The 57,518-nt window shown below is 50.4% G+C and carries 56 protein-coding genes, 1 pseudogene and 1 riboswitch (1 of these 58 running past the window's edge); of the genes and pseudogenes, 33 read left to right on the top strand and 24 right to left on the bottom strand.

What is annotated here, in order from left to right; translation table 11 throughout:
• Nucleotides 1-824: the 3' portion of a helix-turn-helix transcriptional regulator gene (locus tag T260_RS130230; RefSeq protein WP_021322527.1), read on the top strand. The gene continues 37 nt to the left of window position 1, outside the view; 824 of the gene's 861 nt are visible here — the last part of the coding sequence; its start codon lies off the left edge, out of view; its stop codon occupies nt 822-824.
• Between the two features lie 119 nt (nt 825-943).
• On the opposite strand, the gene T260_RS130235 is transcribed toward T260_RS130230, so the two are convergent.
• Nucleotides 944-2,710, bottom strand: coding sequence for a cyclomaltodextrinase (locus T260_RS130235; RefSeq protein WP_023633943.1), 1,767 nt, complete (start codon nt 2,708-2,710; stop codon nt 944-946).
• A 245-nt stretch (nt 2,711-2,955) separates the two neighbouring features.
• Between T260_RS130235 and T260_RS130240 the strand changes: the two genes are divergently transcribed.
• The 9 genes from T260_RS130240 to T260_RS130280 all read left to right on the top strand — a co-directional run bounded on the left by T260_RS130240 (nt 2,956) and on the right by T260_RS130280 (nt 14,698).
• Complete coding sequence (locus T260_RS130240) at nt 2,956-4,230, top strand: sugar ABC transporter substrate-binding protein (RefSeq protein ID WP_023633942.1); 1,275 nt, start codon at nt 2,956-2,958, stop codon at nt 4,228-4,230.
• 70 nt (nt 4,231-4,300) lie between these two features.
• A complete protein-coding gene (locus tag T260_RS130245; protein ID WP_014195042.1) occupies nt 4,301-5,581 on the top strand; it encodes a sugar ABC transporter permease in 1,281 nt (426 codons plus the stop codon).
• Nucleotides 5,581-6,423, top strand: a complete 843-nt coding sequence (locus T260_RS130250; protein WP_014195043.1) for a sugar ABC transporter permease — start codon at nt 5,581-5,583, stop codon at nt 6,421-6,423. Before T260_RS130245 ends, T260_RS130250 begins: the two co-directional genes overlap by 1 nt.
• Before the next feature lie 72 nt (nt 6,424-6,495).
• The gene (locus T260_RS130255) at nt 6,496-8,031 is read left to right on the top strand and encodes an alpha-amylase family glycosyl hydrolase (protein ID WP_014195044.1); all 1,536 of its coding nucleotides are present in this window, start codon (nt 6,496-6,498) and stop codon (nt 8,029-8,031) included.
• An 18-nt stretch (nt 8,032-8,049) separates the two neighbouring features.
• Nucleotides 8,050-9,069 (top strand): LacI family DNA-binding transcriptional regulator, encoded by a 1,020-nt coding sequence (locus T260_RS130260; protein ID WP_023633940.1) that lies wholly within the window; start codon nt 8,050-8,052, stop codon nt 9,067-9,069.
• 123 nt (nt 9,070-9,192) lie between these two features.
• Nucleotides 9,193-11,124, top strand: a complete 1,932-nt coding sequence (locus tag T260_RS130265; RefSeq protein WP_021322533.1) for a sigma-54-dependent Fis family transcriptional regulator — start codon at nt 9,193-9,195, stop codon at nt 11,122-11,124.
• A gap of 200 nt (nt 11,125-11,324) precedes the next feature.
• The gene (locus T260_RS130270; RefSeq protein ID WP_011230213.1) at nt 11,325-12,311 is read left to right on the top strand and encodes a thiamine pyrophosphate-dependent dehydrogenase E1 component subunit alpha; all 987 of its coding nucleotides are present in this window, start codon (nt 11,325-11,327) and stop codon (nt 12,309-12,311) included.
• Between the two features lie 27 nt (nt 12,312-12,338).
• Complete coding sequence (locus T260_RS130275) at nt 12,339-13,358, top strand: alpha-ketoacid dehydrogenase subunit beta (RefSeq protein ID WP_021322535.1); 1,020 nt, start codon at nt 12,339-12,341, stop codon at nt 13,356-13,358.
• Between the two features lie 29 nt (nt 13,359-13,387).
• Nucleotides 13,388-14,698 carry a dihydrolipoamide acetyltransferase family protein gene (locus T260_RS130280; protein ID WP_014195050.1) on the top strand — a complete coding sequence of 437 codons (1,311 nt, stop codon included), beginning with the start codon at nt 13,388-13,390 and terminating at the stop codon, nt 14,696-14,698.
• Between the two features lie 172 nt (nt 14,699-14,870).
• Here the strand turns inward: T260_RS130280 and T260_RS130285 are convergent, their stop codons facing one another.
• Nucleotides 14,871-15,734 carry an SDR family oxidoreductase gene (locus T260_RS130285; protein WP_023633939.1) on the bottom strand — a complete coding sequence of 288 codons (864 nt, stop codon included), beginning with the start codon at nt 15,732-15,734 and terminating at the stop codon, nt 14,871-14,873.
• Nucleotides 15,735-15,792: 58 nt separating this feature from the next.
• Here T260_RS130285 and T260_RS1000000139950 point away from each other — a divergent pair, with 58 nt between their 5' ends.
• Together T260_RS1000000139950 and T260_RS1000000139945 are read left to right on the top strand one after the other, a co-directional pair.
• The gene (locus T260_RS1000000139950) at nt 15,793-15,969 is read left to right on the top strand and encodes a hypothetical protein (protein ID WP_014195051.1); all 177 of its coding nucleotides are present in this window, start codon (nt 15,793-15,795) and stop codon (nt 15,967-15,969) included.
• Nucleotides 15,966-16,121 carry a hypothetical protein gene (locus T260_RS1000000139945; protein ID WP_011230218.1) on the top strand — a complete coding sequence of 52 codons (156 nt, stop codon included), beginning with the start codon at nt 15,966-15,968 and terminating at the stop codon, nt 16,119-16,121. The genes T260_RS1000000139950 and T260_RS1000000139945 overlap by 4 nt, the downstream gene beginning before the upstream one ends.
• 75 nt (nt 16,122-16,196) lie before the next feature.
• On the opposite strand, the gene metH is transcribed toward T260_RS1000000139945, so the two are convergent.
• The 3 genes from metH to T260_RS130300 all read right to left on the bottom strand — a co-directional run bounded on the left by metH (nt 16,197) and on the right by T260_RS130300 (nt 22,118).
• The gene (gene metH / locus T260_RS130290) at nt 16,197-19,607 is read right to left on the bottom strand and encodes a methionine synthase (RefSeq protein ID WP_023633938.1); all 3,411 of its coding nucleotides are present in this window, start codon (nt 19,605-19,607) and stop codon (nt 16,197-16,199) included.
• Nucleotides 19,600-21,447: a bifunctional homocysteine S-methyltransferase/methylenetetrahydrofolate reductase gene (locus tag T260_RS130295; RefSeq protein WP_014195053.1), complete on the bottom strand. Its 1,848-nt coding sequence runs from the start codon at nt 21,445-21,447 to the stop codon at nt 19,600-19,602. Before T260_RS130295 ends, metH begins: the two co-directional genes overlap by 8 nt.
• 71 nt (nt 21,448-21,518) lie before the next feature.
• Nucleotides 21,519-21,621: riboswitch (SAM riboswitch) on the bottom strand.
• A gap of 113 nt (nt 21,622-21,734) precedes the next feature.
• Nucleotides 21,735-22,118, bottom strand: a complete 384-nt coding sequence (locus T260_RS130300; protein ID WP_011230221.1) for a DUF7577 domain-containing protein — start codon at nt 22,116-22,118, stop codon at nt 21,735-21,737.
• 323 nt (nt 22,119-22,441) lie between these two features.
• Here T260_RS130300 and T260_RS130305 point away from each other — a divergent pair, with 323 nt between their 5' ends.
• The 5 genes from T260_RS130305 (at nt 22,442) to T260_RS0120170 (ending at nt 26,932) form a co-directional block, all read left to right on the top strand.
• Nucleotides 22,442-23,500: an ABC transporter ATP-binding protein gene (locus T260_RS130305; protein ID WP_023633937.1), complete on the top strand. Its 1,059-nt coding sequence runs from the start codon at nt 22,442-22,444 to the stop codon at nt 23,498-23,500.
• Nucleotides 23,497-24,306 carry an ABC transporter permease gene (locus T260_RS130310; protein ID WP_023633936.1) on the top strand — a complete coding sequence of 270 codons (810 nt, stop codon included), beginning with the start codon at nt 23,497-23,499 and terminating at the stop codon, nt 24,304-24,306. The genes T260_RS130305 and T260_RS130310 overlap by 4 nt, the downstream gene beginning before the upstream one ends.
• Nucleotides 24,303-25,106, top strand: a complete 804-nt coding sequence (locus T260_RS130315) for an ABC transporter permease (RefSeq protein ID WP_011230228.1) — start codon at nt 24,303-24,305, stop codon at nt 25,104-25,106. Before T260_RS130310 ends, T260_RS130315 begins: the two co-directional genes overlap by 4 nt.
• Nucleotides 25,107-26,180, top strand: a complete 1,074-nt coding sequence (locus T260_RS130320) for an ABC transporter substrate-binding protein (RefSeq protein ID WP_023633935.1) — start codon at nt 25,107-25,109, stop codon at nt 26,178-26,180.
• 434 nt (nt 26,181-26,614) lie between these two features.
• Nucleotides 26,615-26,932, top strand: coding sequence for a hypothetical protein (locus T260_RS0120170; protein ID WP_089135005.1), 318 nt, complete (start codon nt 26,615-26,617; stop codon nt 26,930-26,932).
• 124 nt (nt 26,933-27,056) lie between these two features.
• Here T260_RS0120170 and T260_RS130325 read toward each other — a convergent pair whose 3' ends face one another.
• The 4 genes from T260_RS130325 to pdxR form a co-directional block, all read right to left on the bottom strand.
• On the bottom strand, nt 27,057-27,560 hold the full coding sequence (locus T260_RS130325; protein ID WP_023633933.1) for a DUF1572 domain-containing protein: 504 nt from the start codon (nt 27,558-27,560) through the stop codon (nt 27,057-27,059).
• A 360-nt stretch (nt 27,561-27,920) separates the two neighbouring features.
• Complete coding sequence (locus tag T260_RS130330) at nt 27,921-28,700, bottom strand: ABC transporter permease (RefSeq protein WP_236620430.1); 780 nt, start codon at nt 28,698-28,700, stop codon at nt 27,921-27,923.
• Nucleotides 28,701-28,704: 4 nt separating this feature from the next.
• A complete protein-coding gene (locus tag T260_RS130335) occupies nt 28,705-29,430 on the bottom strand; it encodes an ABC transporter ATP-binding protein (protein ID WP_011230240.1) in 726 nt (241 codons plus the stop codon).
• 415 nt (nt 29,431-29,845) lie between these two features.
• Entirely contained in the window at nt 29,846-31,225 is a 1,380-nt protein-coding gene (gene pdxR / locus T260_RS130340; RefSeq protein ID WP_023633931.1) for a MocR-like pyridoxine biosynthesis transcription factor PdxR, read from the bottom strand.
• A 120-nt stretch (nt 31,226-31,345) separates the two neighbouring features.
• On the opposite strand from pdxR, the gene T260_RS130345 reads away from it, so the two are divergent.
• Genes T260_RS130345 through T260_RS1000000140495 form a run of 4 tightly spaced genes read left to right on the top strand, consistent with a single transcriptional unit; the run spans nt 31,346 to nt 33,506 of the window.
• Nucleotides 31,346-31,954 carry an FMN-binding negative transcriptional regulator gene (locus T260_RS130345; protein ID WP_023633930.1) on the top strand — a complete coding sequence of 203 codons (609 nt, stop codon included), beginning with the start codon at nt 31,346-31,348 and terminating at the stop codon, nt 31,952-31,954.
• Between the two features lie 29 nt (nt 31,955-31,983).
• A complete protein-coding gene (locus T260_RS130350) occupies nt 31,984-32,625 on the top strand; it encodes a LysE family translocator (protein WP_014195068.1) in 642 nt (213 codons plus the stop codon).
• Nucleotides 32,626-32,644: 19 nt separating this feature from the next.
• The gene (locus tag T260_RS130355) at nt 32,645-33,355 is read left to right on the top strand and encodes a B3/B4 domain-containing protein (protein WP_014195069.1); all 711 of its coding nucleotides are present in this window, start codon (nt 32,645-32,647) and stop codon (nt 33,353-33,355) included.
• A gap of 22 nt (nt 33,356-33,377) precedes the next feature.
• Nucleotides 33,378-33,506 (top strand): hypothetical protein, encoded by a 129-nt coding sequence (locus tag T260_RS1000000140495; protein WP_014195070.1) that lies wholly within the window; start codon nt 33,378-33,380, stop codon nt 33,504-33,506.
• A 318-nt stretch (nt 33,507-33,824) separates the two neighbouring features.
• Here the strand turns inward: T260_RS1000000140495 and T260_RS1000000140260 are convergent, their stop codons facing one another.
• Nucleotides 33,825-35,576 carry a M56 family metallopeptidase gene (locus T260_RS1000000140260; RefSeq protein ID WP_014195071.1) on the bottom strand — a complete coding sequence of 584 codons (1,752 nt, stop codon included), beginning with the start codon at nt 35,574-35,576 and terminating at the stop codon, nt 33,825-33,827.
• 69 nt (nt 35,577-35,645) lie between these two features.
• Nucleotides 35,646-36,137: a YajQ family cyclic di-GMP-binding protein gene (locus T260_RS130360; protein ID WP_014195072.1), complete on the bottom strand. Its 492-nt coding sequence runs from the start codon at nt 36,135-36,137 to the stop codon at nt 35,646-35,648.
• Nucleotides 36,138-36,429: 292 nt separating this feature from the next.
• On the opposite strand from T260_RS130360, the gene T260_RS130365 reads away from it, so the two are divergent.
• Genes T260_RS130365 through T260_RS130390 form a run of 6 tightly spaced genes read left to right on the top strand, consistent with a single transcriptional unit; the run spans nt 36,430 to nt 42,066 of the window.
• A complete protein-coding gene (locus T260_RS130365; protein ID WP_014195073.1) occupies nt 36,430-37,089 on the top strand; it encodes a GntR family transcriptional regulator in 660 nt (219 codons plus the stop codon).
• 7 nt (nt 37,090-37,096) lie between these two features.
• On the top strand, nt 37,097-38,299 hold the full coding sequence (locus T260_RS130370; protein WP_020279199.1) for a CaiB/BaiF CoA transferase family protein: 1,203 nt from the start codon (nt 37,097-37,099) through the stop codon (nt 38,297-38,299).
• Nucleotides 38,300-38,301: 2 nt separating this feature from the next.
• Entirely contained in the window at nt 38,302-39,201 is a 900-nt protein-coding gene (locus T260_RS130375) for a hydroxymethylglutaryl-CoA lyase (protein WP_014195075.1), read from the top strand.
• Nucleotides 39,198-40,238, top strand: a complete 1,041-nt coding sequence (locus T260_RS130380; protein WP_014195076.1) for a TRAP transporter substrate-binding protein — start codon at nt 39,198-39,200, stop codon at nt 40,236-40,238. The genes T260_RS130375 and T260_RS130380 overlap by 4 nt, the downstream gene beginning before the upstream one ends.
• A gap of 56 nt (nt 40,239-40,294) precedes the next feature.
• On the top strand, nt 40,295-40,792 hold the full coding sequence (locus T260_RS130385) for a TRAP transporter small permease (RefSeq protein ID WP_023633928.1): 498 nt from the start codon (nt 40,295-40,297) through the stop codon (nt 40,790-40,792).
• Complete coding sequence (locus tag T260_RS130390; RefSeq protein WP_023633927.1) at nt 40,789-42,066, top strand: TRAP transporter large permease; 1,278 nt, start codon at nt 40,789-40,791, stop codon at nt 42,064-42,066. Before T260_RS130385 ends, T260_RS130390 begins: the two co-directional genes overlap by 4 nt.
• Nucleotides 42,067-42,118: 52 nt before the next feature.
• Here the strand turns inward: T260_RS130390 and T260_RS1000000138755 are convergent, their stop codons facing one another.
• Nucleotides 42,119-42,250, bottom strand: a complete 132-nt coding sequence (locus T260_RS1000000138755; RefSeq protein WP_008879040.1) for a DUF3941 domain-containing protein — start codon at nt 42,248-42,250, stop codon at nt 42,119-42,121.
• A gap of 234 nt (nt 42,251-42,484) precedes the next feature.
• Here T260_RS1000000138755 and T260_RS130395 point away from each other — a divergent pair, with 234 nt between their 5' ends.
• Nucleotides 42,485-43,579, top strand: a complete 1,095-nt coding sequence (locus T260_RS130395; protein ID WP_023633926.1) for a Fic family protein — start codon at nt 42,485-42,487, stop codon at nt 43,577-43,579.
• A gap of 56 nt (nt 43,580-43,635) precedes the next feature.
• On the opposite strand, the gene T260_RS130400 is transcribed toward T260_RS130395, so the two are convergent.
• From T260_RS130400 to T260_RS130410, 5 genes are all read right to left on the bottom strand, one after another.
• Nucleotides 43,636-44,499: a DegV family protein gene (locus tag T260_RS130400; RefSeq protein ID WP_023633925.1), complete on the bottom strand. Its 864-nt coding sequence runs from the start codon at nt 44,497-44,499 to the stop codon at nt 43,636-43,638.
• Between the two features lie 178 nt (nt 44,500-44,677).
• Complete coding sequence (locus tag T260_RS130405) at nt 44,678-44,878, bottom strand: DUF3813 domain-containing protein (RefSeq protein WP_014195081.1); 201 nt, start codon at nt 44,876-44,878, stop codon at nt 44,678-44,680.
• 2 nt (nt 44,879-44,880) lie between these two features.
• A complete protein-coding gene (locus T260_RS1000000139940; RefSeq protein ID WP_011230248.1) occupies nt 44,881-45,033 on the bottom strand; it encodes a hypothetical protein in 153 nt (50 codons plus the stop codon).
• Between the two features lie 103 nt (nt 45,034-45,136).
• Nucleotides 45,137-45,328: a hypothetical protein gene (locus T260_RS1000000140255; RefSeq protein ID WP_128082656.1), complete on the bottom strand. Its 192-nt coding sequence runs from the start codon at nt 45,326-45,328 to the stop codon at nt 45,137-45,139.
• 50 nt (nt 45,329-45,378) lie between these two features.
• Nucleotides 45,379-46,185, bottom strand: a complete 807-nt coding sequence (locus T260_RS130410; protein ID WP_023633924.1) for a Cof-type HAD-IIB family hydrolase — start codon at nt 46,183-46,185, stop codon at nt 45,379-45,381.
• Between the two features lie 116 nt (nt 46,186-46,301).
• Between T260_RS130410 and T260_RS130415 the strand changes: the two genes are divergently transcribed.
• The 4 genes from T260_RS130415 to T260_RS130430 all read left to right on the top strand — a co-directional run bounded on the left by T260_RS130415 (nt 46,302) and on the right by T260_RS130430 (nt 50,227).
• Nucleotides 46,302-47,069: an alpha/beta fold hydrolase gene (locus T260_RS130415; protein WP_023633923.1), complete on the top strand. Its 768-nt coding sequence runs from the start codon at nt 46,302-46,304 to the stop codon at nt 47,067-47,069.
• 202 nt (nt 47,070-47,271) lie between these two features.
• The gene (locus T260_RS130420) at nt 47,272-47,643 is read left to right on the top strand and encodes an ArsR/SmtB family transcription factor (RefSeq protein ID WP_011230251.1); all 372 of its coding nucleotides are present in this window, start codon (nt 47,272-47,274) and stop codon (nt 47,641-47,643) included.
• Entirely contained in the window at nt 47,633-49,759 is a 2,127-nt protein-coding gene (locus T260_RS130425; RefSeq protein WP_011230252.1) for a heavy metal translocating P-type ATPase, read from the top strand. The genes T260_RS130420 and T260_RS130425 overlap by 11 nt, the downstream gene beginning before the upstream one ends.
• A gap of 222 nt (nt 49,760-49,981) precedes the next feature.
• A complete protein-coding gene (locus T260_RS130430; RefSeq protein ID WP_011230253.1) occupies nt 49,982-50,227 on the top strand; it encodes a hypothetical protein in 246 nt (81 codons plus the stop codon).
• A gap of 97 nt (nt 50,228-50,324) precedes the next feature.
• On the opposite strand, the gene T260_RS130435 is transcribed toward T260_RS130430, so the two are convergent.
• The 6 genes from T260_RS130435 to T260_RS130460 form a co-directional block, all read right to left on the bottom strand.
• The gene (locus T260_RS130435; protein WP_011230254.1) at nt 50,325-51,071 is read right to left on the bottom strand and encodes a Fic family protein; all 747 of its coding nucleotides are present in this window, start codon (nt 51,069-51,071) and stop codon (nt 50,325-50,327) included.
• A 193-nt stretch (nt 51,072-51,264) separates the two neighbouring features.
• A complete protein-coding gene (locus tag T260_RS130440; RefSeq protein WP_011230255.1) occupies nt 51,265-51,567 on the bottom strand; it encodes a metal-sulfur cluster assembly factor in 303 nt (100 codons plus the stop codon).
• Between the two features lie 22 nt (nt 51,568-51,589).
• A complete protein-coding gene (locus tag T260_RS130445; RefSeq protein WP_020279206.1) occupies nt 51,590-52,840 on the bottom strand; it encodes a membrane protein in 1,251 nt (416 codons plus the stop codon).
• Nucleotides 52,837-53,046, bottom strand: coding sequence for a DUF2249 domain-containing protein (locus T260_RS130450; protein ID WP_013146125.1), 210 nt, complete (start codon nt 53,044-53,046; stop codon nt 52,837-52,839). Before T260_RS130450 ends, T260_RS130445 begins: the two co-directional genes overlap by 4 nt.
• 3 nt (nt 53,047-53,049) lie before the next feature.
• Nucleotides 53,050-53,283, bottom strand: a complete 234-nt coding sequence (locus tag T260_RS130455; protein WP_014195085.1) for a DUF2249 domain-containing protein — start codon at nt 53,281-53,283, stop codon at nt 53,050-53,052.
• 237 nt (nt 53,284-53,520) lie between these two features.
• Nucleotides 53,521-54,213: a Crp/Fnr family transcriptional regulator gene (locus tag T260_RS130460; protein WP_023633922.1), complete on the bottom strand. Its 693-nt coding sequence runs from the start codon at nt 54,211-54,213 to the stop codon at nt 53,521-53,523.
• 232 nt (nt 54,214-54,445) lie between these two features.
• Here T260_RS130460 and T260_RS130465 point away from each other — a divergent pair, with 232 nt between their 5' ends.
• Entirely contained in the window at nt 54,446-56,809 is a 2,364-nt protein-coding gene (locus T260_RS130465) for a nitric-oxide reductase large subunit (RefSeq protein WP_031212676.1), read from the top strand.
• A gap of 328 nt (nt 56,810-57,137) precedes the next feature.
• Here T260_RS130465 and T260_RS130475 read toward each other — a convergent pair.
• A pseudogene (locus T260_RS130475) lies at nt 57,138-57,518 on the bottom strand (hypothetical protein); the annotation flags it as partial.

Raw genomic sequence — 57,518 nt, 5'->3', positions numbered from 1 at the left:
TGTTCATCAAAGGGGCGGAAAGTGTGTTTTCAGCCGGAAAGCGACATGTTCGTCGAACGTTTTCGGTCTTCGATTTGCTTTATGTGAAACAAGGATGCTTATATATAACAGAAAACGGGCGCGAGTTTGCGGTTGGCAGTGGCCACTATTTGTTGTTGATCCCGGGGAGGGAGCATTACGGACACCGCCCATGCGAAGAACGGACGGAGCTGGTTTGGCTTCATTTTTTGCTGCCAGACTTTGCGGTCGTTTCCGATTGCGGTGTCAGCCGGCAGATAGTGATCGAAAAGGAGGCGACATACACCGAGCCGATCCAATACCGACTCTCCATCCGTCAATATGGCGAAGTAAAGCAGCGCGAGCGGGTGGAACAGCTGCTAAGTCAAATCGTGGAACAAAACATTCGGCGGGATATCGATCAGCCGCTCCGGCAGCTGCTGCTGTTCATCGAATTCCTTTGGCATTTGCAAAAACAAGAGCTTTCCGTCCCGAGCGCGTCTGAACAGATCAGCGCCGCGGTGGTTGCGTATATCGAGAAACATTTCAGCGAGCCCATTACACTGGACATGCTCGCGCAGGAGCTCCGATTCCACCCGGACTACATCACCCGCTGCATGCAAAAAACGATGGGCATGGGATTTAGCCGCTACTTGGCGCATTATCGGCTGTCAAAGGCAAAGCAATGGTTGGCGGAGACGAACGAGACGATCGAGGCGATCGCCAAGCGGGTTGGCATTGACGATGGCGCCTACTTTTCGCGCCTGTTTAAAAAGGTGGAAGGAATCACGCCGACCGAATATCGGCGCATGGCGCGGCGCACCTGACCTTCTGTGTCGTTGGTATAGGGATCGAGACGGCCGGCAAAAGATCAAACCGGTGCAGCTTGTCCGCTGCACCGGCAGCCGATATGATATGTTTGTCCGTAACCGCCCGTTCAGTCGCCTTACCAGCTTTCGACCGCGTAAAGCACAAACCCGTACGGCGGCAAGGAGACGCAAAGTGTTTCCGCCTCTGCAGCGAACCGCTCCCCTGTCAGAAGGTTGACCAGCCATTTTCCACGCGCATCGATCGGCATGGGAATTTCTGCTGCTTCGTTGCTCCGGTTGATGATGATCATGACCGTTTCATTGCCATCCGTTTTTGCATAAACAAGATGGTTCACTTCATCATCGGCGGCGAGAAAAGCGACATCGCCGCGTCGAAGCGCCCGATATTGCTTGCGAAGAGCGATCAGTTGCTTGACATGTTCATACAGTTCTTTGTTTTGCTTCTCTGGATCCCACACCATACATTTCCGGCATTCCGGATCGTTTCCACCCGTCATGCCGATCTCATCGCCATAGTAAATACACGGCGAACCAGTGAACGTGAGCTGGAACAAAAACAACAACTTCACTTTGCGGACGTCGCCGCCGCAAACAGTGAGCAGCCTTGGTGTATCATGGCTGCCAAGCAAGTTAAACGCCGCTTCGTTGACCTGTTTTGGATAGGAATGAAGCACATGCATCAATCGGTCGGCAAACTCGCTGGCGCTCATGTCTTCTTTGGCGAAAAAGCGGAGCGCCGCGTCCGCCAACGGGTAGTTCATGACGGCGTCAAACTGGTCGCCGCGCAGCCAAGGCATGGCATCATGCCAAATCTCGCCGAGAATGTACACATCGGGCTTTAGCGCCTTCACCGCCTGACGGAATTCGCGCCAAAATTGGTGATCGATTTCGTTTGCCACATCGAGCCGCCAGCCGTCAATATCAAACTCGCGAATCCAGTACGTCGCGACATCAAGCAAGTAGCGCTTCACTTCCGGATGGGCGGTGTTGAGCTTGGGCATTTGCGGCACGAACGCAAACGTGTCGTAATTCGGGCGCGGCTCCGTTTGGAGCGGAAACTCGCGAATATGGAACCAATCTTTATACCTAGACGCTGCGCCGTTTTTTAACACATCTTGAAACGGGCCAAACTCATAGCCGCAATGATTGAAGACCGCATCGAGCATGACGCGGATTCCTTTTTCATGGCAGCGTTTGACAAGTGTTTTCAATGTCTCTTTGTCCCCAAAGTGCGGGTCGATTTCAAAATAATCAGCGGTGTCGTATTTATGATTGGACGGTGCGCGGAAAATCGGCGTCAAGTAAATGCCGGTAATACCGAGATCAGCCAAATAGTCAAGGTGATCGATGATTCCTTGCAAGTCGCCGCCGAAAAAGCTCGTCGGCGTCGGGTCCTCGCTTCCCCACGGCCGCGCCCCTTTCGGACTGATGGCCGGGTTGCCGTTGGCGAACCGCTCGGGGAAAATTTGATACCATACTGTGTCTTTTACCCAGTCCGGCGCTTGGAATAGGTCGACCCGATGAAGAAAGGGGAAGCAAAAGTAGTAAGCGGTGTCGTCGCTCGGAGCTTCATGGTAAAATCCTTTTTCCGTATAGACCAGTTTCTCGCCCCCAGCTCGAAGCACAAACCCATAGCGCAGCCGTCGATATGGCGGTTTGACTTCGGCGAGCCAATAGTCAAACAACCCGTCGCTCCCCGTTTTCCGCATCGGCATCGTTTGAAACTGCCAGGCGCCATCGTGCCATTCGTACGGGTCGCCAAAAAGCAGCTCGACGTGGTCGACATCATTTTTCTTTGTTTGAAGCCGGAGATGGAGCGTCTCGCTGTCATAAGCGTAAGCGAAATTGTCGGTTGAGCGGTGGTGGATGGCTTCTTTCCTCATTCGCTTTTTCCTCCTTTGTTATCTGAAGCAATCGTTTGCATTAATGCTTCGCTATAATAAAAAGTACGTTAAGAGAAAAGAAAAGTCAAATTTTATAGAAAAAAGGCTTGTAAAATGAAAAATAGGCGTTATAATGGAGATGAGTGGTGCAATCGTTTTCATAGGAAGGATTAAAATTTATTTGTGCAAACGTTTGCCTTATGATTGTACCGCTAAGATTCCGTCATGATGACAGGAGGGGGATTATGAGAAAAGCGTTATCTTTATTTCTCATGGCCGTGTTGTTGATTGGCGTGCTGGGTGCCTGCGGTCCTAAGCGCGATGTCCAGCAGCCGAAAGGAAACGACCAAAAGACGGCAGAACAGGACAAAAAGCCAGAGAAACTCGTCGTATGGGTGAACGATGATGAAAAACAAAAACAAGCGTTAAAGGATATTTTTCAAAAGTACACAGAAAAAACGGGAATCAAAATCGAAATGGTAGCCGTCAGCATGCTCGACCAAACGAAAAAACTGGCGCTCGACGGACCGGCTGGCAAAGGGCCGGACGTGTTCTATCAACCGCATGATCGCATCGGCGACATTGTGTTGCAGGGGCTGGCCGATCCGGTCGACCTTGGCGATGCAAAAGGTGAGTACAGCCCGACAGCCATCAACGCGGTAACATATGACGGGAAAACGTATGGCGTGCCGATGGTCGTCGAAACGTACGGCGTGTTCTACAATAAAAATTTAGTGCCGGAAGCGCCGAAAACGATGGATGACTTGATGAAGATCGCCAAGGAAAAAACGAATGCGGCGAAAGATCAATACGGCTTTTTAATGGAAGCGACGAACTTCTATTTCGTTTATCCGTTCTTTGCTGGCTACGGCGGCTATGTGTTTAAAAATGAAAACGGCAAATACGACACAAGCGACATCGGGCTGGCTAATGATGGAGCCGTCAAAGGAGCCGAGCTCGTCCAATCGTGGTTTAAAAACGGCTACATTCCGAAAGAAATCACCGGCGATATTATGAACGGGCTGTTTACAAAAGGGAATGTGGCGGTTGCCATCACCGGACCATGGAACATCGCGTCGTATAAAGAAGCGCTGGGCGACAAATTAGCGACCGCACCGCTGCCGGTCTTAGACAACGGCGAGCATCCGAAATCGTTCGTCGGCGTGAAAACATGGATGTTATCAGCCTATTCGCAAAACAAAGAATGGGCGGTCGATTTCATGAAATTTGTGACGAACGAAGAAAACTCGCTCCACTACTATGAAGTGGCCGGTGAAATGCCAGCAAACCAAAAAGCGTTGACGAACGAAAAAATCACGAACGACCCGCTGATCGCCGGCTTTGCCGAGCAAATCCAATACGGCGAGCCGATGCCGAACGTGCCGGAAATGTCGCAAGTGTGGGAGCCGATGGGCAATGCCTTGCAATTTATCGCGAAAGGCGACAACCCGAAAGCGGTGCTCGGTGAGGCGGTCAAAACGATTCAAGATAAAATCGCCGCCAGCGGCGCTGGAAAATAACGCGTGATATCGTGGTGGATAGGATCAGCCCTATCCACCATTCTTATCCATACAATAGGGGGGAGTTCGGATGCCGGAAGCAAACGTCCGCCATCGGCCGGCGGTGGCGATGGCGCTGTCGCTGTTGTTTGCCGGCCTTGGGCAATTGTACAACCGCCGGTATGTCAAAGGAATTTTGTTTATCATCATTGAAGCAGCCTTTTTGATGACGTTTTATAACTTTTTGAACATCGGGCTGTGGGGACTCGTCACGCTTGGCGAAATCCCGATGCTTGATCATTCGATTTTTCTCTTGATTCAAGGATTGGTTTCGGTCATCATCATCGTGTTTGCGGCCGCCCTGCATATTGCGAACATCATTGATGCGCGCAACGACGCCCGCCGCCGGCAGCGCGGCGAGCCGTTCCCAACGCTGATTGAATCGTGCCGTCATGCGTGGGATCGGGGGTTTCCGTACATCTTTGTGACGCCCGGGCTTGTGATGCTGTTGTTTATCGTTGTGCTGCCGCTGTTGTTTATGGTGTCGCTCGCGTTCACCGATTACAACTTGTACCACTCGCCGCCGCGGCATTTATTGAATTGGGTCGGATTTGAAAACTTCAAAAACTTAGTCTCCATCCCGATTTGGAAAAGCACGTTTTTTAGCGTCCTCGCGTGGACAATCGTTTGGACAGTTGTCGCGACAACGATGCAAATCGCCCTTGGACTGTTTTTGGCGTTGCTTGTCAACGACCCGCGCATCAAGTTTAAGCGGTTCATCCGCACGGTGTTGATTTTGCCGTGGGCCGTGCCAGCGTTTGTCACGATTTTGGTGTTTGCGGCGATGTTCAACGACAAATTCGGCGCCATCAACCGCGAAGTGTTGAGTTTGTTTGGGGTGTCGGTCCCGTGGATGACCGATCCGTTTTGGACAAAAGTGGCGCTTATTTTGATTCAAACGTGGCTTGGCTTCCCGTTCGTATTTGCGTTATTTACCGGCGTTTTGCAAAGCATTTCCCGCGACTGGTACGAAGCGGCCGACATCGACGGAGCGACGCGCTGGCAAAAGTTTCGTTCGATCACGCTGCCGCACGTCTTGTATGCGACGGCGCCGCTGTTGATTATGCAATATGCCGGCAATTTCAACAACTTTAACATCATCTATTTGTTCAACGACGGCGGCCCGGCCGTGCGCGGACAAAACGCCGGTGGCACCGACATTTTGATTTCTTGGGTGTACGATTTGACGTTCACGACGAACAACTACAATATGGCGGCGGCGATCTCGCTCATCATCGGCTTGATCGTCAGCGGGTTTGCCATTTACCAGTTCCGGCGCACCCGTTCCTTTAAAGAGGAGGGGAATATTTGATGAACCGCAAATGGAAATCGCACGTGGAAGTAGCGCTTATTTATTTGTTTATCGCTTTCATGTTTATCGTCATCGCCTATCCGCTCCTTTGGGCAATCAGTATGTCGCTCAATCCAGGAACAAGCCTGTATTCGGCATCTCTCATCCCAGAGAAGTGGACGTTCGAGCATTATAAATGGTTATTTACCAGCCCGCAGAGCGATTATTTGCTTTGGTATAAAAACAGCTTGTTTGTCGCTGCGGCCAATGCGGTGTTATCTGTCTTTTTCACGGCGCTCATCGCCTATGCGTTTTCGCGCTACAAATTCGTCGGGCGGAAAACGGGGCTGTATTTGTTTTTAGTGTTGCAAATGTTTCCGTCGCTCATGGCGATGGTCGCGATCTATATTTTGCTCAATATGCTCCATTTGCTCGATTCGCTTTGGGGGCTCATTCTTATTTACGTCGGGGGGCAAATCCCGTTTAACGCGTGGCTGGTCAAAGGCTACTTTGATACGATTCCGCGCGAGCTGGATGAGGCGGCGCGCATCGACGGTGCCGGCCACTTCGGCGTCTTTTTCCGCATTATGCTGCCCTTAGCCAAGCCAATTTTAGCCGTTGTCGCCTTGTTTAACTTCATGGCGCCGTTCACCGACTTTTTGCTGCCGTCGATCGTCTTGCGCGATCCGGACAAATTTACGCTGGCGGTCGGGCTGTTCAACTTTATCAGCGACCGGTTCGCGAACAACTTCACCCGCTTTGCCGCCGGCTCGATTTTGATCGCCGCCCCGATTGCCATCGTCTTTTTGTTCCTGCAGCGGTATTTGATTTCTGGCTTAACGGCTGGTGGCACAAAAGGGTAAGAACCGCTATCATAGAATAGGGGGCTTACCCGTTTCCGAACGAGCAAATGAATCGGGAAGGGAGGAATGGAAATGGGGAACCGGCTCTTTATGCTGCTCGTCCTTCCGTTCCTTCTTTTTTATGCCATGCCGGCTGCGGCGGCGGAAAAAGAAGAACGGACGTGGCAAGATGAAGCCATTTATTTCATTATGGTCGACCGGTTTAACAATATGGATCCGACAAACGACCAGAACGTGAATGTGAACGATCCGAAAGGGTATTTCGGCGGCGACTTGAAAGGGGTGACGGCGAAACTCGATTACATCAAGGAGATGGGATTTACCGCCATTTGGCTGACGCCGATTTTTAAAAACATGCCGGGCGGTTATCATGGCTATTGGATTGAAGATTTTTATCAAGTCGATCCGCACTTTGGCACGCTGGGCGATTTGAAAACACTCGTCAAAGAAGCGCATAAGCGCGACATGAAAGTCATTTTGGATTTTGTCGCCAACCATGTCGGTTACAATCACCCATGGTTACATGACCCAACAAAAAAAGATTGGTTTCACCCGAAAAAAGAGATTTTCGACTGGAACGACCAAACACAGCTTGAAAACGGCTGGGTGTATGGGTTGCCTGATTTGGCGCAGGAAAATCCAGAGGTCAAAACGTATTTAATTGACGCTGCCAAATGGTGGATTAAAGAGACCGACATTGACGGCTACCGGCTCGATACAGTGCGCCACGTGCCAAAATCGTTTTGGCAGGAGTTTGCGAAAGAAGTCAAATCGGTGAAAAAAGACTTTTTCCTTCTCGGTGAAGTGTGGAGCGACGATCCGCGCTATATTGCCGATTACGGGAAGTATGGCATCGACGGGTTTGTCGATTATCCGCTGTATGGCGCGGTGAAGCAGTCGCTTGCGAGGCGCGATGCCTCGCTCCGCCCGCTGTATGATGTCTGGGAATACAACAAAACGTTTTACGACCGACCGTATTTGCTCGGGTCGTTTTTGGACAACCATGATACCGTGCGGTTTACGAAGCTCGCGATTGACAACCGCAACAACCCGATTTCACGCATTAAACTGGCCATGACGTATTTGTTCACCGCCCCTGGCATCCCGATCATGTATTACGGGACCGAAATCGCCATGAACGGCGGCCAAGATCCGGACAACCGCCGTCTGATGGATTTCCGCGCTGATCCAGAAATCATCGATTACTTGAAAAAAATCGGCCCGCTTCGCCAAGAGCTGCCATCATTGCGGCGCGGCGATTTTACGCTGTTGTATGAAAAAGACGGCATGGCGGTGTTGAAACGGCAATATCAAGATGAAACGACGGTCATCGCCATCAACAATACGAGCGAAACGCAGCATGTCCATCTCACCAATGACCAGTTGCCAAAAAACAAAGAACTGCGCGGCTTTTTATTGGACGATCTCGTCCGCGGCGATGAGGACGGCTACGACCTTGTGCTCGACCGCGAAACGGCGGAAGTATACAAGCTACGGGAGAAAACAGGGATCAACATCCCGTTTATCGCCGCCATCGTATCGGTTTACGTGCTGTTTCTTTTGTTTTTATATTTGGTGAAAAAACGGGCAAAACGGATCAATGAATAAATGGAAAGGAGGGGGCTTATGACCGTTACGATTAAAGATGTGGCGAAAAGGGCCAATGTCGCGCCGTCGACCGTGTCGCGCGTCATTGCCGACAGCCCGCGCATCAGCGAGAAAACGAAGCAAAAAGTGCGCGCGGCGATGAAAGAGCTCGGCTATCATCCGAACTTTATCGCCCGCAGCCTCGCGAGCCAAGCGACGCAAGTAATCGGCATCGTCATGCCGAGCTCGGCCGACCAAGCGCTGCAAAACCCGTTTTTCCCGGAAGTCATCCGCGGCATCAGCAAAGCCGCCCATGAAAAGCGGTACGCCTTGCAAATGTCGACAGGGGAAAAAGAAAGCGATATTTATGAACGGGTGGTGGAGATGCTGCAAGGGCGGCGCGTGGACGGCGTCATTTTGCTTTATTCTCGTCAAAACGATAAACTGATGAAATACTTGCAAAAGCACGATTTCCCATTCGTCGTCATCGGCAAGCCGCACCAAAAGACGGAGCAAGTGACCCACGTTGACAACGACAACGTCCAGGCGGGCAAAGATGCGACGAACTACTTGATTGCCTACGGCCATGAGCGCATCGCGTTTGTCGGCGGCAATCCGCAATATTTGGTGACCGTCGACCGCCAAAATGGCTACGCCGCCGCCTTGAGTGAAGCCGGGCTGCCGTACCGCCCGGAATATGTCGTCCATGAAGAATTTTTGCAGGAAGGCGGCCAAGAGGCGATGAAAGAGCTTCTTTCTTTGCCTGAGCCGCCGACCGGGCTCGTGGTTGCCGACGATCTCATGGCGCTCGGGATGCTCAAAACGCTTGATGAAATGGGCCTCGGCGTCCCGGAAGATGTATCGATCGTCAGCTTCAACAACACGCTGCTCGCCGAAATGTCGCGTCCGCCGCTCACCTCGATCGACATCGGCATTTTCCAGCTCGGCTATGAAGCGGCGAAAAGTTTAATCGAAAAAGTCGAAAATCCAAATGAACCGATCAAGCGCATCATCATTCCCCACCGGCTTGTGGAGCGGGGGTCGTGTGCGAGGCGGTAGATGTTTCCAAGGCAGCCATCATGGCTGCTTTTTTCGGTTGTTATTTTTTATAAAGTTGAAAAAGGAAATCAATAAATTGAAGAGAAAAAGAAAAACAATGGCAAACACGGAGGTGAACACAAGATGATCGTGACCCGCGAACAGGTGAAATCCATGTGGGAAAAGTTCGTATTTCATAACGAGCTCGATCCCGATTTGCCGCCCATGATTCGAGACTCTTGGCTTCGGTCGAAAAAAGCGATGGTTGATCCGTTTCGGCCGTACGGGTGGATTAAAGAAATCGACAATGAAAAGTACCGCTCCTTGATCGATTGGTCATTGCCGTTAATGGAAGGATTGTATTCGATTGTCAAAGGATCTGGATTTTTGGTGATCCTGTGCAATGAAAACGGACAGTTGCTTTTGTCGATTGGCGATTGCGAGCCTTTAGCGAGGGCGGAAGAAATCGGATTTATCGCGGGGGCGGATTGGAGCGAGCAAGTGATGGGGACCAACGCCATTGGCACATCGATCGTCATTGATCGTCCTATTCAAGTGTTTGCTGAGGAACATTACACGAAAATATGCCAGTCATGGACGTGTTCCGCTGCCCCCATCCATGATCCCGACGGCCGAATCATTGGTGTATTGAATATGTCAGGACCCTATGAAAAAGTGCACTCTCATACGCTAGGAATGGTTGTATCAGCCGTAAAGGCGATTGAGTACCAACTAAAATTACATGAGAATGCTGAAAAAAACGTGATGATGCAACGGTTTTTGGAAGCGACAACGAACAATATGAAAGAAGGCATTTTAATCATCGATCGCGATGGGAAGATCGTAAAGGCGAACAACCAGTTAAAAAAGCTGTTCCATATACCACAACTGCAACTGGAAGAGAAAAAGCTCGACGATCTTTTCAATGATCCCTCTATCTGTTCGAACCACCCGCTTCATTTGCAAAATCAAGAGCTGCATCTAAGCGTCAAGCCTTCAAACGCGGTGCACCATGTGTTAGTTGACAAGATTCCAATTTACGAGAAAAAAGAACGAATCGGATCGATGATCATTGTAAAAGAAATTGAAAAGGTACGCCAGTTTGTCAACCACCTATCGGGAAACCAAGCGAAAATCACGTTTGCGGATATGATCGGGCAACACCCGTGTTTCATTGAGAAAATGAACGAAGCGAGGCTCGCCGCAGCGACAGATTCCAACGTGTTAATATTAGGGGAAAGCGGAACAGGAAAAGAGATGGTGGCTCAGGCGATTCATAATGAGAGCAAGCGGAGAAACAAACCGTTTATTGCCATTAACTGTGGAGGCATACCGCGTGATCTCCTTGGCAGTGAGTTGTTCGGATATGTGGACGGGGCATTCACAGGAGCGAAAAAAGGGGGAAGCGCCGGAAAGTTTGAGCTTGCCAATGGGGGAACGCTTTTTTTGGATGAGATTGGCGAAATGTCCTTGGAAATGCAAGTGTTGCTTTTGCGCGTTATTCAAGAAAAGGAAGTGATGAGAATTGGCGGGCACAAAGTGATCCCTGTTGATGTAAGAATCATCGCAGCGACCAACAAAGACCTTCGCCAGGAAGTGCAAAAAGGCAGCTTTCGCGAAGACTTGTTTTTCCGGTTGAATGTTATGCCGATTGTTCTCCCGCCGCTTCGGAAAAGAAAAGAAGATATTCCGCTTCTCGTCCGTCATTTTATTGAAAAACTGGCTCACAAACGAAATAAACCGTTTCCTGAGATACGGTCCGATTTCTTAGAGGCGCTTATGCAATACGATTGGCCAGGAAATATTCGCGAGTTGCAAAATATGATCGAACGGGTGCTGAATCAGTGCGCAAAACCGGTATTGACAGCGGCTGATCTGCCGGAAGAAATCTTTCGGCCTCTTCGCTTGCCTCAAGTTAGGGAGAACGTAGACATCTCCCGAAATGAGATAAAAAAGCAATCCATCATCGAGGCGTTAAAGCAGTGCAACGGCAACATTTCCAAAGCTGCCCGTTATTTAGGCATATCGAGAAGCACATTTTACCGGCAAATGGATAAATGGAATATTCGGTATTGACTGTCCCATTTTGTATCAAAGTGTAGCGACAAAGTGAAACAAAATGAAACACTTTGTCGCTGTTTTTGTTTAGGTTGGATCAAAAAGGCGGCTTTGGATAAACAATTTGGCGGACGAAGAAAAGGAAACAAGCGTTGGAACGATTTTTGCTTTATAGAAATGATGAAAGCGGTACCAATCAAGTGAAGGAGGAGAGAAAGTTGGCCATTTCCAAGGATCATCTTCTTTGGATGTACGAAACGATGTACAAAATTCGCTGCTATGAAGACAAAATGGCGGAGGCGTATGCCGAAGGGAAATCTCCTGTGTTTAATATCGGCGCGGGGCCGGTGCCAGGGGAAATGCATTTGGCCACTGGACAAGAACCGGCTGCGGCTGGGATGTGTGTTCACTTGAAAAAGGAAGATACGGTGACTGCCCCTCACCGTCCGCATCACCATGCGATTGCCAAAGGGGTGGATTTGAACCGGATGACAGCAGAGATTTTCGGAAAAGCCACTGGACTGGGAAAAGGAAAGGGCGGCCATATGCATTTGTTTGATCCTGACGTCAAATTTTCCTGCGGAGGGATCGTTGGGGCTGGGATTCCTCATGCCCTTGGCGCGGCGCTGGCGGCCAAGAAAAGGGGGACGGATTGGGTGGCGGTTGCGTTTATCGGCGAAGGAGCCGCCAATCAAGGGGCGTTTCATGAATCGTTAAATATGGCGGCATTATGGAAACTGCCATTCATTGTTGTCATTGAAAACAATCAATATGGAATTTCTGTGCCGAAAACGGCGTCTACAGCGGTTCCCTCGAATGATGTACGGGCTGCCGCCTATGGCATTAAAGGATATTATGTCAAAGACAACGACCCGATTGATATGTACAACGTATCGAAAGAAGCGGTTGAACGTGCAAGAACTGGACAAGGGCCGTCGATTATTGAGATTGAAACATACCGTTATTTAGGACATTTCCAAGGCGATCCGGAAGTATACCGGGATAAAAATGAAGTGACGTTGCTTCGCCAAAAAGACCCCATTATTCGCCTTCGCAACTATTTATTGAATGAATGTGGGGTAACAGAGGAGACGATTGCACAGCTGGAAAACAAAGCGACATTTGAGGTCGATCAGGCGTACGCGTTTGCGAGAGAAAGCGATTATCCCAAGCCGGAAGAGGCATTGGAAGATGTGTTTGTCTAATTTCATAGGAGAAAGGAGTTTTGCCATATGCAACAAACAAAACAGCGGCTGTTAACGGGAAATAAGGCGCTGGCTGAAGCGATTCGCCTTGAGATGGAGAGAGATCCGAACGTCTTTGTGATGGGAGAAGATGTCGGAGTATACGGCGGGATTTTTGGAGCGACAGAGGGATTGTTCCAAAAGTTTGGACCGGAACGGGTCATCGATACGCCGATTTCTGAGACCGCGTTCATCGGTGCTGCCATCGGCGCCGCTGCGGAAGGAATGCGGCCGATCGTGGAGCTGATGTTTGTCGACTTTTTTGGGGTTTGTATGGACCAAATTTACAACCATATGGCGAAAATTCCGTACATGTCCGGCGGCAGGGTGAAACTGCCAATGGTATTGATGACGGCGGTGGGAGGCGGTTACAGCGATGCCGCCCAGCACTCGCAAACGTTGTACGCCACCTTTGCCCATCTTCCTGGGATGAAAGTCGTCGCTCCGTCGACGCCATATGATTTAAAAGGGATGATGATTTCCGCTATTCGCGATGATAACCCTGTTGTCTTTATGTTCCATAAAACCTTGCAAGGGCTCGGCTGGATGGATCAGCTTGATGCTTCGGTTGGGCATGTACCGGAAGAGGCGTATACTGTGCCGCTTGGGAAAGCAAATATTGTGCGCGAGGGAACGGATATCACCATTGTCGGTATTCAAATGTCAGTGCATCAGGCGCTCGAAGCGGCCAAAAGACTTGAACAACAAGGCATTCAAGCGGAAGTGATCGATTTGCGCTCTCTTGTCCCATTGGACAAAGAGACGATCATTCAATCGGTTAAAAAGACACACCGCTTGCTTGTTGTTGATGAAGACTATCTGTCGTACGGGATGACGGCGGAAATTGCCGCGATTGCCGCTGAACATTGTTTGTATGATTTGGAGGCGCCGGTGAAGCGGATTGCGGTTCCGGATGTGCCAATTCCTTATAGCCGTCCGCTTGAACAATTTGTATTGCCAAATGCCGATAAAATTTTCCGTGAGGCGATCCAACTCGTCAATGAATAAGGAGAAGTTCGTTCCAAGGGAGGCAGCTTATGGTTGTCGAAGTGACATTGCCCAAACTATCCGATTCCCACGATGAAAGTTTCATTACGTTTTGGCACGTTTCCGAAGGAGATGCGGTGGAAAAAGGAGCCACGCTGGTGGAAGTGCAAACAGAAAAGGCCGTTTCAGAAATTCACGCTCCCGAGTCAGGAACAGTAAAAGAGATCAAAAAGAAACGAGGGGATACGGCCAAGGTCGGCGAAGTACTGGCCGTCATTGCCGTCGAAACGTTTGCTCCGGACGGCGGAGATCCGCAGACAGAGATCAAGATCACCCCACGCGTAAAAAAACTGGCCAAGGAGCTTGGCGTCGATTGGAGTACGGTCACACCGACGGGGGCGAACGGCAAAATCACGGAAGAGGATATTCGTCGTGCGGCGAGCGCGGGAAAACAAAGGACTCCTCAAAAAACATTCGTGGCTGCCCCGTCAGTGCGAAAGTTTGCCCGCGAGCAGAACGTGTCTTTAGAGGAAATCACTCCAAGCGGAAAGAACGGAAGAATATTGAAAAGCGATATTGAAGCAGCACTGTCGGTTCGGCAGCAAAAAGCAACCGATGAGGCTGCTGCTAGTGTTGAGATTGTCAAGAAGCAGGAAAGCCGGGAAAAAGTGCGCCGAGTGCCGCTGACAGGCATCCGCAAGGCTATCGCCCAAGCGATGGTGCGGTCAATGCGGACCATTCCGCAAGTCACCCATTTTGGCGAGGCCGATGCGACCCGTCTTGTTCAACATCGCCGACGGATCAAACCGCTAGCTGAGCAACAAGGGGTGAAACTGACCTATTTAGCCTATGTGGTAAAAGCACTGGCGGCGGTGTTGAAAAAGTATCCAATGCTCAACGCTTCGCTTGATGAGGAACGAGAAGAAATCGTCATTCACGAATTCATTCACATTGGGTTTGCGGTTGACACTGACCGTGGATTGCTCGTCCCGGTGATTCGTGATGCGGATCAAAAATCGTTGTTCCAAATTGCGAAAGAAATTGAAGAATTGACGGCGAAGGCGAGAGCGGGAACGATTCAAGCGGTGGAGATGAGCGGAGGGACATGCACGGTTTCGAACATCGGCTCGGCCAATGGTTCGTGGTTCACGCCGATTATTCATTATCCACAGTCTTGTCTTTTAGGAATCGGGAAAGTTGAGAAAAAACCGGTGGTCGTCGATGATTCGATTGAGATTGCTTCTGTGATGCCGCTGTCTCTTACTTACGATCACCGTCTTATTGATGGGATGATGGCTCAACACGCCTTAAATGAATGTCAAACGTACTTGTCTGAACCGGATTGGCTGCTTGTTATGTGACAAAAAACCCCGCCCCTATTCCGGGGTGGGGTGAGAGAAGAGGGGCACCTTGTAAAGAAGTAGAGGAACATCGTAGCTTTATCGTACTCATTTTTTTACAATCACGCCATATTTTTGTTAGAAAAGGTAACGTGATTTTATTAAAAAAGTTCGGCGCCAGCGGCTGCCGCGGTCAATCGCTGATGAACTTGCCGCCATTTACATGAAGCATTTGCCCGGTCATGTACGACGATTCGTCGCTCGCCAAAAAGACGTAGCACGGGGCGACTTCGCTCGGCTGGCCGGGCCGTTTCATCGGGGTGTTGGCGCCGAATGCGGCGACTTGCTCACTTTGAAAGGTGGAGGGGATGAGCGGCGTCCAAATCGGGCCTGGGGCGACGCCATTGACGCGGATGCCTTGCCCAACGAGCGCTTTGGCGAGCGAGCGGGTGAACGCGACGATTGCGCCTTTTGTCGCCGAGTAGTCGATGAGCTGTTCGTTTCCTTCGTAGGCGGTGACCGAAGCGGTGTTGATAATGGCGCTTCCGTTTTTTAAGTGCGGGAGCGCCGCTTTCGTTAGGAAAAAGTAGCCGAATACGTTCGTGCGAAACGTTTTTTCCAGCTGCGCGGCGGTGATGTTGAGAAAGTTCGGCTGTGGGTGCTGTTCAGCGGCGTTATTGACGACGATATCGAGCTTGCCGAACGCTTTGATTGTTTGTTTCACCGCCTCTTTGCAAAACGTTTCATCGCCGATGTCGCCGGCGATGGCCAAGCACCGTTTTCCTTCCTGTTCGACAAGCCGTTTTGTTTCCTCGGCGTCCTCGTGTTCGTTCAAATACAAAATGGCGACATCGGCCCCTTCTTTGGCGAAATGGACGGCGACCGCCCGGCCGATGCCGCTGTCGCCGCCGCTGATGATGGCGACTCTGTTTTCGAGCTTGCCGCTTCCTTTATAGGTGTCTTTGATGGTGATCGGCTGCGGGTTCATCTCCGTTTGCAGGCCCGGCTGGCGCGTCTGGTGTTGCGGCGGCAGCGTCGTTTGTTGCTTCGTGACCATATTTGCTCCTCCTTGGATATGTATTGTCATCATTAGTATGGGACGGAGGAGGGGAATTATGTGTCAGGTGGACATCTATGATGAAAAATATGGTGAGTCAAGAGGAGAACTCAGTTTCCTTGCCGTCCATTTAGCTCAAGATCGCAAATTTCGTGGGAATGACGGGCCTCAGCACCTTGTCAGTGAACTGAAACATGATGTTTTCCCTAAGTATGAAGGAGGGGATGATGAATGATCAAAAAGGAAGATCAGTTGATTTCGTTATTTGGGAGTATGCCTCCCAAAGGAGACCGTTCTCCGATGGATTGGAAGAGTATTCGTAGACAAGCGAAAGAAGAATGGCTGAAAAAGTTGGAGAATCGTGAACAAATAAAAACAAAAAAGTGACTGTATATCGTTCGGGTGGAGCATTCAAAGAAAAACGACAAACGAGCCGGCCGATTCGGCCAGCTCGTTTCCTGCTTATAACACATTGAAATAACGCGCTTCCGGATGGGCGAAGACGATCGCCGAAACCGATGCTTCGGGCTCCATCATATAGCCGTCGGTGAGGCGGATGCCGACATCTTCCGGATGAAGCAGGCGGAACAGTTTCTCTTGGTCTTCCAAGTTCGGACAGGCCGGGTAGCCGAACGAGTAGCGCTGGCCTTGGTATTTGGCGGCAAAGCGCTCTTCCATTGTGAAATCCGGGTCGTCCGGGAAGCCCCAACGGTCGCGCATAATTTGATGGATGCGCTCGGCGAATCCTTCGGCGATCTCGAGCGCCAACGCTTGGATGGCATGGCTTTTCAAAAATTCGCCTTCTTCCTTCCAGCGCTGGGCGAGTTCGCGGACGCCATGCCCGGCGGTGACGGCGAACAAGCCGACGTAATCCATTTCACCGCTTTCTTTCGATTTCAAATAATCGGCGAGGCAAAGATACGGCGCCCGCGGTTGGCGCGGAAAGTCGAACATCTCGAGCACTGTTTTGCCGTCAGTCGGATCGTAAATGTAAACCCGGTTGCCGTCGCTTTGCGCCGGGAAGAAGCGGTAGACGCCGGCGGGCTGAATCCAGCCATGCTCTTTCGCTTTGGCGACGAGTTCGTCGACGACCGCTTTTAACGCCAACGCTTTTTCGTCTTTCTCTTCAAGCAGCCGTTTCACTTTTCCTTTCAAGCCGAGGTGGTGGCCGAGCACCATTTGCCAGTTGACGTACGGCAACACGTGGTCAAGCGGCACATTTTTTAGCACGTGGCGCTCGAGATCGGCCGGGATGTAGACGGGAACGTCGGTCGAGACGGTCGATTTAACCGCTGTGACCACCGTCGTTTGCCGCGTTGGCTCGCTTTCGGCCGTTTCTTTTTTCTTGTAGTCAATCTCGCCCTGCTGGATTTGGTTGGCAAGGGCAAGCCCGTCCATGGCGTCTTTCGCGTACAAGACAACGCCGTCGTACTCGGGCGCGATTTTGTTTTCCGTAAATTTGCGCGTCAAGGCGGCGCCGCCGACTAAAATCGGGGTCGAGATGCCCGCTTGGCGCAAGTCTTGGGCGGTGACGACCATCTGTTGAGCCGATTTCACAAGCAAGCCCGACAACCCGATAATGTCCGGCTGATGTTCGCGCACCGCTTCAATGAGTTGTTGCGGGGCGACTTTAATGCCGAGGTCGATCACCTCGTAGCCGTTGTTGCTTAGAATGATGTCGACCAAGTTTTTGCCGATGTCATGCACATCGCCTTTGACGGTGGCGAGAATGACTTTTCCTTTTGTGCTTCCTTCTTTCTTTTCCATATACGGCTCTAAAAAGGCGACCGCTGCTTTCATCACTTCCGCGCTTTGCAATACTTCAGCGACGATGAGCTGGTTGTTGTTGAACAGCCGCCCGACTTCATCCATGCCGGCCATGAGCGGACCGTTGATGATGGACAGCGGATCGGAGTAGGTCTCAAGCGCCTTTTCCAAATCGGGAATGAGCCCGTCTTTCGACCCTTCAATAACGTAGCGGGCGAGCCGCTCTTCCAAGCTCAAGTTCGTCTGCGCCGGTTTGGCGGCGGTGATTTTGCTTCGGTAAAATTCGATAAAGGCGTTTAATGTTTCGTCGTTTGTGTCAAAAAGAAGCGCCTCGGCCATTCGCACTTCTTCTTCCGGAATCGAAGCGAACCGCTCGAGCTTCTCGGTGTTGACAATGGCGTAATCGAGCCCGGCTTGCGTGCAATGGTACAAAAAGACCGAGTTCAGCACTTCGCGCCCGGCCGGCGGCAAGCCGAACGAGACGTTGCTGATGCCGAGCATCGTTAAGCAATGAGGCAGCCGCTCTTTAATGAGGCGGATCCCTTCGATCGTTTCTTTCGCCGCACCGATGTATTGCTCATCGCCGGTGCCGACCGGGAAGACGAGCGGGTCGAAAATGATGTCGCGCTCAGGCACGCCGTAGCGGTTCACGAGCAAGTCATACGAACGCAAGGCGATCTCGAGCTTTCGTTCGGCGGTGACCGCCATCCCTTGTTCATCGATCGTCCCGACCACAACGGCGGCGCCGTAGCGGTGTAGCAGCGGCACGACATTGGCAAAGCGCTCCTCGCCGTCTTCCAAGTTGATCGAGTTAATGATCGCTTTTCCTTGCGAATAGGTGAGGGCGCGTTCAATGACGCGCTCGTCGGTTGAATCGATGACAAGCGGCACTTTCACTTTTTTCACGACTTCGCGGACGAACTGCTCCATGTCATGGAGTTCGTCGCGGTCTGGGTCGGCGAGGCAAATGTCGATGACATGGGCGCCGCTTTTCACTTGGGCGCGGGCGATTTCCGCCGCTTCTTCGTATTTCCCTTCGGCGATGAGGCGCTTGAATTTGCGCGAGCCGATCACGTTTGTCCGCTCGCCGACAAAGAGCGGACGCATCGTTTCATCATAGATGAGCGCCTCGATGCCGGAAACGGCGTGGACATCAAACGAAGACGGAATCGCCCGCGGCGGGAGATCACGCACCGCTTCGGCAATGGCGCGGATATGATCCGGCGTCGTGCCGCAACACCCGCCGACGATGTTGATCCATCCCTTTTCGGCAAAGCGGCGGATTTTCTCTGCCAGCATATTCGGCGTTTCATGATAGTGGCCTTCCTCATCCGGCAGACCGGCGTTCGGGTAGCAGCTGACCGCCGTGTCAGCGAGCGAGGCGAGCGTGCGCAAATGGTCGGTCATAAACTCCGGACCGGTTGCGCAGTTTAAGCCGACGGCGATCGGCTTCATATGGCGCACCGAGATGAAAAACGCATCGATCGCCTGCCCGGCGAGCGTCGTGCCCATCGGTTCGATCGTGCCGGAAATCATGAGCGGCACGCGGCGGCCGACCGCTTCAAACGCCTTCGAAATGCCGAGAAAACCGGCTTTGACATTCAGCGTATCTTGGCACGTCTCGAGTAGGAGAAGGTCGACGCCTCCTAAGAGCAGTCCGCGCGCTTGTTCTTCGTAGGCGGCGACGAGTTCTTCAAACGTTGCGCCGCCGGTCACCGACAACGTTTTCGTCGTCGGCCCCATCGAACCGGCGACAAAGCGCGGCCAGTCCGGGGTGGAGAACGACTCAGCCGTTTGTTTGGCGAGTTTGGCCGCTTCGATGTTCAGCTCAAGCGCCAAATGACCGAGGCCATATTCGTCAAGCACGATGCGTGTCGCTCCGAACGTGTTCGTTTCAATGATATCAGCACCGGCTTCTAGGTACGCTTCATGAATGCGGCGGATGACATGCGGGGCGGTGAGGGTCAAATATTCGTTGCACCCTTCATACGCCTCGCCGCCAAAGTCGGCGGCCGATAGGTTGGCGCTTTGGATCATCGTGCCCATGGCGCCATCGATGACAAGAATTTTTCTTTGCAGTTGCTGTTCTAAGGTGACGTTAGCCATGAACAACCTTCCTTTCTTTGGCGGCCGCTTCTTTTTCGTGAATGTAGCGGACAAGCTCGACCGTCATGTCGTAGCGCAAGAACGGCGTGATCAAATAAATGCCGTTAAACAAATCAAACGCAGCGTCAATGAGCGATTTGGCGATAGCGATGCCTTCCTTGGCTGCTTGCACCGGGTCGCCGCCGCACGCCGCCATGCGGGCGCGAATCTCGTCAGAGAGCGTAATGCCCGGCACTTCATGATGCAAAAAGTCGGCGTTGCGCGCGCTCACAAGTGGCATAATGCCGATGTAAATCGGCGTGTCAAGATGCTTGGTCGCTTCGTGCACTTCAACGATTTTCTCTTCCGAGTAAATCGGCTGGGTCAAGAAATAGTGGGCGCCGCATTGAATTTTTTTCTCCATTCGCTCAACTGCTTTATCCAAATGGCGGACGTTCGGGTTGAACGCAGCGCCGATCGAGAAGTTCGTTTTTTGCCCAAGCGGTTTGCCCGAGTACGACAGCCCTTCGTTAAACTGGCGGATCAAGCGGATCAAATCGAACGATGATAAATCATACACCGACGTTGCTCCTGGGAAGTCGCCGATTTTCGACGGGTCGCCGGTAATGGCGAGCACGTCGGTGATGCCGAGCGTATGCAAGCCCATCAAATGCGACTGCAAGCCGATCAAATTGCGATCGCGGCATGTAATATGCACAAGCGGGCGGATGCCGAGCTGCTCCTTGATGATCGTGGCGACAGCGGCGTTGCTGATGCGCGGCGTGGCGAGCGAGTTGTCGGCCAACGTCAGCGCATCGATGCCGGCGTCATGGAGCGCTTTCGCCCCAGCAAGAAACTTGTCAATCCCCAATTTTTTCGGCGGATCCAGCTCCACAATGACCGAGCGGCGCGTGCGGGCAAGCTCGGGAAGGGGAGATGGGGCGGGCCGATCCGCTTGCACTGATACAGACACCGCGCGCCGTTTCACCGTTTTTTCCGTCACCGGCGTTCGGTCGGAGAGCGCTTTTGCCATCGCTGCGATATGCTTCGGCGTCGTGCCGCAGCACCCGCCGATCAAGCGCACCCCTTGGTCGCGGAACGCTTTGGCTGTTTCCTCGAAATATTCAGCGTTCGTCTCATAGACAAGCCGGCCATCGCGGTAATCCGGGAGGCTCGCGTTCGGATACGCCGACAAAAATGCCTGCTTCGGCAGCGGCACTTCCTCGAGCGACCGAAGCATATGATATGGACCGAGACGACAGTTCAGTCCGACGACATCGGCCCCGAGCGCCTCTAGGCGGGCAAGGGCGTCCGCGAGCGGCGTGCCATCTTGCAAGACGCCGACTTCATGGAGCGAGACGTGAGCGATAATCGGCAAGTCGGTCTCTTTGCGGGCGATGGCAAGCACCGTCTCCAACTCTTCCAAATCGTAATACGTCTCGAGCAGCACGCCGTCGACTCCTTCAGCCAGCAGGACAAACAGCTGCTCGCGAAACGTCCGTTTCACTTCTTCGAGCGTGACGACGCTTTTGTTTAACGTGCGCAGCCCCCCGATCGTCCCGAGCACGTACGCCCGCCCGTTCGCCGCTTGCCTGGCGAGCCGCACCGCCGCGCGGTTGATGGCCGGCACCTCATCTTCAAGGCCGTAGCGGGCGAGTTTCACATAGTTGGCGCCGTATGTATTCGTCTGAATGACGTCGGCGCCCGCGGCGATATACGCTTCATGAATATGGACGATTTCATCTGGATTGGATAGATTCAATTCTTCAAAACAACGGTCAATGCCGTGCGAATATAAAAGCGTTCCCATCGCCCCGTCGGCGATGAGAATGCGCTCTTTCAACTTATCCAGCAATCCCACGTTCGATTCCCCCGTTTCTCCGTAGTAAAAGAAAAAAGCCTTCTATAAGAAGAAGACTTTTCATTCGCTTCTTCTTATCTTCCAGGCTTCCGCCTGTCTGGATTTAGCACCTTGGCCGCGGGCCAGGTTGCTGAGGGTTCACCGGGCCAGTCCCTCCCCCTCTCTTGATAAGAATGTCCGTATGCAATTGTGCGGCAGCGTTTTGATGATTACTATATAATTTAATGTATTTTTCGAAATTATTCAATACGGTGAAGCGAGGAAATTTCAAAAAAGAATTTCTCGGATCAACGGAGAAGCTCTTTTCCACATTGGGGGCAAAATTGGAAATTGTGCTGCACATGCCCGCCGCAATGAGGGCAATGCTTGTTTGGCTGTTTATGGCTTCCAAATCGGACGTTCAGCGGGTCGGGCTCTTCCTCGCTGTCGACAATGTCCAATAAGGACATGCGTTGTTTTCCCGTCGCATTTTTGTAATGGTAAAACGCTTGAAATACGCCGATGGCGATGACGACAAGGCCGAAAAACGGAAAAAAGCGGGCGGCGGGAAACGGCGAGTCCGCGGTGATGGAGAATGCCATCACCATCCAAAAGATGCCGAACAACACAGCGGCGATGCTGCCGAAGAGTCCTTGCATCGACGGACCGCGGCCGGGTTTGATGCTTTTCAATTTCATTCCTCCCTAACAGAATTCATAGATATATTATAATAGAAAAAATTGGTTTTTTCCATGTTCACATAGAAACGTTTGAGCCGATAGAGGCAAAAATATTAGATTTTTAATTGGATTTATTTTTCAATACCTTGATTATGTCTTGTAAGAGAGGAAAACGGGCGGTATGTTGCCTTATCAATTGCATCATCGACCATTTTTCGCTTCTTAAGCATTGGCATGGGTGGGAAGACCGTTCAACGATCGTTTTGTCATTGCACTTTCATTGTCTCTATGTTCTAATTAGGAATGATGGAGATGAAGAAGACGGGGGGCTGAAAGTGAACGGAGAAATCATCCGCTTCGAGCGAGTGACGAAGGAATACGACGGCGCAGCCGTACTGGATGATGTCAGTTTTGCGATGGAGCGCGGGAAGTTTTATACGCTGCTTGGACCATCGGGTTGTGGGAAGACAACGATTTTGCGGCTGATTGCCGGGTTTATCGAGCCGACGGAAGGAACGATTTATTTCCACGGAAAGCCGATTCAAAACGTCCCGCCGAACAAACGGCAAGTCAACACTGTTTTTCAAGACTATGCATTGTTCCCTCATCTCGATGTGTTTGAAAACGTTGCGTTTGGTTTGCGCGTGAAAAAGATGAAAGAAACCGACATTCGCGAGAAAGTGAGGGAAGCGCTTCGGTTTGTCAACTTAGACGGCTATGAGCGCCGCCGCATTCAAGAAATGTCAGGCGGCCAGCGTCAGCGCGTCGCCATTGCCCGGGCGATTGTCAATGAACCTGAGGTGCTGCTCTTGGATGAACCGCTGTCAGCCTTGGATTTGAAACTGCGCACGGAAATGCAGTATGAACTTCGTGAATTGCAGCGCCGATTGGGCATTACGTTTATTTTTGTCACGCATGATCAAGAAGAAGCGCTGGCGATGTCCGATTACATTTTTGTTCTGAATAAAGGGAAAATTCAGCAGTTTGGGACGCCGAAAGACATTTACGACGAGCCTGTCAATCGATTCGTCGCCGATTTCATTGGCGAATCGAACATTTTGTCAGGGCGCATGATCGACGATTTCCTCGTCGAATTTGCCGGCAAACAGTTTGCGTGTGTTGACCGCGGCTTCGCGCCAAACGAACCGGTCGATGTCGTCATCCGCCCGGAAGATTTGGAGCTCGCGGCGCCGGAAGACGGGCAGATCGTCATCCGCGTCGATTCGCTCTTATTCCGCGGTGTCCATTATGAAATTTGCGGCTATGACGAAAACGGCAACGAATGGCTTGTCCATTCGACGAAAAAGGCCGAAGTCGGGGAAACGGTCGGCCTTCGTTTTGAACCGGAAGCGATTCACGTCATGCGACTCGAAAAGGAGGATGAGGACGCATGACGGAACGGGCGTGGCGGAACTGGTATTTAATCCCTTATGGCATTTGGCTTGTGCTGTTTGTCGTGGCCCCGATTGTCTTTTTGGTGTATGAATCGTTTTTGGATCTTGACGGCCATTGGACGTTGTCCAACTACAAATCCGTGTGGACGCCCATTTATTTGAAAATGATGGCGTATTCGTTTTGGTATGCGTTTTTAATCACGCTTGTGTCGCTGCTCATCGGCTATCCGACCGCCTATTGGCTGACGAAGACGCGGCACAAGCAGCTATGGCTGTTGTTGCTTATTTTGCCGATGTGGGTGAATTTGCTGCTGAAGGTGTATGCGTTTTTAGGGCTGTTCGGCACGTACGGGCTGGCCAACGCTTTGTTGAAAGCGCTGGGCGTCGGGCCGCGGCAGCTGTTGTTCACCGATTTCAGTTTTGTCTTTGTGTCGGTGTACATTTTTATTCCGTTTATGGTGCTGCCGATTTTCAACGCGCTGGAGGAGCTGCCGCCATCGCTTGTCGATGCCGCCCGCGATTTGGGCGCTTCGGCTTGGACGACGTTCCGCCGCGTCGTCTTTCCGCTCACGCTTGGCGGAGTGAAGGCCGGCTGCCAAGCGGTATTCATCCCGGCGCTGTCGCTGTTTATGATTACACGCCTTGTCGCTGGCAACCGCGTCATTACGCTCGGCACCGCCATTGAGCAGCATTTTCTTGTCACCCAAAACTGGGGGATGGGGGCGACGATCGCTGTTGTGTTAATGATCGCCATGGCGGTCATCGTCATCCTGACAGGAAGCGGAAGAAAAGAGGGAAGCCGATGAAACGGATGCAGGCGTGGGGACGTGTGTACTTGTTAGTCGTGTTTGCCGTGATGTATATGCCGATTGTGTATTTGATGTATTATTCTTTCAACAGCGGCGGGGCGATGCACGATTTTCAATCGTTCACGCTCAAGTGGTACCGCGACGTGCTGTCCGACGACCGCTTGCTCATCATCGTTTTGAATACAATCGTCGTTGCGCTGCTGTCGGCGGCGGTTGCGACGATACTTGGGGTCATCGGAGCGCTCGCCGTTTACTATGTCAAGCGGCAGCGAACGAAAAACGCTCTTCTCGCCCTCAACAACGTGCTGATCGTCAGCCCCGATGTCATCATCGGCGCTTCGTTTTTGCTGCTGTTTACAATCGCTGGCATCAAGCTCGGCTTTACGTCCGTGCTGTTGTCTCATATTGCGTTCAGCGTGCCGATTGTCGTGTTGATGGTGCTGCCGAAACTGGAAGAAATGAGCCCGACGCTGATTGATGCGGCTAGAGATTTAGGAGCCAGTCATTGGCAAGTGCTGTCCGGTGTGGTGCTGCCGTTTTTGGCTCCGAGCATATGGGCGGGCTTTTTCATGGCGCTCACGTATTCGCTCGATGACTTTGCCGTGACCTTTTTTGTCACGGGAAATGGGTTCTCGACGCTGTCCGTGGAAATTTATTCGCGGGCGCGCCAAGGCATTTCCTTGTCGATCAACGCATTGTCGACGCTTCTGTTTTTATTTACCATGTTGCTCGTTATCGGCTATTACGTGCTTAGCCAAAAAGGCGGCCGCTTGTACGGGATAGGGGGGCGAAAGTAGGTGAGACGGCTTGTCCAAGGATTTGCGGCCGTGTTTATCGCCGCGTTCGTCCTGATGTTTGTCACTCATCGGCTGAACGAAGCGGAAGGGTACGGCGGAGGCAAAACGGTGACGGTCTACAACTGGGGCGATTACATTGACCCCGCGCTCATTCGCGAATTTGAAAAAGAGACAGGGTGGAAAGTGATTTACCAAACGTTTGATTCCAATGAGGCGATGATGGCGAAAATCGCCCAAGGCGGGGCAACGTTTGACGTCGCCGTTCCATCCGATTACGCCATCAGCAAAATGATCGAAGAAAAGCTGCTTCTGCCGCTTGATTACCGAAAGCTTCCCAATTTGCAATATATCGAGCCGCGGTTTCTCAACTTGTCGTTTGATCCGCACAACCGGTATTCCGTGCCGTATTTTTGGGGGACGGTCGGCATCGTCTACAACCGCGAGATGCTTGGCGGCAAGACCATCACAAGCTGGAACGACTTATGGGATCCAAGCTTGCGCAATCAAATTTTGCTTGTCGACGGGGCGCGCGAAGTGATGGGGATGGCGTTAAACAGCCTCGGCTATTCGCTCAATGACACGAACAAAGCCCACTTGCAAGAAGCCAAGCGGAAGCTCGATCGGCTCATGCCGAACGTGAAGGCGATTGTCGGCGATGAAATCAAGCTGCTGCTTGCCAATGAAGAAGCAGCCATCGGCGTCGTCTGGTCGGGCGATGCGGCCGAAATCATCGCGGAAAACGACAAGCTCGACTATGTCGTGCCGAAAGAAGGCTCCAACTTATGGTTTGACAACATGGTCATTCCGAAAACAGCGAAAAACATCGAAGGAGCGCACGCGTTCATCAACTTTATGCTCGACCCAAAACACGCGGCGCAAAACGCCGAGTATGTCGGCTATTCGACGCCGAATAAAAAGGCGCTTGCCTATTTGCCAAAAGACATCGCGGGCGATCGGCGCTTTTACCCCGATTTGGATTCAGCTGGGCATCTCGAAGTGTACGAAAACTTAGGGAAACACATGCTCGCCTACTACAACGAACTGTTTTTGCAGTTTAAGATGCAGCAAAAGTAACCATATAGATGCAACGAAATCGTTTCACATATCCTTGACGGAAAAAGTGGCTTATCCATTTTTGACTGTCGAAGGCAAGCCACAGGCTTGCCTCCGTCACGCTTTAGCGTGACGGAAGACCGAACAACGACTCGCTTCACAGACCCATTCATGGGTCTGGAAGCGGCGTTGTTTGGTCACTCGACAGTCGGATGCAATGACCGGTAAAAACGAAAAGTGTTAAAGCTTTACATTGCATCTATACAATCAGAGCAGGCGCCGCCCTCTGCAATAGGGAGATGGGCGCCTGCTTGGCGTTTGCGTAAAGGGTTGCGCCGCTTCCCTAGCGCGCGGGAACGAAGAAGCCCATGGGCGGCTTCACATACAAGAAGGGATCGGACGCAGGGAAGAAGAATAGAAAGACATGATATGATGAAAAAGAGGAGGTGGGAACGTTGCCCAATCATTTGCCTATGGAAGAAAATGTGATGGATATGCTCATCGGCGGCTTTTCGGTTGTGATGTTGATCGCGGTTGCGACAATCGTTTTTCTTTGGCGAAGGAATCGAGAGGGGCGGGCGTTTCTGTGGATATTGGCCCATTTCTTGTTGCTGTCTCTGGCTGTTTCATTTGCGCTGAAGGCGATTTCCTTTGATCTTACCCATGTGCAGGCATCTGAAGAAATCTCCCTCCTTCTTGGCAAGGCGGGGCTGGCGTGGGGAGTGGGGATGGTTTGTTTGTTGGTCGGCATTGTGAAACTTTCCAGACGATGACTGCGATCCCGATAGGTATGATTGGGAAGGAACAACAAACAACAAAAAGAAGCCATCCACCTTTATCGGCTGACGGTTCCGAGGGGCGGATGGCGTTTGCATGATCATTCGAATAAGGAGTTGCCTATGTTGTTTTTCGATTTCTTGGTATGGTCAATGTTTTCCAGTTGTTTGCGTTCAGCTGTTTCGCGATATAGACGATTTGCCCGATATGATACGAATAATGGTACATTTGCCGCTCAATGGCTTCGATGACGGAATGGGGTTCGCCGCGGATCGTGACCGTCCGCAACAAATCCGTTTCTTGCAGTTCGTTCAGCGTCTGAAAGAAAGCAGACCACCCCTTTTCCCAGCAAGCCATGACTTCTTTGCGCGTATGGAAGTCGTTGATAAACTCATCATCGCGGTTTCGGTCCGGTTTTTCCCCATCCGACGACAAAAAGTCTGTCCAGCGCGACACCATATTTCCGCTCATATGTTTGACAATGATGGCGATGCTGTTGGCCTCCTCATGAAAGCAATGGAACAGCTGTTCCTCCGAACATTGGTCCATAGCCCGTTCGGCGGTCTTTTTCATGTCAACAAAGCGTGCGCGCACCACTCGCAAATATTCTTGGCCGATGTTCATTCACACACCTCCGTCAAAGAAATGCCATCTCTTTTATTCGCCGTCGATGCTGTGATTTCTTTCTATGTGACGGCAAAAAGCAAAAAAAGCAACGCCTTGGGCGGACATGACTATGGGTCATGTTTTCGAAGCAGGCGAGTGAATAATCAGATCATAGCGGCACTCTTCGTTGCCTGTGTTCATAAATTGATGTTCGCAGGCGGCGTTGTAATAAAGAGAGTCCCCTTCGTGCAAGACGTCCGTGTTATGAAACCTCCTTTGCTTTCCTTGATTGTCGAAGATGCATTCGGCATGGTCGCGAAAACATCCTCTCGATTTTCGCCGAAAGGGTGCGAAATGTGAGGGATAACGTCCGCTCTTTTATACGTAGCTTCCGATTTTTCCGTTTTTTCTCGCCCAATGCCATTGTTGCTTCAAGACCAATGAGCCCATGGCCAGCCATAATAGCGAGATGCCGAGAGCAGGAAAGAATACGGGCCATCCTTCATTCACTCCTTGCACGGCCCAAGAAAGGGGAGAAAAGTAGTTGAGAATATGAAAGGCTGTCGGCAATAAATTTGAAGATAGAAAAAAACCTGAGAAGATTAATAAATAATAAAGCAGCACCTCGGTAACGGCTCCGACTTGTTTTAAGCGAAGGGACAGTCCTAAAATGAACACACCGATTCCCGTCATCCCGATTAGGCTTACGCCGCCAAATACGACGATCTCCGTTATCATGGATAATATTCCCGAGAGAATTTCGGAAAATCCAATCATCAAAGCCGCACAGATGAAAAAGAGCACTACCCACATGGACGATAACGCGATTTCAGCGATCACTACGCCGATCAAAATTTTCCATGGAGCAGTCTTGGTGGAAAGCACTTGCTCGGCGGTGCCGAGATACGCTTCCTCGATCACCGTGTTGCCGAGCTTTGAGATCAAATGAGCGCTTAAGTACCAAAGGCTGAAACCGAACAGTTTGAGCGTCGCTTCCTTTCCGGTTTGTATCGGGCTTGCGTACAGCGTACCGAGAAAAAAGACAAATTTAATGATAAGGCCAACGGTAAAATCGAACCAATACCGACGATACTCTGCCCTTTTTTTCAAAAAGGAAGCCAATACTACATTCAAGATTTGCGGGGACAACCGACTCACCTCCTTAGACGGATAGGTTGGAACGAATAGCGGCCAAAAAATGAGTTTCAAGGTCGGCTGGAGTTGAAAAATGTTCTTTCGTGCCGCTCCAAACGATTTTTCCGCCTTGAATAAAGACAAACTTATTTCCAACGGCGTGGGCAAAAGGAATGTCGTGGGTGGTGATGAGAACGGCTTTCCACCATTGGTTTTCTTCCGTTAACATGGTTCGGATATGATGTTGCGACTCAACATCAAGGCCAAGAGTTGGCTCATCAAGGAACAAAAACGGCGCTCCTTTCATTAAGGCGATCGCAAATGCCAGTTTTTGTTTCATCCCACGTGAAAGGGTTTGGGTAAGACGCTCAGCGTATGGGGTTAGATTCAACACGGCCATCATTCGTTCGGCTCTTCGTTTTGCTTCAGCACGACTCCATTTGTTCAGCAAGCCGAAGTATAAGAGATTTTCCAAAACAGTTAAATAAGAATAGGAGTTGTCAGCTTCTTCAAATACGACCGCAATCGACTCGCGCGCTTCATCTGGATGGCGGACAACATCTACTCCATTGACATAGATGCTGCCGCTGTCTGGTGCAGTAAGCCCGATGATGCATCTTATTAAAGTAGTTTTTCCGGCTCCATTCGGCCCTAAAAGAATAAGTCGATCCCCTTCAACCAGTTCAAGGGAAACATTATGTAATACTTGGCGGTTTGGCGGATAGATTTTGTTTACGTCTTGCACGGCAATCATTTTTTTCTACCCTTTCCATTTAATAAGCTAGGGTGGTCTTGAAAAATCTTGAGGACCACCCGAAAGGATTATTACCAACTCGCTGGGACTTGAGACGGAGCATGTTTTAGTATGTCGTCACTTGTTGGAATAGGAGGGACCACAGTAAGAGAACCATGTCCTTCCAGTCGATAGAAAAGCTCTGTAGAAATACTGGTGGAAAGTTCAATAGCTATATCAATTTTGCACCACATATTAAATGGTCTATGATTTTTTCCACCCATATTCTCTTTCCCCTTTAGTGTATTATACAAAAAAACAAAAAAATGTAAATATTTAAAATTAACGTGACATTAGAAACCGATCAAAAATACACGCCAAGACAGGGATTCCGTGAGCTTGTGTAAAAAGAGGGGCGTTTTCCGTGAAGTCGTCGTCAACACCATGCTTTTTTGAGCAGTTTTACTCCAAGCTCAATATCCTCGAGCGACAAGCCGCTAAAACCGAGCTTGATCATGGGTCGGTCTGGCCGTTGGTTCACAAAATAGCGCGAAGTGGGATACACTTTTACCCCACACGATAGGGCGCGTTGAAGTAGCTGTTCTTCTGAACAATCGGAATGAACTTTGATTAACACGTATAAACCGGACTGTTCGCCAATAATGGAGATCATATCCCCAAATGCTTTTCGCAGTAGTGATGTTAAATGCTCCATTTTTCGTTTGTACACGAGGCGCATGCGTTTAATATGGCGGCCCCATTCCCCCTCCTCCATAAATTTGGCCATCGCCAATTGGCTGAGGATGGACGCGGTGCTCTCGAAAAGGCGAAACCGCTGCTGATAACGGTCCAAAAGCGACGGCGGCAACACCATGTAGCTTAAGCGAATCCCAGGCAGAAACGATTTTGAGAAATTGCCTAGATAAATGACTCTTGACGAATCAATGGAGGCAAGAGCCGGAAACGGTTTTTGCGTATAGCGAAATTCGCTGTCATAATCATCCTCAATAATATAGCCATTCACCTCGTTGGCCCATTGGATGAGCAGGAATCGCTGCTGGATCGGCATGCTGACTCCCATCGGGCTTTGATGTGAAGGGGTGACATAGATGAGCCGCGATCGCCTGTTCTCGAGCGGTGAAAGATCGATGCCGGTTTCGGAAACAGGCACCGTTTCCAGCTGAAAGCGGTGAAACAAAAACGCTTCTCTGGCGCCGTCATAACCAGGGTCTTCGACGATCACGCTGTTGAATTCATCTTTTAGAATATAGCCAAGGGAGAGAAGCATTTGCTGCGTGCTGCTTCCGATGATGATGGCGTTTGGCTCTGTGATCACCCCGCGGGATTCGAGAAGGTAGATGGCGATTTGCTTGCGCAAGCATAATTCCCCAAACGGATCCCCATAGCGGAAACATCCTTTGGCCGTCAATACTTGATTGGAAATTCTTCTCCATGCTTTAACGGGAAAATGATCGGCATCGACGGTATCGGCGCGAAAATCGACAACAACGGACGTTGCTGCTTCCCTTGCCGATTGGCGTGCAGAAATGCGGGCTTTTGGAATGAAAAGAGGTTCCACTTCATTGGCAAAATACCCTTTTCGTTTTTCCGCGCGAATATATCCTTCCGCTACCAGCTGTTCGTAAGCCATTAAAGTTGTGTTCCGGCTGACATTCAATGATTCGGCGAGTTGGCGAATGGAAGGTAGCGGCTCATTGGCTTGAATGTCGCCTTGTTCAATCAATGATTTCAATTTTTCGTAGATTTGCTTGTATTTAGGCGAGCCGTCCTTCAAGTCAAAAATGATCGTCTTCATGTTCATCCTTCTGACATGTTTATTTTTTTTGTTATTGTCACTTTTTTTATGTCAGTTTTGATTATATTATACATTGTGAAGAATGGAATGCTGTAATTGAAAAGATGGGGGAGAGGACTGATGTATATTCCGAAGCATTTTGCCATCAACGATATGTCTGTCGTCTATGAGGTGATCGAGGAGAACAGTTTTGCCACCTTGGTGTCTGTGCATCAAAGGGAGTTGTTTGCCACCCATTTGCCGCTGCTGCTCGATCGGGAGAAAGCGTGTTTGTACGGCCATTTTGCCCGTTCTAATCCGCAATGGAACGACATTCAACATCAGACGGTCTTGGCGATTTTCCACGGTCCGCATTGTTACATTTCTCCTTCCTGGTATGAAACGAACCAAGCAGTGCCGACATGGAATTATGTGGTCGTCCATGTGTATGGCAATGTGGAGCTTATCCATGATGAAGGGGAAATCATGCGGTCGCTACACGATATGGTAGAAAAGTACGAAGCGCCGGACAGCCGTTACCAGCTGTCAGAGGTCGATGCCGGGATGCTGTCCGGCATGAACAAAGGAATTCAAGCCTTCAAAATCATCATCAAGCGAATCGAGGGAAAAGCCAAGTTAAGCCAAAATCATCCTGCATACCGACAAGAACGGATCATCAAGCAACTCGAGCAAATGCCATTTGAAAACGAAAAGCGAATCGCTTCCCTGATGAAAAAGCAACAGCAGTGAAATAGAAAATGAAGGAGTGAGATGTGAGGATGGGGCTTTCGACGATCGGTGTGTTTATAGTGGCAGCCGCGGCACTGCTCATCGTCCCCGGACCGGCGGTATTGTACATTGTGTCTAGAAGCATCGGTCAAGGAACGAAAGCAGGAGTTGTAGCGGTGTTTGGCGTGGCATTGGGTGGCGCTGTCCATGTTGTCCTTGGAGCCGTGGGCGTTTCCGCGATTTTGATGACATCGGCGGCTGCCTTTACGATGATCAAATATTTAGGAGCCGTTTATCTTATCTATTTGGGAGGCAAAACGTTATTTTTTGCTTCCACCAAGGATGAGGAAATCCCGAACACGAAGGCCAAGGAGAAAACATTGGCGCAAGTGTTTTACGAATCTCTATTTGTCGAAGTGACCAATCCAAAAACAGCGCTCTTTTTTCTTGCCTTTTTTCCGCAATTTATTTCGCCTTCTGCTGGATTGGTGGCTGGTCAATTTTTGCTTTTAGGGGCGATATTTGTTGTTCTCGCCTTGCTAAATGACAGCTTGTACGCCATGTTGGCCGCGGGCATCCGCAAACGGCTGGCTGCCAAGAAAGGAAGCATGAAGGTGATGAACCGGGTGGCGGGCTGTTGCTATATCTTGTTAGGACTATTCTCCGCCTTGGCGAGCCCTTCAAAACCGTAAGAGAATGGAGGAGTGGATGATGACACGTTTTGTTGTTGAAGACGATGTTTGGGCCATATTTCCCCACGCCAAAATCGGTGTGGTCGTTGCCCAAGGGATTGACAACGGCATCAAGAATGCCAGCGTTTACGAACAAATGCTGCGAGAGGCGGAGAAAGAGGCGCGGAAATTCCTGGAGTTTGAAGAATTGAGCCGCAACCCCGTCATCGTTGTTTGGCGAGAGGCGTTTCGGCGATTCAAAACGAAAAAAGGGGCGCGTTGTTCGGTTGAAGCGCTGCTGAAACGAGTGAAAAACGGTCAGCACATCCGAACGATCAACCCGCTTGTGGATATTTATAATTCTGTTTCATTGCGTTACGGGCTTCCATGCGGAGGGGAGGATATCGACACGTTTGTCGGCGACATCCGGCTGGCGCTGGCGGATGGTCATGAACCGTTCATCCCGTTGGGAGGCGAGGAAAACGACCCGCCGTATGAAGGAGAAATCGTGTATAAAGATGACGTGGGCGCCATATGCCGCTGCTGGAATTGGCGGGAAGCCCAACGAACGATGCTCACCGAACAGACGAAGCACGCCTTCCTTTGCATCGAATCGATTGATGATACGAGGCATGAGGCGCTTCATCAAGCATTAGAGGAACTGGCTTATTCGGTACGGCACTATCTTGGCGGCACGGTGAAGATGCACATATTGGATGCCCATCATTCGGAAATATCGATAACAGATTAAGGATCCCTTCATCAGTCTTGCTTTGGTTGCTGCCGCGATCGGCCGCCTCGGCGGGGAAGGAGAAGCGATGCGCCTTGTCGAACCGATTGTCGGGGCGACATTGGTGATCATTGTTGCCGGTGTTCTGGTCGGAAGGGTGGTTGGCGTCTGATGATGGTTGCCTGTTTAAAGGTGTTCGCGGGCGGACGATGCCCGACGATTTAGAGAAAGGGGTGCATGGAGGGGAAGAAAAAAGAAGAGACCCCCTCTTTCCAAAAACGGCAATAAACTGTTGCCGAGCTTGTCCGCCCCAAGCTTGGCAGGGCGCGGCAGTAGCGGATTTCATCATAATAATATAGATGCAATCTAAAACTTTAACATTTATCGCTTTTGCTGGTCATTGCACCCGGCTGTCGGGTGGCCGAACAACGCCGCTTCCAGGTTGTTGTTCGGTCTTCCGTCAAAGATATGTGAAACGATTTCATTGCATCTATATATGCAACCACTCTTTCACAAAATCAGGAAGCGATTCGCGCCAACAGTCGCGCCACCATAATCGAAGTTTTTGCGTGCTCCATCCGGTTTCGGTCGTGCGGAGCGAATGAATGCGCCAATACATCGGCGGATGGGGGGATAGTTGAAATTTGGAAAAGCGTGAAAACCAGTCCTCTCTCTCGAAAGTGAAAGAACCGTCCTCGGCAAATGCATCTTCCTCCTCATCGTCTTTTTCCTTCGCATCGATGTGGTAGCTATGTGCTTGCTCGATGGCTTGGTCTTGATTTTTTGAAAGAATGGCTAAGGCGTTGGCCATCTGGTCGTTGCCGCCATCAAGCAGCGTCGCTCCGAGATGATCAGCGCGCACTTCCATCCACTGCACAAGCCATGAACGGAAAGCGGGATACAATAGAACGATGAGCGTCCAACCGATCAAAAACGTTGCGGCGCGATGTGTTTCCAACCAATGGGCGGCTGCTTCGTACACGCCGGCGATGATGGAGGAAATCACCATGATGAAGGCAAACTGCAACAGCTGCGCAGTTAAAACGTCCCGCTTTTTGACATGGACGGCTTCGTGGGCGATGACTCCTGCCAACGCATCGTGCGGAAGTTTCAACGTTTCCGATGTCAAGGCGATCAGCGATCGACCGATGTAAGGGCCTGCCGCAAAGCCGTTGTAGTCGCTTGACTCTGTTGTATAAACTGCAAGATGGGGCAAGCCGGCCCGTGCGCAAATGGTCCGAATGATGTGCTGGATAGGTGGATTCGTGACCGGTTTCATATCGAGAGCAATTTTCAAAACTCGATCAGAAATGAATAGGTTGATTGTCCAAAAAAAGAGAATGGCGGCGATCATGGTGATGGAATCGATTTTCCAATACGCCAGCAAGGCAAGAAGGGCGGCGTAAGCCCCCACCCCTTTGACGGCCGCGGAGAAGTACGCTTTTCCAAGCAGCCGCTTCCAATTGCTTGGATGATAAAACGGCTGGATGTGAATCTCTCTCTGCGAAGACAACGGTTTTGGAAGGATGTTCATTGATGCCAGCGATCCAGGATTGAGATACACTCGTTCCCCGTCAAACGACAGCTTCCACGTTTTTCCCATGTTGACCGTATAGTCGGCATGAGGGGAGAACAAGTGAAACAGATGGAATAGCTGCAAAATATCGGGGGCTGTATGCACTTGGATGTCAACGCACTGATCCAATGGATATCGCTTCGCCTCAACGGAAGAGATGAGATAGAGCGCATGATCGTTTTGGTCATAAAACAGGTGGAGCGAACGAAAAAGCGCCATGCGTTTGAAAAGTCCCGCCGCCATCGATAAAAAGCCGTATAAGAGAAACAGCTCCACAACGGGAGATGGAGAGCCAATCCAAAAATAAGGAATGGCGATGCCGATGAATAAGGCGGAGAAGCCGATGTCAAGCAACGCTCGCTTTTTTTCGCGTGGAACAACAATTTCTTTTGCCCCTTTCGCTTGCAGTTCGGCAATGATGTCATATGTTGGCACGCGGTTTCGTTTCGGCAGCGGGATGACTTCGTAACTGAGCCAAAACGCGCCGAGCATCGAAACAGACTGCAGCAATCCGCCTTGAACAAAACCACACCATGCCCAAACAGCTCCAATCAATGCAGCGAATAGGCGGCCGTATAAGGCTGCGTTCCATTTTTCTAACTTTTTGGCTACCCATTGGAAGGAAAAACCGAGAAGAAACGAAACGATCATCCCCCAATCAGACACACTTGCTTCCTCCCCTATAAACATCACTCTTCTATTTATGAAAAAACAGGCAGCGCGCTTCTGCCTGTTTCAGCGGTAGTTCACAAACTGCACGTCAATCGGCAAATCGGCTTCGCGAATGGCGGCGATCACCTTTTGCAAGTCGTCTTTGCTTTTGCCGCTGACGCGAATTTGGTCATCTTGCACTTGGCTTTTCACTTTCAAGCCGGTGTTTTTGATGATCGTGGTGATTTTTTTCGCGTTTTCTTTGTCGATCCCTTGGACAAGCTTGGCGCGCTGGCGCACCGTGCCGCCTGATGCCGGCTCGATTTTGCCGTATTGGATGTTTTTCGTCGCCACCCCGCGCTTAATGAGCTTGCCGATGAGCACATCTTTCAGCTGCTCAAGCTTAAACTCGTCGTCGGAGATGAGAACGAGCTCGTCTTTCTCGAGCGAAATGTCGCTTTTGCTTCCTTTGAAGTCGTAGCGCGTCTTGATTTCTTTCATGGCGATGTTGATGGCGTTTGCCACTTCCGACAAATCGACTTTGGATACGATATCAAACGAACTTTCTTTGGACATAAGCAACCTCCCGGGCGTGTGATGTACTTTCATTATAGAAAAAGGTGGGTGGGAAGGCAACAATAAGCAAGGAAGAAGACAGGCCCCCTTCCCTTTCAGCAGAAGTTCGAAGCAGCGAGCGGTTTTACTTATGTGTCAGATGAGGCGGTATATCTGAGTTATGGTCTTTTTCGCTATAAAAATCAATGTAATAATTTTTCTCCTTGCTTAATAAATATGATGACAACAGAGCAAATAGGCTCAGCATTGGGCATGTCCTGTATACAGTCGACGAAAATGAAGGTGGTTAACGTTGAAACAGCAAATAGTGAAAAAAGAAACGTTGAAAAAGCAAGTGTATGAATATTTACGTGAGGAAATTATTACAGGAGGATTTGCCCCAGGGGAAAGACTCGTAGAGGAAAAAATAGCAAAACAAATTCAAGTAAGCCGAAGTCCTATTCGCGAAGCGATCCGCATGCTCGAAAAAGAAGGACTTGTCACCGTGAATAAGGGGGGAGGGGTTGCGGTATTCAGCCCTGACATTGAAAACTTCCAGTATCTTTATGAATGTAGGGTGGTGCTTGAACCACTTGCAGCCTATTATGCTGCACAGAGAATAACGAAAAACCAAATTGAAGATCTCAGGAGGCAGCTCATTAGCATAGATGCACAACCGTTGGGGCTAAAAGAAATTCTCGAGATGAATACAAAATTCCATGAGGGGATCGTAGAAGCTAGTCGAAATCCGTTTTTAATCAGGATGATCGAACAAATTCGCGGCATTAACAGTTTGTACAGAATTGCTATCTTAAAACAAAATATGTTGCGGATGAAATCAGCCATTCAAGAACATATTCAAATATTCGAAGCCATTAAAAGAGGAGATGCAGACAAAGCAAGGGAATGCATGGAGGAACATATTGAAAGCGATTACAAGTATTATATAAGCATTTACCAAGGGAGGAAGTGAAAAAAGGGTGTCCAAGACACTGCCTCTAGAAGGCATAACAGTATTGGAAATGGGGAATTTTGTAGCGGCGCCGTTTGCTGGGAAAATCATGGCTGAATTTGGCGCAGAAGTGATTAAAGTTGAAGAACCGGTATCGGGAGATCCCCTGAGAAGCTGGCGGATTATGTACGGCCACTCTTCGATTTGGTGGTATGTACAAGCCAGAAATAAAAAATCGATTACAGTAAATTTAAGGAAAACAGCAGGCCAACAGATCATTAGAGAGCTCATCCCGAAAGTTGATGTCGTGCTGGAAAACTTTAAACCGGGAACGCTCGAAAAATGGGGATTAGGTTATGAAGAGTTAAAGAAAATAAACCCATCTATCATTATGACAAGGATATCCGGGTATGGCCAAACCGGACCTTACCGGGATAAGGCTGGATTTGGAAGTGTGGCTGAAGCGATAGGAGGATTGCGATATTTGACGGGTTATCCAGACCGCCCCCCGGTAAGGGTGGGAATCGCCATAGGGGACCTCGTTGCAGGATTGTATGCCGTGATCGGAACGTTAATGGCGTTGCGTGTCAGACAAGAAGATAGCGAAAGAAAAGGGCAGTTGATTGACGTCGCTCTTTACGAATCAGTGTTCAGTCTATTGGAAGGGGCTTTGCCAGAGTATGTGTTAAGCGGTGTTGTAAGGGAGAGAACGGGCAGCACTCTCCCAGGTGTGGCGCCATCGAATACGTATGAATGCAAAGATGGAAAGCATGTTGTTATCGGGGGAAACAGCGATAATATATTCCAGCGTCTCATGAAAACGATTGGACGTAGCGACCTTGCTCATCATCCCCAATACGCTAACAACCAAGGGAGAGCGGAACATGCTGAGTTGATTGATCAAGCAATAGAAGCATGGACGAAACAGCACACGTTGGAAGAAGTGCTAAACGCCCTCGATGAAGCATCTGTTCCGGCAGGACCTATTTATAGTATTCGGGATATTGTGAATGATATTCAGTATAAAGAGAGAGACATGTTGTTGCCGGTAAAACTAGAGGACGGGACGGAGTGCCTGTTCCCCGGCATCGTTCCAAAATTGTCTGACACTCCAGGGCAAATGAAGTGGGTCGGCCCGAAGCTAGGAGAGCACAATGAAGAGGTGTATGTAAGGGTGCTCGGTTATTCTCATGACCAACTCACACAATTGAAAAAGGAAGGGGTGATTTAAATTTGGCGGACGTCCAGATTATTGATGTAGGTCCTAGGGACGGATTGCAAAACGAACCGGCTATCGTTCCCACCGAGAAAAAGAAAAGACTAATCGAAATGCTTGTTGACTCCAACGTGAAGAAAATTGAAGCCACCTCTTTTGTTCATCCTCGAAAAGTTCCGCAAATGGCCGATGCTGAGCAAGTCATGAAGCAATGTGCAACGTTTGGTGAAATCGAGTTTGTGGCGTTAATCCCAAACAAAAAAGGATTCGAGCGGGCGAAGCAAACAAATGTATCTGAGGTGAACTGGGTAACAGCCGCCACTGAAACATTCAATTACAAAAACATCGGAATGAGCATCGACGAAAATTTCGCGCAGTTCAAAACGATTGTTCAAGAAAGCAAGGCATTGAATATAAAAATCTGTTTTTCCATAGCGGTAAGTTTTGGTTGCCCTTATGAGGGAGAAGTAGCCCCAGCAAAAGTTATATCCTTGGTGGAACGTGCGGTGGAAGCTGGGGCTGACCGAATCGGGATCGCTGATACGATCGGAATCGCAACTCCTAAACAAGTCAAACAACTGCTCACTGAAGTGATGCAAGTGGCGCCATCCATTCCTATTGCGATTCATCTCCATGATACAAGGGGGCTGGGATTGGCCAATGCTTATGCGGCATTGGAAGCGGGTGTGAACATATTTGAAACGTCTGTCAGCGGCATAGGGGGATGTCCTTTCGCCCCAGGAGCGGCGGGCAATTTAGCAACCGAAGATTTGGTTTATGTGCTTGAACGAATGGGGGTTAGAACAGGAATTGACTTTGAAAAATTGCTGGCGGCGGCTGACTTCGCTGCTAGTCTTACATCCAATCAACCATTAGGGAGAATAAGACAAGTAGAAAAAAGGGGGAATTGCAAATGAGAAAACGAGCGTTGTTTGTGGGAGCTTTATTGACTGCTTCCATTCTGTTAAGCGCATGCGGCAAAAGTTCTTCCAAAGCGGAACCACAACCAAATAAAGGTGAGGAAAATGGATATGAACCTGTCACCATCAGGCTGGCTTACAATCTTCCGCAAGATCATCATATTTCCATTGGCGTCGAAAATTTCGCCAAAACGGTGACAGAAAAATCAGGAGGCAAGGTGAAGATTCAAGTATATCCTGCTGGGCAATTGTTGAGTGATAAAGAGATGAATCAAGCCATACTAACCGGAGGGGTGGAGATGGGGGTCAACTCCTCAACACTGTGGGCTTCTACAGTTCCCGCAATGGGGATTTTTGATGTCCCATACGCTTTTCCTAACCATGAAACAGCTGGTAAAGCGCTGTCCGGAGAGTTGAGAGAAAAGTTGAACAAGGCGATGGAGGAAAAAGGGGTAAAAGTTCTCATGTATGCCGATTATGGCTATGCACAGTTTGCCAACAACGTCAGACCGCTTAAGTCACCTGAAGACTTTAAAGGATTGAAAATACGCAGCATTGGCGACATTCCATCCGAAATGATCAAGGCTTATGGGGCATCACCGGTATTTTTGGGAGCAGGGGAAGTCTATACAGCCCTACAAAGAAAAACAATTGATGGAGCGACATCAGGGACGACAGCGATGCTTCAACGGCATTACGATGAGGTCGCTAAGTATTTAACGATAAACAATTATTCCTACTTGGAGTTCATCCTTGCGGTCAATAAAAACTTTTGGGATCGGCTTCCTGAAAAAACAAAAAATCTCTTAACCGAGACTGCACAGCAAACGGAGCAATGGATTAGGGCGAAAGCGAAAGAAGAGGATGAACGAACAGCTAAAGAGTTGGAGAAAAAAGGGATGGAAGTGTACGTTGTTCCCGAATCGGATCTTCCAAAATGGAAAAAGGCTGCCCAACCGGCAAGGGAAGTATATATTGAGCGAGCTGGGGATTTAGGCAAGGAGCTGCTTGATATGGTGGAAAACATCCAGTAAGTAGGAGGAGACGGGGGAGGGAAAGCTCCCTCCCTTATTGGTTAAGGAGGTCAAGGATGAGGGGGTTATATCATTTCTTAGATCGTTTGATCCAAGCAGGCGGGGCGATAGCGGGAATATTGATCATATTAACCACAGGTATGACAACGTTTGACGTTATCGCTAGGTCGGTGTTTAACCGACCGACTACTTGGGCTACAGAATTATGCATATACGCTATTATTGGAAGCTGTTTTCTCGGTTCTGCCTATACGTTGAGAACATATTCCCATATTACGGTTGATTTGCTAATCAATCTTGTGCCGCGCAAGGTGCAAAAAATATTGGCGTATATTTCAAATGTATGTGGATTCGTTTTCAGTCTTATTTTTACGATTTACAGTGTAGAACATGTTTTCAACACATATGAACTAGGGACAACTTCATCATCATTATTGAGGATTCCTATGTACCTTCCAGAAATGTTTCTCCCGATCGGCGGTTTGCTTCTTTGTTTTGCTTTTATATTGCAAATCGTAGACGGAGAAGCGCAAAAGGGGGATGGGCATTTATGAATACGGCGTTTTTCCTCGGTGGAATGGCTGTACTGCTATTGATAGGAGTGCCTGTCGCGTTTGCGCTCGGTTTATTGGCAGTTGGCGGCATGTATCTGTTCAATGGCGGAACGTTTTCTTTTTCACAAATTCCGATCATTTCTTACAAATCATTGGACGATTTTACATTGACCGCCTTGCCGATGTATGTTTTAATGAGCCAAGTTTTAGTAGTGAGCGGCGTTGGACGCGATTTGTATGAAATGGCGAGCAAGTGGTTCAGGCATCTGCCCGGGGGGTTAGCGATTGCCACATTGTTCTGTTGTGCTATTTTCGCGGCGATTTCCGGCTCGAGTGTAGCCACTGCCGTGACTGTTGGGGCAGTCGCGCTTCCGGAAATGACAAAGCGGGGATATGATAAAAGAACAGTTCTTGGTCTGTTGGCTGCCGGGGGAACATTAGGCATTCTGATTCCTCCGAGCGTGCCGATGATTATATACGGTTCCGTGACAGGAGAATCGATTGGGAAACTGTTTGTTGCTGGAATTGTTCCGGGAATATTATTAACGATGGTATTCATGATCTATGCTTCATGGAAGACGCGCCACATAAAGGAAAAGCCTGCGACATGGGTGGAGAGATTCGAAGCGTCGAAAAAGGCCATATGGGGACTTATACTGCCCATCATTGTCATAGGAGGAATTTATACAGGAATCTTTACCCCTACGGAAGCGGCTGCCATCGGGGCTATGGCCAGTATTTTGATTTCCATTTTCGTATATAAAAATTTCACGACATCTAATATTAAAACAATTGTCTTATCAACTGTCAAAATGAATGCAATGATTTTAATGATTATTGTCGGAGCTATGCTTCTTGGGTACATTATGACTATATTGCAGATTCCGCAGACCATTACTCAATTCGCCACTTCACAACAAGTATCTCCTTGGGTCATTTTCGTTTTAGTGAATATTGTGTTGCTTATTTTAGGTTGTTTTCTCGAAACTATATCGATCCTTGTAATTACACTGCCTATTTTGTACCCCATTATAAAAGCTTTAGGGTTTGACCCCATTTGGTTTGCGGTTGTTATGGTCGTCAATATGGAGTTAGCTCTTATTACACCGCCGGTAGGGCTGAACTTGTTTGTTTTGAAAGGACTGGACAAGACGAATACGATTGACGAGATCGTGAAAGGCGTAGTGCCTTACGCTCTCATTATGATGCTGTTTATCGTTGTGCTGGCCGTTTTTCCGGAATTGACAACGATTCTTATAGACCGTGTGAAATAGGCAAAATAGCTGAAGCTGCCTACATTTGAAGATAGGCAGCTTTTGTTGTGATTTATAAATGATCCGTCTTCTTCGAATACGCGAACTTCCCGGCTTCGCGGTTTTTCTCGCGCATCATGTTTTTCTCATGGCGCTTCGCTTGGTTGTCGCGCGCTTTTTTGTCGTTGTCGCTCGTGTTTGGCATCGGTAGCCCTCCCTTGTTTCGATCGTCCATCATTAGTATGCGGTAAATGGAAATGAACTATATGGAAATAGGGGAAGGTAGTTTGTGGAAAGATAAATTGAGAATTTTTCTTAACAAATGGTTCGCTTCAGAGTATAATTAAGTACAAAAATAGAGATAAATGTTTGTAATAGGGTAGATATAGGTGTTTAACGATCATTTTTTATCTAAAATGTTCGTAAAGGGGAATGAAAAATGAAACGAAAACCGTTTGTCCCCTTCAAGCTTCCTCTTAGCGAAGATGTCGTGAATCAAATGCGTTTTCTTCGCGAATTGATCGAAGCGAATAAGGCGATGGTTGAGTATCAAACGATGCTGCGGCATTCAAAGCTGCATCCGCGATTTCTGCTCAGGCCGATCATGCTGAAGGAGGCGGTGCAGTCGACGAAAATTGAAGGGACACAAGTGACATTGGATGAAGTGATGGAGACTGAAGCACAAAGCAGAAAAGCGAACAGCGATGTGCGAGAAGCATTAAACTATTATGAAGCATTAGTGGCAGGGATGAATGCGCTGAAAGAGATCTCCATTTCGACTCGGTTGTTTAAGCAGTTGCATCGAATTTTGTTGTCAAACGATGTACGCGGATCCCATCGGTCGCCAGGGGAATTCCGAAGGGTGCAAAATTTCCTCGGTCCGGAAGGATGCACGATTGAAACAGCCGCTTACATTCCTCCGGAGCCGCATCTTGTCAATGAGTATATGTCAAATTTAGAGAAATACATTCATGAACCGAACGATGATTATGATGAATTAGTGAGAGTAGCCATAATTCATGCGCAGTTCGAAACGATTCATCCGTTTCTTGACGGAAACGGTCGGATTGGAAGAATTTTGATTCCACTCTATTTGTATAGTAAAGGTGTTATTGATTACCCGAACTTTTTTGTCAGCGATGTGCTTGAACGGGATAAGCACAAGTATTACCGCTATTTGAATGATACCCGCTACAAAGGCGACTGGACGCAATGGATTCAGTTTTTCTTGCAATGCGTCCATTTACAAGCGAAACAAAATGTTCGATTGATTCAAAAAGTAAACGATTTGTATGAAGAAGATTTGGAAAAGGCAAGTGCGCTTGTGAACAGCCATAATATTCGAACCGTTGTCAATGTCATGTTCCAGCACCCGATTTTTACCGCGAACATGATGGCGGAGTTGACCGGTTTGCCGGAAGCGACGGTTCGGCGCTATTTGAATCGGTTTGAGGAACAGCAACTCATTTTCTCGGATGGCCGGATGCGGTCCAAAACGTACTACTACTACAACCTTCTTGATCAACTTCGGTGATGAGGACAGGCGCCTGTGTTGTGCAGGCGCCCGTGTTTTGTCCGGCGGGAAAGGCGTCAGATCTCAATATATTTGTTCAGAAAAAAGAGGGCAATCGTCCCCGGTCCGGCGTGTGCGCCGATGGCGCTGCCGATGTCGGAGAGGAAAAAGTGCGTGCAGCCGTGCGTTTCTTCGATCATTTGTTTCAGCTCCAAGGCGGTTTCTTCGTCATCGGCATGGCTGATGCCGATCGTTTGCTTTTGCAGATCGTTGCCGCGCTCGCCCATCAACTCGACCATGCGTTTCAACACTTTTTTCCGCCCGCGCAGTTTTTCAAGCGGAATAAGCGCCCCGTCTTCGACATGGAGAAGCGGTTTGATGTTGAGCAAACCTCCGAACGCCGCGGCGGTTTTGCTGATGCGGCCGCCGCGCGCGAGGTAGTCCAAGTTGTCAACGGTGAAAATGTGTTCCATATGGCGGCAATACGCCTCGATCGTTTCACAAAGCAAGTTGTACGGTGTGTTTTGTTTCGCCAGCTCGACCGCTTTCATGACGGCGAGCCCTTGGCCAAGAGAGGCGCATTTCGAGTCGATGATTGTCAGGCGAAATTCCGGATATTCACCAAGCAGTTCGCTGCGCACGGCCATCGCTGTTTGGTATGTACCGGATAATTTCGATGAAAAGGCGATGTAAAGGCATGGCCGGTTTTCTTTGGCGTATGGCAAAAACAGTTCCTTCATCGCCAGCGGGCTTGGCTGTGCCGTTTTCACCGTATGCCCTTGGCGCATGGCGTCATATACTTGCTTCGGCTCGATCGTGATGCCGTCTTCGTAATCTTGGCCGTTCCAATGAACGACAAGCGGCAAAAAGGCGATTTGATGCTCGCGGATGTACGACTGCGGCAAATCGGCTCCGCTGTCGGTGATGATTTGAATGGGCATGGTTCGTCCCCCTTTTTGTGAACAAAAATGAATATAGTATAGCCGCATCGAATGAACGGACGATTTTGGCCGGTGAACAGCGATTCATTATCTTCTCTTAGTGTAGCGGTTTTTCGGACGGAATACAATGGAAAATCTCGAGCGGGCGAAAGAAACAGCTGCGGGAAACCGCAGCCGTTTAGTGGGTGAGCTCATCAAGCTCGGCTTGAAATTGACGCAACTGCGCTTTTTCCGCCGTGTTGGAATGCGCATAGGCAGATGACAAGGCGTTTTTGGCGATGGCAATGGCGCGGTCGACGTTCATGTCGATTTCGCCGTTAGCCGCTTGTTTGGCCTGCGCGACCGCTTTGCGCGCCTCTTGGAACAGGCGGTTGCCCATCGCTACGCTCCTCCAAGCGACGTTTCCATCGCTTTTTCCGCTTTGCGCGCTTCCGCCTCGGCGTACGTTAAATGATAAGGGATTCGCTTGTCATGCCGTTCAACCGCATCGACGCTTTGTTGGACGAAACGCTTCGATTTGTTTCGTTTGCCCATGACGGATTCCCCCTTTAAAATATGAAGACGCGCGTTGCGTCACGTATAGTGTAACCGCACGGGGGGAACAGTAGTAAGGAAATTCGTTACAACACAAGTCGCTCTACAAAGCGGCGAGGCGGTTGGAGCAAGGCGAAAAGAGAAGCATCAGCCAGCGTTTAGATTGTAGGAAGCAGATAAGGCTGGTGATGGAACGCGGAAAACGCTCCAGCAAAGCGTTCGCCAACGGAGCAGCATCGAAACAGTTCTTTTTTCTGTTCATGAACATTTTGGAGAAACGCGCTTTTTCATCCATCTTAATCGACGGCGCCAAAAAAGGCGGCTCGGAAGCCGCCGCGATGGAAACTACAAACGAAGCAAATCCTGCAAATATACACCGACGCCGTCTTCTTCATTGGTTTTTGCCACATCGTCGGCAATGGTTTTCAACGGTTCGATGGCGTTGCCCATCGCAACACCGAGACCGGCCCAGTCGATCATCTCGAGGTCGTTGTCTTCATCGCCAAAAGCAATGACGCGCTCCCTTGGGATGCCAAAATAGTCGGCGACTTGTTTTAAGCCTGCAGCCTTATGGACGCCATGGCGGATGATTTCAATGACATGCCACGGTTCGCTCCAGCGCCGTTGGTGGATGACGTTGGCGTATACATTCGCTAAGTGTGATTGAATCCGCTCGATATGATCATCGTCCGTGTACACGAGCACGCTCGTCGGATCTTTGCCGAGCGAGCGGCGCAAATCACCGATTTCCACGGTCGGGTTGCCAAGGCGGACGATGTCAAGCAACACCTCGTCATGTTGGTGGAAATAGACATCGTCTAACACTTCGGCCATCATATTCTTGATTCCATAGGATTCGCTGATTTCAACAATGTCTTTGACGATCGCAAGCGGCAGCGGGTAATGGTGCATGCCCCACGACGGCTGGCGCGGATGGTGGACAAACGCGCCGTTGAAATTGACGATCGGCGTTGCAAGGCCAAGTTCTTCGTAGTACATGGAGCTTGCCCGGTACGGGCGGCCGGTGGCGATGACAACAAAATGGCCGGCGTCGATGGCGCGGCGGATGACGTCTTTGGTAAATGGAGAAATCGTTTTATCCCCTTTGAGCAACGTTCCATCCAAATCCAACGCGATTAAATACGGCTTCATGTCCGACTCCTTTGCCCTCGTTATTCTTTACACTACATAGTGTAACTCTTTTCCAAAATCGCTGTCCATATGGTAAACTATACAGCGATGGAAAAAGAAAAGGGGTTTGTGCAACCATGGTGATCATTGAACAGGAACAGTTGGCCGGCGTGCCGGTTCTTCACGTTGTCAAGCCGGAAAAGCGGGACGAACGGCTGCCGCTGATTTTCTTTATCCACGGCTTTACGAGCGCCAAAGAACATAATTTGCATTTCGGCTACTTGCTCGCCGAGGCGGGCTACCGCGCTGTGCTTCCCGACGCGCTGTTTCACGGTGAACGGGACGAAGGCTTGAGCGAACGGAAATTGCAGCTGTCGTTTTGGGACATTGTTGTGCGCACGATCACCGAAATCGAGGAGATGAAAAACGACCTTGTAAGCCGCGGGCTGGCTGACCGAGAACGGATTGGGCTCGCTGGGACATCGATGGGCGGAATCGTCACGTTCGGCGCGCTCGCCGTCTATCCGTGGGTGAGGGCGGCGGTGGCGCTCATGGGCTGCCCGAACTACAGCGCCTTTTTTGATGAGATGATTGAAGAAGGAAAGCGGCGCCAAATCGACATTCCGCTGCCGCCGACGCTGCTTGCGCTCGAAAAAGAAAAGCTCGCCCGCTACGATTTATCCAAGCAGCCGGAAAAACTCGACGGCCGGCCGCTGTTCATCTGGCACGGGAAAGCCGACCAAATCGTCCCGTATGCTTATACATATGAGTTTTACAAGCAAATTAAACCACTTTATGAAGGAAACGAAGACCGGCTGCAATTCATCGCTGACCCGCACGCCGGCCATAAAGTGACGCGTGAAGCGTTTTTGGAGACGGTGCGCTGGTTTCGCGAGCATGTGTAAGCAAAATCGGCAATGAGGAAACGAACATGTTTGTGGTCAGCTAAAGCGTGCTTCACAAGAGGGAATCCGCCTTTTAAAAACAAAAAAGGCGGATTTTTCGTTTGAACACATTTTTTATTCAAATGAATATTTGAATATAAGGGGGAGATATGCTATTCTATATTCAAACGAATATTTGAATATTGACAAGGAGCGAGAAGGAATGCACCGTCATGATGTGTGCGACGTTTACTGTTATGACGAAGAGAAGGTCGAGCGGGTTCAGCGGCGGCTTCGTGATGAAAACATTGCCGCGATCGTGCCGTTTTTCAAGGCGCTTGCCGACGAAAATCGGGCGAAGATCGTGTATGCGCTTTGCGGTGAAGAGGAGTTGTGCGTCTGTGACCTAGCGAACGTCATTGGTGCGACGGTGGCGACGACATCGCATCATTTGCGCATCTTGTACAAACAAGGCATCGTGAAATATCGGAAAGAGGGAAAACTCGCCTTTTATTCACTGGATGACGACCATATTCGCGAGCTGCTGCTTGTCGCGCTCGCCCATCGGAAAGAGGGGGACGGCCGTGGGGAATGAACAAACATTAGATCGGCTCGAGGCCAAAACATACCGCGTGCAAGGACTGACGTGCACAAACTGCGCAGCTAAGTTTGAGCAAAACGTGAAATCCTTGCCCGGCGTGAAAGAGGCGAAAGTGAATTTCGGCGCCGCCAAGCTCACCGTTTGGGGCGAGGCGACGATTGATGAGCTTGAACAAGCGGGAGCGTTTGAACGCCTGAAAATTCGTGAAGAACGCGAGCGCACCATCCGGCGGGAGCCGTTTTGGAAGAAGAAAGAGAACAGGAACGTCCTTGTCTCTGCTGTATTGCTTCTGATTGGCATTGCGGCCGATGCGGCGGACAAGGGGATGCTGGCGATTGCGATGTATTTGGCGGCGATCGTGATCGGCGGCTACTCCCTGTTCTGGACGGGGCTCCGGAATCTGGCCCGCTGGCAGTTTGATATGAAAACATTAATGACGATCGCTATTCTCGGTGCGGCGGCGATCGGCGAATGGCAAGAGGGAGCAGTCGTTGTCATTTTATTTGCCATCAGCGAAGCGCTCGAGAGCTACTCGATGGATCGAGCACGGCGGTCGATCGCCTCGTTGATGGAGATGGCGCCCGCTGCAGCGACGATTCGGCGCGGTGCGGAGGAGGTGACCGTTCCGGTCGAAGACGTTCGCGTCGGGGATGTCATGATCGTCAAGCCGGGTGGAAAAATCGCTTTGGACGGCATTGTCATAAGCGGCGCCTCCACAGTGAATGAAGCGGCGATCACCGGTGAAAGTCTGCCGGTGGAAAAAGCAGTGGGGGATGCAGTGTTTGCCGGGACGCTGAATGGAGAAGGATTCCTCGAAGTTGAAGTGACAAAGCGGGCGGATGAAACGACATTGGCGAAAATGATTGATCTTGTAGAAGAGGCGCAAGCGGAGCGGGCGCCGTCGCAAGCGTTCGTCGACCGGTTTGCTCGCTATTATACGCCGTTTATTATCGTGACCGCGCTTCTGATCGCCATCGTTCCGCCGCTCGTGATGGGCGGGGAGTGGCTTGATTGGATTTACCGCGGTCTTGCCGTTCTTGTCATCGGCTGCCCGTGCGCGCTCGTCATCTCCACCCCGGTGGCGATTGTGACGGCCATCGGAAACGCGGCTCGGCGCGGCGTGCTCATCAAAGGCGGCGTGCATCTCGAACAAATCGGCCGGCTGCGTGCCGTTGCCTTTGATAAAACCGGGACGTTGACGAAAGGGAAACCAGCCGTGACCGATGTCGTCGTGTATGAAGGAACACGTGAGCAGCTGTTGGCCATCGCCGCCGCCATCGAAAAACGGTCGCAGCACCCTTTGGCTTCTGCCATCGTCCGCAAAGCGGAAGAAGAGGGAGCACCGTTTCTTGATGTGGCCGTCGAGGAGTTTCAATCGCTCACCGGCCAAGGAGTGAAGGCGGTGATTGCGGGGAACACGTACTATATCGGCAGCCCCGCTTTGTTTACCAGTTGGATCGGGAAGTTGCCCGATGAAGCGGAAAAGCAAATCTCTGCCTTTCGGGACGAAGGAAAAACCGTGATGGCCGTCGGCACGGCCGATCGGCTGTTGGGGCTTGTCGCCGCGGCCGATCAACTGCGGCCGTCCGCCCCGGAAACGGTTGCCGCGCTGCGGCGCCTTGGGGTGGCGGAAGTGGTGATGGTGACGGGCGACCACGAGCAAACCGCACAGGCCATCGGCCGTCAAGCGGGCGTATCCGATATTCGCGCCGAGCTCCTTCCGGAACAGAAGCTGGCGGCGATCCGCGAGCTGAAAGAACGTTGCGGCATGACCGCCATGGTCGGCGACGGGGTGAATGACGCCCCTGCCTTGGCCGCGGCCGATATTGGTGTGGCGATGGGCGGGGCGGGAACGGATGCCGCCTTGGAAACAGCCGATGTTGTGCTCATGGCCGACGATTTGCGCCAGCTGCCGTACACCGTCCACCTTGGGCGCCGAACGCTTGCCGTCATCCGGCAAAACATCGCCGTCGCCTTAGGGCTTAAAGTGCTGGCACTCGTGGCCGCCGTCCCGGGCTGGCTCACCCTTTGGCTCGCGGTGTTCGCCGATATGGGCGCGACGCTGCTAGTGACACTCAACAGCATGCGCCTATTGCGGGTGAAGGAATGAGACGGGGCTGCGGGCAGCGAGATACATCGTCCAACTTAGAAGAAGTGCATTTGTCCTCTCTCATGAAATGCGTGGAAAATATGGGTGCTTTCTGACGATGAGAGACGGTATAATGAAGAGGAAAACATCACAGCTGATTAGGTTGAATGTTTGGGGATAGCGGCTGTTGGATGGAACCATCGTTTTGGTCTGTTCATGAAAATCGTGGGGAAGAGGGGCGTCATGAAGGGATCTCGAAAAGAAGAGAGGCATGAAACGCAACGGACAGAAGAGATTCAACGGATGGATGACCGGGTGTTTTCGCCGGCCGAAGAGTTGGATCGGATCGCCGCGGGAGGGGCGATGAAGCGGGAAGCCCTCGATTGGCGAGGATTTCCCCGGTGGATTCGATATGTCGGATACATCGCCTTCGCCTTTTTTGTCATCGTTCCTTTGATGGCATGGTTGTGGAACGTGTTGCTTGAATAGCCGATCAAACGCCAACCGGAGGCGGGTCTCATGGAGGAGAAAAACAAACGACACGGAAATGCCCGTTGTTCCGTGTCGTTTTGTTTGCGCTCTGTTGTTAATCCTCCATCCCTAAAGCGTACAAGTAATGGCGCAAGCTTTCTTCGACACATGCGGCGATCAGTTGAATGAACGGAGTGACCTCACCTTTGACGCTCGCTTTTTCCAACGCTTCGTAATACTTCCGGCGCTGTTCCGGGTTTGCTTTCACAATAGCGGGCGGATAGCCATGCTGCATTAAAATGAAATTCATCATTAAGCGGGCGGTTCGTCCGTTTCCGTCAGCAAATGGATGAATGTATACGAGCTGAAAATGGAAACGAGCCGCCAGTTCGATTGGATGAAGAGCATGTTGATTCGTTTCATACCAAGAAAACAATTGATTCATTTCATCTTGTATATGCAAAAAGTGAGGGGGGGTGTACGAGCTGCCGGAAATGCGCACATTGTATGTTCGATATTTCCCGGCATTTTCATTGTCAATGCTCTTTAATACTAAATAATGGACCTGTTTCAACACGTGCTCAGTCAAATGTTCTTTGTTTGCGACTAACTCTTCAATAAAGTCAATCGCCTCCGCATGGTTAATAGCTTCCAAATGTTCCTTAAGCCGTTTCCCGCCAATGGTAATCCCTTCTTCTATGACTAGCTTTGTTTCCAGCAAGGTTAACGTATTGCCTTCGATGGCGTTCGAATGGTACGTCCATTCGATCCGAAATGATTCCCGCAAGTTTTTCACCAACCCTGGAGGCAAAGGGCGCAACGCATCCAACCGTTGTTTCAGCTCGTCGATTTTGGCAAACATCGCTCTCACCTCTTGGTATATGATTCGCGGCCTCGATTCGTTTTTCCTTTAAATAGCCAAGCGATGGCTCTCGTTTTTTCTATTATGATACAAAAATAAAGGGCGGGGAGTGTTCAGCAGTTGCAGAACAATGAAACAACCGCCCGCCCAACACGGGCGAACGGCGAAAAGGGGATGGAAAAAGTGGAGTGTTTCAAGAAAAATGCCCAAGCTGCCGGAGCGCTTCTTCGCTCATTCGCTCCGGCGTCCATGGCGGGTTCCATGTCACTTGGACGCGCACGTCACGGATGCCGTCAATGTGCTCAAGCGCCCGTTTGACGCCGCCGGCGATCGAGTCGTGAAGCGGGCAGCCGGGGGTCGTGAGCGTCATCAGGACATTGATATGCCCATCTTCGATTTTTAAGTCATAAATCAACCCTAAATCGACGACGTTAATGCCGAGCTCCGGATCAAGGACCGTTTTCAGCTGTTGAATGGCAAGTTCGCGGACATCCATCGTTCTTTTCCTCCTCATTCGCTTATTTTCGGAAGACCGTTAAAATCGTTCCGGCAAAGGCAACGCTTAATCCAGCCAACAGCACTTGAGTGATGGCGAACAGCGGCACGCTCGCGACAGCAAGCGCAACGGCCGCCAGCGCGAGGGCGATGAGCCATAGGCGGCATTGGACGGTGACGGCTCGCTCATTCATCATTTGTTTTAACGTCGGCACGTTTTGTTGGCCGACTTTTTCGCTGTAGCGATGCGTCCACCATAAAAACGGCACGATTTTGAACAAATAGCCGACGATGCTGAAGAGAATCCAGCCGACAATGAATAGATAAACAATGATGCCAAGCAGCCGTCCGCTGCCGACGACGATGGCGACAAAGGCGGCAACGTGCAGCACAAGGCCGATGACGATGGCCGAAAGCGAAAAGCGGAACGGGCGGTCAAGCGTTTTTTTCATCCGCTTTTGCAAAATGGCGCGGATATGCCAGGCGAAAACAACGAATCCGCTCATGAGCAAGGCTGCACCGGCTGCAAGCCATGCGTGGCTTCGCAAGAATAAGCTGGCGAACGCCACAGCAATCCCGCTGATGTACAGCGCATAGACGTAACGCGCCGGCCGCAGCGAAAAGCCGTGGGCGAGCGAGAACATCGGCGCCATTTTGTACGAAAAGCCTATGATGAGCAGTGTGAACCAGCCGCACAGCCCGAACAGCACATGCAAGCCGAACACCGTTTCATGACTGTTGGCGCCTGTGGCGGCGAAAAAGTGAAAGGCAAGCAGCCCTCCGGCGGCGCCCGTCAGCAGCAAAAACAACAAGGAAGTCGCGACAAACAGCGTCATGATCGTTTTGTTTTTTTGTTGTTTTAATGTCATCGCCATTTGCCAGACAAACAGCACGATGCCGAACAGCAGAAGCAAGCCAGGGAGAAACGCCTGGTTTGGCGTAAACGCTAAACTGGCGGCAAAGGCGACGATGCCGAGAGCGGTGATCGCAAACTGCCAAAAACCGAGCCGCTCGCTCCAAATCGGCGTCAAAAAGGCGACCGGAACGAGCTGGTACATCGCCCCCATGGCCGTCATCAATGCAAAGCCAAGCAACGCCAGGTGGGCCGCCGCCCACACGAACGGCAGCCGGAACGCGCCGCTGCTAAGTGAGGGAATCGCTCCAAGCAACATAAGCTGCGACGCGGCGAACGCCAACACGGCGAACATGATAAACGAGAACGGAAGACGGACGTCTGTTTCCGTCCCCGTGCGAGTAGGAAACACGTTGCTCATCCTTTCGTAATGCGGATTTCAAAACTGCCGTCTTCGCGTGCGACCGTCTCGTGCCGGTAGCCAAGCTCGTCAAGCTGCTCGTACAAAAACATCGGGCGGCGATCGTTAATGATCGTCAGCGTCTCCCCAGGATTCAGCTTAGCGAGGGCAGCGAGCGTCCGCATCATTGGCTGCGGCGGCTCGAGTCCGCGGTTATCGAGGATCATCGGTCATCCCCCCTGTTTGACAAACGTTACTCTCCAATGTTTTTTCTCGATTTGTTCGGCCTCGTACGTAAATCCTTTCGCTTTCATAATCGGAAACAACGGCAGCGGCTTGAACGGGGCGTGTAAAATGAACGTATCGCCCGGCTGCAGCGGCTTGATGGCGTTCATAATTTTTTCAAACGGTTCCCGCTTTTGCCGCAAATCTTCGCGTACATCGAGTTCAATCGTCACACCCATGCGCTTTCCCTCCTTTTTGACTATCATGATAATCATTTTCACTGTGGAATGTTGTGATATAGCTCACATCTTTCGGCCGAAACATGACATATTCCACTTTGGAAAAAAGGTTTCGTTTTCGTTTGAAAGGGCGGAATAGCATGTTCCAGAAAGATGGGCTTGCCGAAATGTTTGAAAGGAAACCCCATCAGCTCCATTGCGCATCCCGACCGGTGCCGGACGATGGGGAAAAAGGAGTTAGAAAAAGATTTCTTGTTCGAGCCCTTCGCGGTCAATCAAATAAAAGCCGTGTTCGTCGACGTCAACCAGCCCTTTCCGTTTCAGTTGGCTCAACGTGCGGCTCACCGTTTCCCGGGCGGTGCCGATCATGTTGGCCAGCTCGCGGTTTGTCACATGGGCGGTGAGGCGGTGCCACTTCCCTTGTTTGACGGCGTTCGTGCGCGTCAGCCGCAACAAAAGCAACACGATTTGTTCGTACGTATTATGGAGCACTTGCGCTTCGAGCCGGTTTTGCAAATCAACGATTTTTTCGCCCATGACGCGAAACAGTTTTATGCAAAGTTCAGGGCTCGCCATCAGCACTTGTTCGAAATCGTGGATCGGGATCGCGATCAATGTCGCTTCCTCGACCACTTCGGCGTGGGCCGGATAGGTGCCTTTTAAGAAAAAGCCGGCATGCGGAAACATTTCTCCCGTCTGCAAAATCGAAACGATTTGTTCTTTCCCGCTGAAGTCCGTTTTATAAATTTTTACCGTGCCGGAATGAATGAAATAGACTCGCTCGAGCGGGTCGCCTTGCATAAAGACAAACGTCCGCGGCTTGTAAACGCGCACGTGGGAAATGGCAACCAGCGAATCAAGCTCGTAATCGGACAGTTCACGAAACAACGGAACAGCTTTTAAGCGGTCTTTCATCCAATGGTTCGCCATGGCGTTCTCTCCTTTGGAAATGTGACAAAAGTGTGGCGGCTGTCAACAGAGCATCGATGCTTTTCTCTTTTTGAACATCCGCGCCGTTTGGCCTTTTCTGCCTTCATTGTATACATTCTCACGCCATAAAGCTGTGATATAAATCATAACGGACATTTGCCCCGGCTCACAAACCGCCGAACGATCAGCGCGCTACAATGGGGGCGAACAAACGAGAAGGAGGTTGGCTCATATGGAAGTTCATCGATCCGTTCGCCCCAACATGCGGCCGGGGCGGCAAACGACCAACAGTTTTCTCAAATCGATTCTCATTTTCACTATTGTGATCAGCTTTACCGTCCTGCTTGTCGGCGGATATTGGATTTTTAAAGAAATGGCGCCGAGGCCGAAGGAAGTGCGCAGTGAAGACGGCCAAGTGTTGATGACGAAAGAAACGATCATCGGCGGGCAGGCCGTCTTCCAAAAATACGGGCTGATGGATTACGGAACCGTGCTTGGGCATGGGTCGTATATGGGGCCGGACTATACGGCGGAAGCGTTGAAAATTTATACGGAAGGCATGCAAGATTACAAAGCAAAAGAGCGGTATCACAAACCGTTTGCCGATTTAACCGCCGATGAGAAAACGATCATCCGCGAACAAGTCATCAAGGAAATGCGAAAAAATCGCTACAACCCGGTTACGGATGTTCTCGTCCTGACAGATGCGCAAGTATACGGGTTGGAAAAAGTGCGCGACTATTACCGCGACGTGTTCACCAATGGCGATGGTTGGGGATTGAAAAAAGGATTGATCAAAGAAAGCGACATGCCAAAATCAGGCCGTGCTTGGGTCGCGGACGGCGACCAAATCAAGCAAATTGCCGACTTTTTCTTCTGGACCGCTTGGCTGTCAAGCACGCCAAGACTTGGCGACCACATCACCTATACGAACAACTGGCCGTACTATGAGGACGCCGGCAATACGATGTCGTTTTCCGCGGTATGGTGGAGCGGCGCGAGCGTCACGATTTTGATTTTGTTCATCGGGATCATTTTGTATGTGTTCCACCGCTATCAGTTAAGCATGCAAGAAGCGTATGCAGAAGGGAAGTTTCCAGTCATCGATTTGCGGCGGCAGCCGCTGACTCCGTCGCAAGTGAAAGCGGGCAAATATTTCGTCGTTGTATCGGCGCTCTTTTTCGTCCAAACGATGTTCGGGGCGCTGCTCGCCCACTACTATACGGAACCGGACAGCTTCTTTGGCATCAAATGGATCCATGACCTATTGCCGTTTAACATCGCCAAAGGGTATCATTTGCAGCTGGCGATTTTTTGGATTGCCACCGCTTGGCTTGGCATGGGGATTTTTATCGCCCCGCTTGTCGGCGGGCAAGAGCCGAAAAAGCAAGGGCTGCTCGTCGATCTGCTTTTTTGGGCGCTTGTCGTCCTTGTCGCCGGCAGCATGATCGGCCAATGGCTCGGCGTCAACGGCTATTTAGGAAACGAATGGTTCCTGTTTGGCCACCAAGGTTGGGAATACATTGAGCTAGGCCGCGTTTGGCAAATTATTCTAGTCGTCGGCATGCTGCTTTGGCTGGTCATCGTCTTCCGCGGCGTCAAACGCGGGCTGAAGCAAGAAAGCGACAAAGGCGGGCTCATCCACTTGCTGTTTTATTCGGCCATCGCCGTTCCGTTCTTTTACATCTTCGCGTTCTTTATCGAGCCGGATACGAACTTTACGATGGCTGACTTCTGGCGCTGGTGGATCATCCACTTGTGGGTGGAAGGCATTTTTGAAGTGTTCGCCGTTGTTGTCATCGGGTTCTTGCTCGTTCAATTGCGGCTCGTAACGAAAAAATCGACGGTCCGGGCTCTCTATTTTCAATTTACGATTTTACTAGGCAGCGGTGTCATCGGCATCGGTCACCACTATTACTACAACGGTTCACCGGAAATTTGGATCGCCCTTGGCGCGGTGTTCTCGGCGCTCGAAGTGATTCCGCTCACGCTCCTTATTTTGGAAGCGTATGAGCAGTACAAAATGATGCGCGACGGCGGGGTCAACTTCCCGTACAAGGCCACATTCTGGTTCTTGATTTCAACCGCCATTTGGAATTTGGTCGGCGCTGGCGTGTTCGGTTTCCTCATCAACTTGCCGGCGGTCAGCTACTTTGAACACGGGCAGTTTTTAACGCCGACCCACGGCCATGCGGCGATGATGGGCGTGTATGGCATGTTTGCGATCGCCGTGCTCCTTTATTCGCTGCGCAACATCGTCAAACCGGAAGCATGGAACGACAAATGGCTGAAATTCTCTTGCTGGATGCTGAACATCGGCCTGGCTGGCATGGTTCTCATCACGCTTCTCCCGGTTGGGGTGCTGCAAATCAAAGAAGCGTTTGAACACGGCTATTGGGCGTCCCGTTCGCCTTCGTTCTTGCAACAAGACGTCGTACAAAACTTGCTGCTTGTCCGCTTTGTTCCGGATACGATCTTTTTGATCGGCGTCGCCGCCTTGCTTGTCTTTGCCATCAAAGCGATGTTCCATTTGCGCAAACCAACTCACGGCGAAGGGGAAGAGCTGCCGGTGGCGAATTTGGCGGAGGAAGAATAACAAAAACGGGCTGACCCAAAACGCGAATGCGTTTTGGGATTAGCCCGTTTTTACACGAAATATAGAAGAGAATCGTTCGTTTTCTGGCAGAATAGAGTCACCATAAACCACTATCACCGAAAAAGGAGCGATTCTTTTATGACACATCATCATATTTTTGAAGAGTGTACCGTGGATCACCTCACGTTGCCAAGCGATATCATTCCATTGGATCATATGGCTCATGTAGTTTACGAAATCGCCAAGCGCATTCCGATGGAGACGTTTCTTCCTTACTATAAAAGGCGGCCACACCTAAGAAAGGTAGGGAGGGATGCTCTCTCCTTGCTTATGGTGCCTTAATAAGACGAATGCTGGAAATTGCCGCTTCTTGTTCAATCGAACGCCTAGAAAGAAGATCTAAAATCCGTTCGTGCTTTTCCATGTTTTGTTCTATTTTCTTAACGATTTCATTTGTTTCAAGCACTGCTTGTTGGACGAAAACAAACTCTTGCTTCGTGACCATATTGGCTTTGACATGATCTAATTCTTTCATTAGGTTGTTCTTTACGTCCTCAAGCTCCTGTTTGGTAGCCATGTTGGCTTTGATGTCCTCAAGCTCCTGCTTGGTAGCCATGTTGGCTTTGATGTCCTCAAGCTCCTGCTTGGTAGCCATGTTGGCTTTGATGTCTTCAAGCTCCTGCTTGGTAGCCATGTTGGCTTTGATGTC

The sequence above is a fragment of the Geobacillus thermopakistaniensis genome, from assembly GCF_000498995.1.
In the GTDB taxonomy this organism is placed as follows: Bacteria; Bacillota; Bacilli; order Bacillales; family Anoxybacillaceae; genus Geobacillus; species Geobacillus thermoleovorans.
The sequence above is the reverse complement of the archived record's forward strand: the minus strand, read 5'-3'. Positions and strand labels throughout refer to the sequence as shown.

What these genes read in the sequence shown, in the direction of transcription:
- metH (WP_023633938.1), bottom strand. Translation starts at nt 19,607, where the DNA reads ATGGCTAACGTCACCTTAGAACAGCAACTGCAAAGAAAAATTCTTGTC.
- T260_RS130310 (WP_023633936.1), top strand. Translation starts at nt 23,497, where the DNA reads ATGACGGAACGGGCGTGGCGGAACTGGTATTTAATCCCTTATGGCATT.
- T260_RS130415 (WP_023633923.1), top strand. Translation starts at nt 46,302, where the DNA reads ATGGTGATCATTGAACAGGAACAGTTGGCCGGCGTGCCGGTTCTTCAC.
- T260_RS130245 (WP_014195042.1), top strand. Translation starts at nt 4,301, where the DNA reads ATGCCGGAAGCAAACGTCCGCCATCGGCCGGCGGTGGCGATGGCGCTG.
- T260_RS130235 (WP_023633943.1), bottom strand. Translation starts at nt 2,710, where the DNA reads ATGAGGAAAGAAGCCATCCACCACCGCTCAACCGACAATTTCGCTTAC.
- T260_RS130280 (WP_014195050.1), top strand. Translation starts at nt 13,388, where the DNA reads ATGGTTGTCGAAGTGACATTGCCCAAACTATCCGATTCCCACGATGAA.
- T260_RS130390 (WP_023633927.1), top strand. Translation starts at nt 40,789, where the DNA reads ATGAATACGGCGTTTTTCCTCGGTGGAATGGCTGTACTGCTATTGATA.
- T260_RS1000000138755 (WP_008879040.1), bottom strand. Translation starts at nt 42,250, where the DNA reads ATGCCAAACACGAGCGACAACGACAAAAAAGCGCGCGACAACCAAGCG.
- T260_RS130410 (WP_023633924.1), bottom strand. Translation starts at nt 46,185, where the DNA reads ATGAAGCCGTATTTAATCGCGTTGGATTTGGATGGAACGTTGCTCAAA.
- T260_RS130240 (WP_023633942.1), top strand. Translation starts at nt 2,956, where the DNA reads ATGAGAAAAGCGTTATCTTTATTTCTCATGGCCGTGTTGTTGATTGGC.
- T260_RS130265 (WP_021322533.1), top strand. Translation starts at nt 9,193, where the DNA reads ATGATCGTGACCCGCGAACAGGTGAAATCCATGTGGGAAAAGTTCGTA.
- T260_RS130255 (WP_014195044.1), top strand. Translation starts at nt 6,496, where the DNA reads ATGGGGAACCGGCTCTTTATGCTGCTCGTCCTTCCGTTCCTTCTTTTT.
- T260_RS130275 (WP_021322535.1), top strand. Translation starts at nt 12,339, where the DNA reads ATGCAACAAACAAAACAGCGGCTGTTAACGGGAAATAAGGCGCTGGCT.
- T260_RS130315 (WP_011230228.1), top strand. Translation starts at nt 24,303, where the DNA reads ATGAAACGGATGCAGGCGTGGGGACGTGTGTACTTGTTAGTCGTGTTT.
- T260_RS130360 (WP_014195072.1), bottom strand. Translation starts at nt 36,137, where the DNA reads ATGTCCAAAGAAAGTTCGTTTGATATCGTATCCAAAGTCGATTTGTCG.
- T260_RS130380 (WP_014195076.1), top strand. Translation starts at nt 39,198, where the DNA reads ATGAGAAAACGAGCGTTGTTTGTGGGAGCTTTATTGACTGCTTCCATT.
- T260_RS130460 (WP_023633922.1), bottom strand. Translation starts at nt 54,213, where the DNA reads ATGGCGAACCATTGGATGAAAGACCGCTTAAAAGCTGTTCCGTTGTTT.
- T260_RS1000000139945 (WP_011230218.1), top strand. Translation starts at nt 15,966, where the DNA reads ATGATCAAAAAGGAAGATCAGTTGATTTCGTTATTTGGGAGTATGCCT.
- T260_RS130325 (WP_023633933.1), bottom strand. Translation starts at nt 27,560, where the DNA reads ATGAACATCGGCCAAGAATATTTGCGAGTGGTGCGCGCACGCTTTGTT.
- T260_RS1000000139940 (WP_011230248.1), bottom strand. Translation starts at nt 45,033, where the DNA reads ATGGGCAAACGAAACAAATCGAAGCGTTTCGTCCAACAAAGCGTCGAT.
- T260_RS130260 (WP_023633940.1), top strand. Translation starts at nt 8,050, where the DNA reads ATGACCGTTACGATTAAAGATGTGGCGAAAAGGGCCAATGTCGCGCCG.
- T260_RS1000000139950 (WP_014195051.1), top strand. Translation starts at nt 15,793, where the DNA reads ATGTGTCAGGTGGACATCTATGATGAAAAATATGGTGAGTCAAGAGGA.
- T260_RS130405 (WP_014195081.1), bottom strand. Translation starts at nt 44,878, where the DNA reads ATGGGCAACCGCCTGTTCCAAGAGGCGCGCAAAGCGGTCGCGCAGGCC.
- T260_RS130385 (WP_023633928.1), top strand. Translation starts at nt 40,295, where the DNA reads ATGAGGGGGTTATATCATTTCTTAGATCGTTTGATCCAAGCAGGCGGG.
- T260_RS130435 (WP_011230254.1), bottom strand. Translation starts at nt 51,071, where the DNA reads ATGTTTGCCAAAATCGACGAGCTGAAACAACGGTTGGATGCGTTGCGC.
- T260_RS130400 (WP_023633925.1), bottom strand. Translation starts at nt 44,499, where the DNA reads ATGCCCATTCAAATCATCACCGACAGCGGAGCCGATTTGCCGCAGTCG.
- T260_RS130395 (WP_023633926.1), top strand. Translation starts at nt 42,485, where the DNA reads ATGAAACGAAAACCGTTTGTCCCCTTCAAGCTTCCTCTTAGCGAAGAT.
- T260_RS130465 (WP_031212676.1), top strand. Translation starts at nt 54,446, where the DNA reads ATGGAAGTTCATCGATCCGTTCGCCCCAACATGCGGCCGGGGCGGCAA.
- T260_RS130430 (WP_011230253.1), top strand. Translation starts at nt 49,982, where the DNA reads ATGAAGGGATCTCGAAAAGAAGAGAGGCATGAAACGCAACGGACAGAA.
- T260_RS130440 (WP_011230255.1), bottom strand. Translation starts at nt 51,567, where the DNA reads ATGGATGTCCGCGAACTTGCCATTCAACAGCTGAAAACGGTCCTTGAT.
- T260_RS130455 (WP_014195085.1), bottom strand. Translation starts at nt 53,283, where the DNA reads ATGGGTGTGACGATTGAACTCGATGTACGCGAAGATTTGCGGCAAAAG.
- T260_RS130445 (WP_020279206.1), bottom strand. Translation starts at nt 52,840, where the DNA reads ATGAGCAACGTGTTTCCTACTCGCACGGGGACGGAAACAGACGTCCGT.
- T260_RS130345 (WP_023633930.1), top strand. Translation starts at nt 31,346, where the DNA reads ATGTATATTCCGAAGCATTTTGCCATCAACGATATGTCTGTCGTCTAT.
- T260_RS130450 (WP_013146125.1), bottom strand. Translation starts at nt 53,046, where the DNA reads ATGATCCTCGATAACCGCGGACTCGAGCCGCCGCAGCCAATGATGCGG.
- T260_RS130285 (WP_023633939.1), bottom strand. Translation starts at nt 15,734, where the DNA reads ATGGTCACGAAGCAACAAACGACGCTGCCGCCGCAACACCAGACGCGC.
- T260_RS130355 (WP_014195069.1), top strand. Translation starts at nt 32,645, where the DNA reads ATGACACGTTTTGTTGTTGAAGACGATGTTTGGGCCATATTTCCCCAC.
- T260_RS130420 (WP_011230251.1), top strand. Translation starts at nt 47,272, where the DNA reads ATGCACCGTCATGATGTGTGCGACGTTTACTGTTATGACGAAGAGAAG.
- T260_RS130250 (WP_014195043.1), top strand. Translation starts at nt 5,581, where the DNA reads ATGAACCGCAAATGGAAATCGCACGTGGAAGTAGCGCTTATTTATTTG.
- T260_RS1000000140255 (WP_128082656.1), bottom strand. Translation starts at nt 45,328, where the DNA reads ATGGATGAAAAAGCGCGTTTCTCCAAAATGTTCATGAACAGAAAAAAG.
- pdxR (WP_023633931.1), bottom strand. Translation starts at nt 31,225, where the DNA reads ATGAAGACGATCATTTTTGACTTGAAGGACGGCTCGCCTAAATACAAG.
- T260_RS130350 (WP_014195068.1), top strand. Translation starts at nt 31,984, where the DNA reads ATGGGGCTTTCGACGATCGGTGTGTTTATAGTGGCAGCCGCGGCACTG.
- T260_RS130335 (WP_011230240.1), bottom strand. Translation starts at nt 29,430, where the DNA reads ATGATTGCCGTGCAAGACGTAAACAAAATCTATCCGCCAAACCGCCAA.